Origin of the sequence: uncultured Tissierella sp. (assembly GCF_902479755.1) — a bacterium.
Taxonomy (GTDB): Bacteria; Bacillota; Clostridia; order Tissierellales; family Tissierellaceae; genus Tissierella; species Tissierella carlieri.
This window is the reverse complement of the sequence record NZ_CABSQO010000018.1, coordinates 1-57,671: the sequence shown is the minus strand read 5'-3', so window position 1 is coordinate 57,671 and position 57,671 is coordinate 1. Positions and strand designations below refer to the sequence as shown.

The 57,671-nt window shown below is 32.5% G+C and carries 58 protein-coding genes (1 of these 58 running past the window's edge); 53 read left to right on the top strand and 5 right to left on the bottom strand.

The features are described from left to right. From RDK80_RS10890 to udp, 5 genes are all read left to right on the top strand, one after another. A protein-coding gene (locus tag RDK80_RS10890) for an ABC transporter permease (RefSeq protein WP_216559566.1) crosses the window boundary here: on the top strand, positions 1-731 show its 3' portion. It extends 190 nt beyond the left edge of the window; the window shows 731 of its 921 coding nt (coding positions 191-921); the start codon falls outside the window, past its left edge; the stop codon is at positions 729-731. A 19-nt stretch (positions 732-750) separates the two neighbouring features. Further along, positions 751-1,806 carry an S-methyl-5-thioribose-1-phosphate isomerase gene (gene mtnA / locus RDK80_RS10885; RefSeq protein WP_216559564.1) on the top strand — a complete coding sequence of 352 codons (1,056 nt, stop codon included), beginning with the start codon at positions 751-753 and terminating at the stop codon, positions 1,804-1,806. 20 nt (positions 1,807-1,826) lie between these two features. Next, positions 1,827-2,546 carry a purine-nucleoside phosphorylase gene (deoD, locus tag RDK80_RS10880; RefSeq protein WP_216559562.1) on the top strand — a complete coding sequence of 240 codons (720 nt, stop codon included), beginning with the start codon at positions 1,827-1,829 and terminating at the stop codon, positions 2,544-2,546. Between the two features lie 79 nt (positions 2,547-2,625). After that, a complete protein-coding gene (locus RDK80_RS10875; RefSeq protein ID WP_216559560.1) occupies positions 2,626-3,201 on the top strand; it encodes a class II aldolase/adducin family protein in 576 nt (191 codons plus the stop codon). Positions 3,202-3,246: 45 nt separating this feature from the next. Further along, on the top strand, positions 3,247-4,089 hold the full coding sequence (udp, locus tag RDK80_RS10870) for a uridine phosphorylase (protein ID WP_308524313.1): 843 nt from the start codon (positions 3,247-3,249) through the stop codon (positions 4,087-4,089). A gap of 165 nt (positions 4,090-4,254) precedes the next feature. Here udp and RDK80_RS10865 read toward each other — a convergent pair whose 3' ends face one another. Continuing rightward, positions 4,255-5,448: a saccharopine dehydrogenase NADP-binding domain-containing protein gene (locus RDK80_RS10865; RefSeq protein ID WP_308524312.1), complete on the bottom strand. Its 1,194-nt coding sequence runs from the start codon at positions 5,446-5,448 to the stop codon at positions 4,255-4,257. A gap of 611 nt (positions 5,449-6,059) precedes the next feature. Here RDK80_RS10865 and RDK80_RS10860 point away from each other — a divergent pair. The 30 genes from RDK80_RS10860 to RDK80_RS10715 all read left to right on the top strand — a co-directional run bounded on the left by RDK80_RS10860 (position 6,060) and on the right by RDK80_RS10715 (position 37,665). Beyond that, positions 6,060-7,361, top strand: coding sequence for a HAMP domain-containing methyl-accepting chemotaxis protein (locus RDK80_RS10860; protein ID WP_308524311.1), 1,302 nt, complete (start codon positions 6,060-6,062; stop codon positions 7,359-7,361). Positions 7,362-7,450: 89 nt separating this feature from the next. Further along, positions 7,451-8,491 carry a stalk domain-containing protein gene (locus RDK80_RS10855; protein ID WP_308524310.1) on the top strand — a complete coding sequence of 347 codons (1,041 nt, stop codon included), beginning with the start codon at positions 7,451-7,453 and terminating at the stop codon, positions 8,489-8,491. A gap of 179 nt (positions 8,492-8,670) precedes the next feature. After that, on the top strand, positions 8,671-10,533 hold the full coding sequence (locus tag RDK80_RS10850) for a sensor histidine kinase (RefSeq protein WP_308524309.1): 1,863 nt from the start codon (positions 8,671-8,673) through the stop codon (positions 10,531-10,533). Between the two features lie 93 nt (positions 10,534-10,626). After that, complete coding sequence (locus RDK80_RS10845; protein WP_308524308.1) at positions 10,627-10,986, top strand: iron-sulfur cluster assembly scaffold protein; 360 nt, start codon at positions 10,627-10,629, stop codon at positions 10,984-10,986. Between the two features lie 135 nt (positions 10,987-11,121). Beyond that, on the top strand, positions 11,122-12,285 hold the full coding sequence (locus tag RDK80_RS10840; RefSeq protein WP_308524307.1) for a double-cubane-cluster-containing anaerobic reductase: 1,164 nt from the start codon (positions 11,122-11,124) through the stop codon (positions 12,283-12,285). A gap of 15 nt (positions 12,286-12,300) precedes the next feature. Continuing rightward, positions 12,301-13,056, top strand: coding sequence for an acyl-CoA dehydratase activase (locus tag RDK80_RS10835; RefSeq protein ID WP_308524306.1), 756 nt, complete (start codon positions 12,301-12,303; stop codon positions 13,054-13,056). Positions 13,057-13,243: 187 nt separating this feature from the next. Further along, positions 13,244-13,948, top strand: a complete 705-nt coding sequence (locus RDK80_RS10830) for an AzlC family ABC transporter permease (RefSeq protein ID WP_308524305.1) — start codon at positions 13,244-13,246, stop codon at positions 13,946-13,948. 1 nt (position 13,949) lies between these two features. Then, the gene (locus tag RDK80_RS10825) at positions 13,950-14,258 is read left to right on the top strand and encodes an AzlD domain-containing protein (RefSeq protein WP_094898896.1); all 309 of its coding nucleotides are present in this window, start codon (positions 13,950-13,952) and stop codon (positions 14,256-14,258) included. A gap of 95 nt (positions 14,259-14,353) precedes the next feature. Further along, a complete protein-coding gene (wrbA, locus tag RDK80_RS10820) occupies positions 14,354-14,965 on the top strand; it encodes an NAD(P)H:quinone oxidoreductase (RefSeq protein ID WP_308524304.1) in 612 nt (203 codons plus the stop codon). 286 nt (positions 14,966-15,251) lie between these two features. After that, positions 15,252-15,611: a CidA/LrgA family protein gene (locus RDK80_RS10815; RefSeq protein WP_094898898.1), complete on the top strand. Its 360-nt coding sequence runs from the start codon at positions 15,252-15,254 to the stop codon at positions 15,609-15,611. Beyond that, positions 15,611-16,300 carry an LrgB family protein gene (locus tag RDK80_RS10810; RefSeq protein WP_094898899.1) on the top strand — a complete coding sequence of 230 codons (690 nt, stop codon included), beginning with the start codon at positions 15,611-15,613 and terminating at the stop codon, positions 16,298-16,300. The genes RDK80_RS10815 and RDK80_RS10810 overlap by 1 nt, the downstream gene beginning before the upstream one ends. A gap of 20 nt (positions 16,301-16,320) precedes the next feature. Further along, the gene (locus RDK80_RS10805; RefSeq protein WP_308524303.1) at positions 16,321-16,668 is read left to right on the top strand and encodes a cupin domain-containing protein; all 348 of its coding nucleotides are present in this window, start codon (positions 16,321-16,323) and stop codon (positions 16,666-16,668) included. A 31-nt stretch (positions 16,669-16,699) separates the two neighbouring features. Then, a complete protein-coding gene (locus RDK80_RS10800) occupies positions 16,700-17,845 on the top strand; it encodes an alanine--glyoxylate aminotransferase family protein (protein WP_308524302.1) in 1,146 nt (381 codons plus the stop codon). A gap of 111 nt (positions 17,846-17,956) precedes the next feature. Further along, on the top strand, positions 17,957-19,666 hold the full coding sequence (locus tag RDK80_RS10795) for a LytS/YhcK type 5TM receptor domain-containing protein (RefSeq protein WP_308524301.1): 1,710 nt from the start codon (positions 17,957-17,959) through the stop codon (positions 19,664-19,666). Beyond that, positions 19,644-20,408, top strand: a complete 765-nt coding sequence (locus RDK80_RS10790; RefSeq protein ID WP_308524300.1) for a LytTR family DNA-binding domain-containing protein — start codon at positions 19,644-19,646, stop codon at positions 20,406-20,408. Before RDK80_RS10795 ends, RDK80_RS10790 begins: the two co-directional genes overlap by 23 nt. Before the next feature lie 84 nt (positions 20,409-20,492). Continuing rightward, entirely contained in the window at positions 20,493-21,401 is a 909-nt protein-coding gene (locus RDK80_RS10785) for an AEC family transporter (RefSeq protein ID WP_308524299.1), read from the top strand. A 44-nt stretch (positions 21,402-21,445) separates the two neighbouring features. Next, positions 21,446-23,062 carry a PucR family transcriptional regulator ligand-binding domain-containing protein gene (locus tag RDK80_RS10780; RefSeq protein ID WP_308524298.1) on the top strand — a complete coding sequence of 539 codons (1,617 nt, stop codon included), beginning with the start codon at positions 21,446-21,448 and terminating at the stop codon, positions 23,060-23,062. A gap of 221 nt (positions 23,063-23,283) precedes the next feature. Then, positions 23,284-24,387 (top strand): ring-opening amidohydrolase, encoded by a 1,104-nt coding sequence (locus RDK80_RS10775; protein ID WP_308524297.1) that lies wholly within the window; start codon positions 23,284-23,286, stop codon positions 24,385-24,387. A 21-nt stretch (positions 24,388-24,408) separates the two neighbouring features. Next, positions 24,409-25,623 (top strand): amidohydrolase family protein, encoded by a 1,215-nt coding sequence (locus RDK80_RS10770; protein WP_308524296.1) that lies wholly within the window; start codon positions 24,409-24,411, stop codon positions 25,621-25,623. A gap of 14 nt (positions 25,624-25,637) precedes the next feature. Then, a complete protein-coding gene (locus RDK80_RS10765) occupies positions 25,638-26,891 on the top strand; it encodes a hypothetical protein (protein WP_308524295.1) in 1,254 nt (417 codons plus the stop codon). A gap of 60 nt (positions 26,892-26,951) precedes the next feature. Continuing rightward, positions 26,952-28,250, top strand: a complete 1,299-nt coding sequence (locus RDK80_RS10760; protein WP_308524294.1) for a nucleobase:cation symporter-2 family protein — start codon at positions 26,952-26,954, stop codon at positions 28,248-28,250. 27 nt (positions 28,251-28,277) lie between these two features. Beyond that, positions 28,278-29,222, top strand: a complete 945-nt coding sequence (locus RDK80_RS10755; RefSeq protein ID WP_308524293.1) for a DUF2877 domain-containing protein — start codon at positions 28,278-28,280, stop codon at positions 29,220-29,222. Between the two features lie 5 nt (positions 29,223-29,227). Next, the gene (gene fdrA, locus RDK80_RS10750; protein ID WP_308524292.1) at positions 29,228-30,763 is read left to right on the top strand and encodes an acyl-CoA synthetase FdrA; all 1,536 of its coding nucleotides are present in this window, start codon (positions 29,228-29,230) and stop codon (positions 30,761-30,763) included. A gap of 14 nt (positions 30,764-30,777) precedes the next feature. Next, a complete protein-coding gene (locus tag RDK80_RS10745; RefSeq protein WP_308524291.1) occupies positions 30,778-32,193 on the top strand; it encodes a DUF1116 domain-containing protein in 1,416 nt (471 codons plus the stop codon). Between the two features lie 9 nt (positions 32,194-32,202). Further along, the gene (gene arcC, locus RDK80_RS10740) at positions 32,203-33,114 is read left to right on the top strand and encodes a carbamate kinase (RefSeq protein WP_308524290.1); all 912 of its coding nucleotides are present in this window, start codon (positions 32,203-32,205) and stop codon (positions 33,112-33,114) included. Positions 33,115-33,237: 123 nt separating this feature from the next. Further along, a complete protein-coding gene (locus tag RDK80_RS10735; protein WP_308524289.1) occupies positions 33,238-34,425 on the top strand; it encodes a M20 family metallopeptidase in 1,188 nt (395 codons plus the stop codon). A 494-nt stretch (positions 34,426-34,919) separates the two neighbouring features. Then, positions 34,920-35,531 (top strand): DUF6273 domain-containing protein, encoded by a 612-nt coding sequence (locus RDK80_RS10730; protein ID WP_216559510.1) that lies wholly within the window; start codon positions 34,920-34,922, stop codon positions 35,529-35,531. Positions 35,532-35,536: 5 nt separating this feature from the next. Next, positions 35,537-35,830 carry a transposase gene (locus tag RDK80_RS10725; protein WP_374041669.1) on the top strand — a complete coding sequence of 98 codons (294 nt, stop codon included), beginning with the start codon at positions 35,537-35,539 and terminating at the stop codon, positions 35,828-35,830. 313 nt (positions 35,831-36,143) lie between these two features. Then, entirely contained in the window at positions 36,144-37,244 is a 1,101-nt protein-coding gene (locus tag RDK80_RS10720) for a rhodanese-like domain-containing protein (protein WP_308524288.1), read from the top strand. Continuing rightward, entirely contained in the window at positions 37,225-37,665 is a 441-nt protein-coding gene (locus tag RDK80_RS10715) for a hypothetical protein (protein WP_308524287.1), read from the top strand. The genes RDK80_RS10720 and RDK80_RS10715 overlap by 20 nt, the downstream gene beginning before the upstream one ends. 96 nt (positions 37,666-37,761) lie before the next feature. Here RDK80_RS10715 and RDK80_RS10710 read toward each other — a convergent pair whose 3' ends face one another. Then, positions 37,762-38,271 carry a flavin reductase family protein gene (locus RDK80_RS10710; protein WP_216559504.1) on the bottom strand — a complete coding sequence of 170 codons (510 nt, stop codon included), beginning with the start codon at positions 38,269-38,271 and terminating at the stop codon, positions 37,762-37,764. Between the two features lie 227 nt (positions 38,272-38,498). Between RDK80_RS10710 and RDK80_RS10705 the strand changes: the two genes are divergently transcribed. Together RDK80_RS10705 and RDK80_RS10700 are read left to right on the top strand one after the other, a co-directional pair. Then, a complete protein-coding gene (locus tag RDK80_RS10705; protein ID WP_308524286.1) occupies positions 38,499-39,575 on the top strand; it encodes a helix-turn-helix domain-containing protein in 1,077 nt (358 codons plus the stop codon). After that, the gene (locus RDK80_RS10700) at positions 39,556-40,809 is read left to right on the top strand and encodes an FAD-dependent oxidoreductase (RefSeq protein WP_308524285.1); all 1,254 of its coding nucleotides are present in this window, start codon (positions 39,556-39,558) and stop codon (positions 40,807-40,809) included. Before RDK80_RS10705 ends, RDK80_RS10700 begins: the two co-directional genes overlap by 20 nt. Before the next feature lie 64 nt (positions 40,810-40,873). On the opposite strand, the gene RDK80_RS10695 is transcribed toward RDK80_RS10700, so the two are convergent. Continuing rightward, the gene (locus tag RDK80_RS10695; RefSeq protein WP_308524284.1) at positions 40,874-41,785 is read right to left on the bottom strand and encodes a DUF5692 family protein; all 912 of its coding nucleotides are present in this window, start codon (positions 41,783-41,785) and stop codon (positions 40,874-40,876) included. 376 nt (positions 41,786-42,161) lie between these two features. On the opposite strand from RDK80_RS10695, the gene hypB reads away from it, so the two are divergent. From hypB to RDK80_RS10650, 9 genes are all read left to right on the top strand, one after another. Then, positions 42,162-42,830, top strand: a complete 669-nt coding sequence (gene hypB / locus RDK80_RS10690; RefSeq protein WP_308524283.1) for a hydrogenase nickel incorporation protein HypB — start codon at positions 42,162-42,164, stop codon at positions 42,828-42,830. A 21-nt stretch (positions 42,831-42,851) separates the two neighbouring features. Then, positions 42,852-45,539 carry an FAD-dependent oxidoreductase gene (locus RDK80_RS10685; protein ID WP_308524282.1) on the top strand — a complete coding sequence of 896 codons (2,688 nt, stop codon included), beginning with the start codon at positions 42,852-42,854 and terminating at the stop codon, positions 45,537-45,539. Positions 45,540-45,559: 20 nt separating this feature from the next. Then, on the top strand, positions 45,560-45,901 hold the full coding sequence (locus tag RDK80_RS10680) for a hydrogenase maturation nickel metallochaperone HypA (protein WP_308524281.1): 342 nt from the start codon (positions 45,560-45,562) through the stop codon (positions 45,899-45,901). A 13-nt stretch (positions 45,902-45,914) separates the two neighbouring features. Continuing rightward, entirely contained in the window at positions 45,915-46,454 is a 540-nt protein-coding gene (locus tag RDK80_RS10675; RefSeq protein WP_308524280.1) for an ECF transporter S component, read from the top strand. Between the two features lie 10 nt (positions 46,455-46,464). Beyond that, positions 46,465-47,058, top strand: a complete 594-nt coding sequence (locus tag RDK80_RS10670; RefSeq protein ID WP_308524279.1) for a class I SAM-dependent methyltransferase — start codon at positions 46,465-46,467, stop codon at positions 47,056-47,058. A gap of 235 nt (positions 47,059-47,293) precedes the next feature. Next, the gene (locus tag RDK80_RS10665; RefSeq protein WP_308524278.1) at positions 47,294-47,614 is read left to right on the top strand and encodes a nucleoside triphosphate pyrophosphohydrolase; all 321 of its coding nucleotides are present in this window, start codon (positions 47,294-47,296) and stop codon (positions 47,612-47,614) included. Positions 47,615-47,648: 34 nt separating this feature from the next. Next, complete coding sequence (locus RDK80_RS10660; protein WP_308524277.1) at positions 47,649-47,777, top strand: hypothetical protein; 129 nt, start codon at positions 47,649-47,651, stop codon at positions 47,775-47,777. Positions 47,778-47,812: 35 nt separating this feature from the next. Continuing rightward, a complete protein-coding gene (locus RDK80_RS10655; RefSeq protein WP_094902364.1) occupies positions 47,813-48,283 on the top strand; it encodes a hypothetical protein in 471 nt (156 codons plus the stop codon). Positions 48,284-48,330: 47 nt separating this feature from the next. Then, complete coding sequence (locus tag RDK80_RS10650; protein WP_256310666.1) at positions 48,331-48,564, top strand: DUF1653 domain-containing protein; 234 nt, start codon at positions 48,331-48,333, stop codon at positions 48,562-48,564. A gap of 3 nt (positions 48,565-48,567) precedes the next feature. Here the strand turns inward: RDK80_RS10650 and RDK80_RS10645 are convergent, their stop codons facing one another. After that, positions 48,568-49,017, bottom strand: a complete 450-nt coding sequence (locus RDK80_RS10645) for a DUF188 domain-containing protein (protein ID WP_308524276.1) — start codon at positions 49,015-49,017, stop codon at positions 48,568-48,570. A gap of 217 nt (positions 49,018-49,234) precedes the next feature. Between RDK80_RS10645 and RDK80_RS10640 the strand changes: the two genes are divergently transcribed. The 3 genes from RDK80_RS10640 (at position 49,235) to RDK80_RS10630 (ending at position 53,500) form a co-directional block, all read left to right on the top strand. Then, entirely contained in the window at positions 49,235-52,453 is a 3,219-nt protein-coding gene (locus RDK80_RS10640) for an SNF2 helicase associated domain-containing protein (RefSeq protein ID WP_308524275.1), read from the top strand. Positions 52,454-52,580: 127 nt separating this feature from the next. Continuing rightward, positions 52,581-53,138 carry a CD3073 family putative ECF transporter S component gene (locus tag RDK80_RS10635; RefSeq protein ID WP_256310663.1) on the top strand — a complete coding sequence of 186 codons (558 nt, stop codon included), beginning with the start codon at positions 52,581-52,583 and terminating at the stop codon, positions 53,136-53,138. A gap of 59 nt (positions 53,139-53,197) precedes the next feature. Beyond that, positions 53,198-53,500, top strand: coding sequence for a hypothetical protein (locus tag RDK80_RS10630; RefSeq protein WP_256310662.1), 303 nt, complete (start codon positions 53,198-53,200; stop codon positions 53,498-53,500). Positions 53,501-53,526: 26 nt separating this feature from the next. Here RDK80_RS10630 and RDK80_RS10625 read toward each other — a convergent pair whose 3' ends face one another. Then, complete coding sequence (locus RDK80_RS10625; RefSeq protein WP_308524274.1) at positions 53,527-54,282, bottom strand: SDR family NAD(P)-dependent oxidoreductase; 756 nt, start codon at positions 54,280-54,282, stop codon at positions 53,527-53,529. 177 nt (positions 54,283-54,459) lie between these two features. Here RDK80_RS10625 and RDK80_RS10620 point away from each other — a divergent pair, with 177 nt between their 5' ends. Genes RDK80_RS10620 through RDK80_RS10605 form a run of 4 tightly spaced genes read left to right on the top strand, consistent with a single transcriptional unit; the run spans position 54,460 to position 57,631 of the window. Then, positions 54,460-55,014 carry an RNA polymerase sigma factor gene (locus tag RDK80_RS10620; protein ID WP_308524273.1) on the top strand — a complete coding sequence of 185 codons (555 nt, stop codon included), beginning with the start codon at positions 54,460-54,462 and terminating at the stop codon, positions 55,012-55,014. Further along, a complete protein-coding gene (locus tag RDK80_RS10615) occupies positions 55,004-55,618 on the top strand; it encodes a hypothetical protein (protein ID WP_308524272.1) in 615 nt (204 codons plus the stop codon). The genes RDK80_RS10620 and RDK80_RS10615 overlap by 11 nt, the downstream gene beginning before the upstream one ends. Before the next feature lie 5 nt (positions 55,619-55,623). After that, on the top strand, positions 55,624-56,154 hold the full coding sequence (locus RDK80_RS10610; RefSeq protein WP_308524271.1) for a DUF4358 domain-containing protein: 531 nt from the start codon (positions 55,624-55,626) through the stop codon (positions 56,152-56,154). Positions 56,155-56,209: 55 nt separating this feature from the next. Further along, entirely contained in the window at positions 56,210-57,631 is a 1,422-nt protein-coding gene (locus RDK80_RS10605) for an MBOAT family O-acyltransferase (RefSeq protein ID WP_308524270.1), read from the top strand. Positions 57,632-57,671: the final 40 nt, after the last annotated feature.

Sequence of the window (57,671 nt, the reverse complement as noted above, 5' to 3'; positions counted from 1 at the left end):
GGATAGGAATATTATTTGGTATAGTATCTGGAGTATTATTTTCATTACTCCATGGATTTTTAAATGTCAAATATAAGGTTAATCAAACTCTAAGTGGAATGAGCGTAAATTTATTAGCAGCTGCTGTAGCTCCCCTTATTCTGCAGATAATGTGGAAATCCAAAGGAATATCACCAAAGGTAGCAAGTTTTGATAAATTAGAAATAGGACTTTTATCAAAGATTCCTTTTATCGGAACAATATTAGCAGAACAAAATATTCTTTTTTATATAACTATTTTAATAGTAATAGTAGGCTGGATTTACATGTTTAAAACTCCCCAAGGTCTTAGAATGAGAATGGTAGGCGAAAATCCAGTTGCAGCCAATACAGTTGGTATAAATGTAGCTTTATATAAATATATAGGAGTTATGATTAGTGGAGCACTGTGTGGTCTAGCTGGTGCATATCTATCATTGGCACAGCTTAATATGTATGTAGATGGCATGACGGCGGGAAGAGGATATATAGCTATGGTAATTGCAACTTTTGGCAAAAACAATCCATTAGGTGCCCTAGGTGCAAGTTTGTTCTTTGGATTCTTTGATTCATTACAGACCATATTCCAAGGTAGCTTTATACCTAGTCATATAGTTAGGACATTACCATATGTGCTAACAATGCTTGTAGTTGTATTTGGATTAAAGAGTTCAAGAAATCCAGCGGGTTTAGGGAAGTATCATGATGAGTAAGACTTTAGGAGGCAGTTAAATGAATAAAATTTATAAATTAACAAATGAATGGAAGGAGCAACAGCTATTACTACCCATATGGTTTGAAGATGGTAAAGTTAGACTTATTGACCAAATTAAACTTCCATTTGTTGAGGAAATATATACTATAAATACGGTTGAAGGATTAGCAAAATCAATTAAGGATATGACGATCCGTGGGTCGGGAGCAATTGGGATTGCAGGAGCTTATGGGATTCTTTTGGCAGCAGTAAATTCAAATGGAAACAGAAACTATATTAAAGAGAGTGGGTTGTTATTAAAATCTACTAGACCTACTGCAGTAAATTTAATGAAAACAGTTGATGAGATGATAGAAGCCATAGATAACTACTCTGGTAAAGAGGTTGTTGACTTTATAGAAGAAAAAGCTTCTGAGATCATAGAAAGACAACTTGGATACGAGAAGAAATTAGGTGAATATGGTGCTGAATTAATTGATGATGGGGACACAATTCTAACTCATTGCCATTCAGGAGCCCTTGCAGGAGCTGGGTATGGTGGCAGAGCTCTATCTGTAATTAGAAAAGCATTTGAGCAAGGAAAAAATATTCATGTATTTACAAGTGAGACAAGACCTTATTTACAAGGAGCTAGAATTACTGCTTATGAATTAGAAAGATGGGGAATACCTCATACATTAATTACTGATGGTATGTCCGGGTATTTAATGAAGTTAGGAAGAATTCAAAAAGTAGTAGTTGGATCAGATAGAATTGCAGCTAACGGAGATCTTTTAAACAAAGTAGGCACTTATATGCATGCTTTAGCCGCGAAAAAGAATAATATTCCCTTTTATACAGCAACATCAAGCCATACAATAGATTATGATCTTGCACATGGAATGGATGCACATGTTGAATATAGAAATGAAAAAGAGGTTACACATTTAAATGGGCAATTAATAACAGAAGCAGCAACAAAAGCCCTGTACCCATCATTTGATGTAACACCGAATGAATTAATTAGTGGGATAATAACAGAAAAAGGAGTTATGATATCTCCTTATCTAGAAAGCCTATTAAAAGTAAAATAATAAATTTGGGAGGAATTAAAATGACATTAAAAGCACCAACACATCACATATCAGCACAACCAGGTGAGATAGCAAAAACAGTTTTAATGCCAGGAGATCCTTTAAGAGCTAAGTTTATTGCAGAGAATTTCTTAAAAGACGCAGTTCAAGTAAATAGTATTAGGTGTATGTATGCCTATACAGGAACATATAAAGGGAAAAAGGTGTCTGTAATGGCAAGTGGAATCGGAGCGCCTACAATGGGTGTTCATGCATGGGAGTTATATAATCTTTATGATGTAGAAAATATTATACGAGTAGGTACAACTGGAGCAATTCATGATGAATTAAAAATAGGAGATTTAGTATTTGCTTTGGGAGCTTGTTATAATACACCATACGCTGATCAATATAAGCTATCTGGAACTTTTTCAGCGGTGGCATCCTATCCATTGTTAAGAGATGCTGTAGATAAGGCAGACCAGATAAAAGCTAAATATATGGTAGGAAATGTATATTCAACAGATATATTCTATCCTGAATATGATAGAGAAGAAAATGAACGATGGTCAAAAATGGGAGTATTGTCAGTAGAAATGGAAACAGCGGCTCTCTATATAGTAGCGGCTAGGGCAGGTAAAAAAGCATTATCCATATTGACTGTATCTGATCATGTTATGACTGGTGAAAAAGTATCAGCAGATATAAGAGAGAAAAACTTTACTGATATGATGAAAATTGCATTAGAAATTGCGGAGTAGATAACTAAATTAAACTAGGCTGCCATCCTTTTATGAGGTTGCAGCCTAGTTTAATAACTAAAAATGAGAGGTGATTTAAATGAGTATTGAACAATTAAAAAAGGATTTAGTAGAAATTAGTAGAAGATGTTATGATAGACATTTAATATGTGCTACAGGTGGAAATATTAGTTGTAGAGTTCCTGGTGAAGATGCTATATTGATAAAAAGTTCAGGTAGTGCATTTAGTGATATGACAGAGGAAGATGTTGTGAAAGTAGACTTAGATGGAAATTTACTAGAAGGAACCAAAACATTATCTAAAGAATGGAAGTTCCATGCAGGAATATATAAAGTTAGGTCAGATGTAAATGTAGTAATTCATGTGCATCCACCTTATGCGACAGCAATAGCAGCAAACCATGAGGAATTACCCTTAATAACAAATCATGCAAAAGGTTATTTAAAGCATGTACCAACCATAGATATAGCATCATCAGGATCTGATAAGTTAGCAAATTACGTTATAGAAGAATATAAAAATCCTGAAATAGTTGCTATTTTAATGAAAGAGCATGGTATTATATCTGTTGGAGAAAACTTCAGCAAAGCTTTCTATTTAGCTGAAATGGTGGAAGATACAGCTAAAATTGCCTTATTTAGTAAATTAGAATAATAATTTATAAATCTTCATTAATAATTAGTAAGGGAGATGTTTTTAATGGAAGACAAAAAAAATTGGGAATCCAAAGCCGATAGACCTGAGTTAGATGGAAACATCCAATACCATATAAGATGTAAACCTGGAGATATAGCAGATATTGTTCTATTACCTGGAGACCCTGATAGGGTTCCCAAGATATCTGAAAAATGGGATGAATTTAAGGAAGTAGGAAGAAATAGAGAACATGTGACTCATACTGGAAAGATAAGAGGAATAGATATTTCAGCTTGTTCCACAGGGGCTGGCGGTGGGTCAACAGCCAGTGCAATGGAAGGGCTTGCAACAATTGGTGCAAAAACATTTATTAGAGTAGGAACTACCTCTGCTATTCAGTCTCATATTCGACCTGGAGATTTAATAATCTCATCAGGTGCAGTTAGATATGATGGAACTAGTGAGAATTATGTAAATCTAAATTATCCTGCAGTGGCAGATTATGAAGTAGTTGCTGCTCTAGTGGAAGCATGTGAAAGACTGGGATACACATATCATGTGGGAATAACCGCCACAGCTGCATCCTTTTTCTGTGGACAAAATAGAGATGGATTTGGTGGATATAGACAAAGCTGGTTTGAAACTAGATATGAAGATTTAAAAGCTGCAAATGTGATAAATTATGAAATGGAAGCAGCTACAGTTCTTACTCTATCAAGTTTATTTAAAATAAAAGCAGGAGCAATATTTACTGTAATTGGAAATAGAGAAACAAATGAATTTGCTTATGATGGCATTGAAAAGAGTATAGCGGCATCAACAGAAGCAGCTATAATACTAGCAGAATGGAATAGATTAAAGATGGAAAAAAATAAGAAAAATTGGTATCCATCATTGGTTAAATAGAGACATTTATTTCGATATTGTATAAATAAAAAAATGTAAATTATATTTTTATAAAAGTAATGCTCTTGTCTGATTTTCACCAGACAAGAGCATTTATTTTGCTTAAATACAATTTGTTTTATACTATTATCTAAACATTCTTTTGGAACTAATGTGTCAGTTTTATTAATACTCTTCTCTAACGGTGAGGTCTTCTCTAACAGTAAATCCAAATCCATCTTCACGGATTCTCTTTACTGTTTCTTTTACAAACTTGTCCGCATCTTCAATAGCTTCTTCAGCTACCATAATACCTTTTTTAGATACTTCACCTTTAGCTAACATTTCAGCACCCATGATTAATGGTATTGCTGTAAGTGGGGCCATGTTTCCTGCCACTCTTCCGACATAAGATATATCTTTACCATCTTTTCTGCCATGTAGTTCTGTAGCTGCACATGCAGTAACTCCCTTTAAAAATTCCTTAAGTTCTTCTTCGCTCATTGCTGGTCGGCTTGCCTTTTGTGCTAATAATACAGCTAGTGCAAAGTCACGAGGTGATACAGGATTGCCATTGATGTTAAGCGGGTAATCAGATGTAAGACCTGATAAGCTCATATCTCTAAAGCCTTCATATGCTGAGAATGGCTCAAGACTGAATCTTATAGATACGTTTTGAATCCCTGGTGAGTATCTAGGGAATGTGAATACTTCAGGATGGCCAATTCTAGTAACCTTACGAATGCCATAGGGTTCTCCAAAGTCGAAATCCCATTCTTCACGGAATGAAGGCTCATTGAATTTCTTTCCGTCTTTAATATATGGTGCGTTGTGTATACATTCTAACATATGTCCAAGCACTGCAGGGCCACCTGGTTCTTTCTCATCACATGCAAAATAGAATATAGCTTCATTTAGTGAATCAAAATAACGTTGTTCTGCACTACATGCTAGCACTGATAAAAATCCTGGACTTGCACCAAGACCCATTATCATGCTAAGCCCCTTTTCTTCAGCTTTTTTAGGTAAGTCTGATTCAAATATCTTATTGAATGCTTCGATATCGTCGCAGAAGTCAACATAGTGCTTGCCAGCCTTTATAGTAGTTTCTATAATCTTATATGCAAGAATATGATAAGGGCCTGTACAATTAGCAACTACGTCACAATCCTTTATAAGTTCATACAATGCTTCTTCATCAGAAACATCAACTTCTGCAGCTTTAACTATTGGTGAATTAAGCTTTTCTACAATTTTCTTATTTTTTTCAAGATTACGAGATGAAATAATTACCTCATCGAAAATGCTGCCATGATTGATTAAATCTCTAATGCCATAAAGTGCTTGAGAACCTGCTCCACCTAATACGACTAGTTTCATAATAATCCTCCTTAAATAGCTTTGACATATTTTACTAACACCTTATTGTTAATATTGTATCACCAGTAATTGGAAAAGTCTAATAAATTCTATCTATGCCACTTTCAGCACACTAGGCCCTCACTGACATACTACTGTTTCGACATCTAAGGGTGGTCTCATCCTATTCCCTAACTAGAACCTGATGTTTCACAGACCTTATTCCTACTGTATTCCTTCTGATACTTTATTGCTCCGTCTTGGAAAAGCGTCTTTTATTTTACAGGTACATCCAATTTAATGCCTTGGTCAAAAAATATACAAACAATTATGAATATAGTAAATAAGTCCCGAACTGTAAGCCTTAAAAGAAATTAGAAGATAGTTTACTCTATACTGCTGATGATATGTGGATTTTAGAAGAAGACAATAAAGGTATAGATGGTATCTAGGATTATATTATATGTTTATACATAAATATCGTAAATTGTCAAGTATTGCCAGTAATTGTAATAAAATATATAATAAACCTTATGAGAAATACAATCTTTGTCATACATATAACATGCCTAGAGAGGAAAGCAACAGATAAATAGATTAAATTATTAGCTAAATTAAACGGAGGTGTCTAAATGAAAAGTATTAAAGTGAAGCTTATTGTTTATTTTTCCATTCTACTTTTAGTAGCAGCTACTTCCACAGGACTTATAACTATAAGGACGGCGGATAAAATACTTACAGCAGAACTTGGAGAAGCATCACATATAGTTTCAATCTTGCAAGGAAAAATTATAAAGGATACAATGATTAACGTCATATGTGGTATATTTATTGTATATTTCATAGGGAATGCAATTACAAAACCAATTGTTGCAGGAATAAACCATTTACAGAAAATAGCAAGCTATGATATAAGAGAGAATATACCAGAAAAATATATAAAAAGAAAAGATGAGATTGGTAGACTTGCTAAAGGATTAGAAGATATTACAAATAATCTTAGAGAAATTATAAATGATATAAATAGATCTGCCGAACAAGTCGCAGCTGCATCGGAGGAAATGATGGCTATTACTCAGCAATCGGCTATTGCTATAGAGGAAGTAGCTAGGACTACAGAAGAAATATCAAATGGTGCTTCTGAACAGGCACAGCATACAGAAGAAGGTTCGACAAAAGCAATTTCGTTAGGAGAAATTATCGAGAAGGATATTGCATATATGAAAGATTTAGTTAATGGCTCAAGTAAGATAATAGAAGTCATTGATGATGGTCTAGTAGAGATTGAAAGATTATCTAATATAACAGAGGAAAGTAATAGTGCAACAAAAGAAATTTATACTGCAATATTAAAAACAAATGATAGTTCTAATAAGATAGGAGAAGCAAGTAATATAATTTCATCTATAGCAGAACAAACGAACCTACTAGCTCTAAATGCGGCAATAGAAGCAGCTAGGGCAGGGGAAGCAGGGAAAGGATTTGCAGTTGTAGCAGAAGAAATTAGAAAATTGGCAGAGCAATCTTCAAATTCTACGGATTCCATTAATCAAATAGTTAGTGAGTTACAAGGCAATGCCAAAAATGCAGTAACAACAATGGAAAGAATAGAAGATATAATTAAAGAGCAGACGGTAAGTGTTGTTAGTAGCAAAGACAAATATATGTTAATATCAGAAGCAGTGAAAGATACAGAAAGGACTGTAGATGAACTAAATTCTTCAAGTGTAGAGATGGAGAAGATGAAGGATGAAATACTTAGCGGATTACAAAATCTTTCAGCAATTGCCGAAGAAAATTCAGCTGCCACAGAGGAAGTAACAGCTTCAATGGAAGAACAAACAGCTTCAATGGGAGAAATATCTAAGGGAAGTGAAGATCTAGCAAGCTTAGCACAAGACCTACAATTAGTTATTGGAAGATTTAAGATTTAATTAATGTAACCATATTGTAAACCTAATGTAACCATTTCAAACTAAATCCTTGATATACTAAGAATGTAGGAGAAAGGAAGTGGATTGAAATGAAGAAAACTAAAAAATATATAATATTATCATTGGCAACTTGTATTACATTGAGTCCAATTGCAGTTAAAGCTGATAATGGATCTGATGGAAAAGAAATAATCCCCATATCTGCGCCAATTAATAAAGTAGATCAAATTGAAGATGTAGTAATGGCAGATTATATTAAATATGAAGGAAAAATTACCGAAGTAAATAATAATGGAAAATATCTATCTATATTAGTAAAAAATGATGAGAGTGATCCATATAATGGAATGGTATTTCATATAAATGAAGAAGTGATTCTTTTAAATGATAAAACTAAGGATTTCATAACCTCAGATACTCTTAAAAAAGGAATGACTGTTTCTGGATATTATGACAAAAATACTATAATGACAATGAGTTTGCCACCACAATTAACACCAGATGTTATTGTAGTAAAAGAAGCTGAAGAATCAGGAACTATACATGTATCAAAATTTAACGAGGATTTGATAAGTTCTGATGGAACATTAAAGCTAAATGTAGATGCTGAAACAGTTAAAATAGATAGAAATGGTAACCAATTAGAAAAGGGAGCTATAGGGGGTAAAGATTTAATCGTTTTCTATACCATATCAACAAAAAGTATTCCTGCTCAAACAACACCAGAGAAAATAATTGTAATGGGCAAGGATGAAGAAGTAAAAGTAGAACCAGAGATTACGGTTTTAGATAAATTAATTGTCAATGAGAAGGAAATTACTTTAAATAAGTCACTATATAAAAATGAAAAAGGTGTTATGATGCTACCTCTTAGAGATATAGCTGAGGCCCTAGAATATGAGATAAAATGGAACAATGAATCAAAAACAGCAGAATTAACAAAAGGGGCACAATGGACAGCTATAACTATTGGAGAAGACAATTATAATTTTGCAAAGATGCTAATAAAACTTGGTACAGCGCCAGAAGTTAAAGATTCATCTACCTATGTACCTTTTAGTTTTTTAGAAGAAGTATTGAGAGTAAGAGTAGAAATAACAGAAAAGGGAATGATAGAAATAGGTCTGTAAAATAGACCTCCTTTGAGATCAAGAGCGTTCATGAGAAATCATGAGGCTCTTGATTTTATTTTACCCCTAGAACAACACCCGTTGCTAATTATTTCAAGAATTGCTATAATGTTATTAAATTAAAGCACCATAGTAGAGATATATTTATTTTAAAAATATGTTATCTAGGGGGATAGATATTGAAAATAAATCGTATCAAACTAAAAATAATATTATTGATTTTTACCACATTAATACCTTTATCTATACTAAAGATTACAGAAATAAAAAGGGGGGTAGAAGCAAGTATTGAAACGGAATTAGAAGTATGTCAGGATTATGCAGAAGCAATCAATTTAGCATTCATGAACTTTATAGAGAGAACATGGTCAAGCCAGTATATACTGGGAAGGTCTCTGATTGCACATCCTGAGAGAGGAAGCGAATATATAGAAGATCATCTTAAAAGTATTGTTTCAGATAATCAGCTATTTAAGATACACTATTATTGGTCGACTCCTGAAGGAATTGTGAATATAAGTTCACATGAAAAGGATATGATGATAGATATAAGTGGAAGAAACTCTTATAAGGAGATCATTAGTGGAAAAGAGAAGGTTATAGGAGGTTTGGAATATAGTGCTGTCAATGGTGAATTGATAATTTCTATTTCTAGAGCTATTAGGGATGATGGAGAATTAAAGGGTATAGTTATCAATACAATAGAAGCTAAGGATATGAAATATATTTTTCCAATAAATAGAATAGGAGCTGGAAGTACATTTGGATTAGTCGATAGAGATGGAAATATTGTATATCAACTTGTAGGTGATAATGTTCAGGTTGAAAAAAGAAAGGCAGGAGAAGATTCACCCGCAAGACGAGCATTAAAAGGGGAAATCGTTAAAACACGTTCCAGATATTCTGAACAAGATGGAGTAGAAAGAATGGGAGTAGATTATCCTATCAAGGAGATTGGATGGAGTAGCTTTGTAACTACTCCTGTAGAACAAGTATTAGCAAGTGGAAGACAGTTATCCATAAAAAACATACTAATATTTGTTTTAATTTATATAATATCTTTCAGTATAGCTATGATGCTATCCAGTGGTTTTGCTGAATCAATAGATAAATTAAAATTAGCAGCACAGAAAGTTAAAGCAGGAGATTTAAATGTAAAGACGGGTATTAGTGAAGAGGATGATTTAGGTGATGTTGGACAAGCCTTTGATAGTATGGTGGAAGCTCTTGACATAAAGGCTAAAGAAGAAGAGGAGTATAATAATTTAAAATCTGAATTTTTAACTACAATATCACATGAATTTAAAACACCGCTAAATATTATATTGGGAAGTATACAGTTGTTGGAAAGCTCCGATATAACTAATCACGAGGAATTTTATGGTATTTTTAATAAGTATATTAAGCTGCAAAAGCAAAATAGCTATAGACTATTGAGATTAATTAATAACTTCATTGATATAAATAAGATTGAGGATAACCATATTAAAATTAAATTGTGTAATAATGATATTGTAAAGGTTGTTGAAGATATAACTATGTCTATTGTAGAATATACAAAGTTAAAAGATATAAGTATTATATTTGACACAGATGTAGAGGAAAAGATAATTGCTTTTGATGCGGATATGGTAGAGAGAATCATGTTAAATTTATTATCAAACTCAATTAAGTTTACGGAAAGGGGAGGAGAGATAGAAGTCAATATTTATAATGAAGAGGCAAAAGTTAAAATCTCTGTGAAGGATAATGGCATAGGCATTCCAGAAGACAAACTAGAAATGATTTTTGATAGATTTGGTCAAGTTGAGAATTCTCTTAGAAGAAGGACAGAGGGGTCTGGAATTGGTCTATCTCTAGTTAAATCCTTAGTTGAGTTACATGAAGGAACTATATCAGTGCAGAGCGAATTTGGCAGAGGAACTGAGTTTATAATAGAATTGCCAGATAAGATTATTGATAATGATTTTATAGCCAAAAATGAAGAAAATACATTTAATGCGGAAAGAATACATGTAGAGTTTTCAGATATTTATGTTTAAATTATTATATTAAAATATTATTCTGTGGTAAAATAAAGATGATAACCACTATTATATAAACAGGAAGTGATAAAGTTGTATTCAGAGTACTCAATGAAAGTAATAGAGCACTTTATGAGCCCAAGAAATGTAGGTAGTATGAAAGATCCTGACGGAGAAGGTACTTATGGAGATTTAAAATGTGGTGATTCTTTAACCATTTATATTAAAGTTAAGGATAATATAATAACAGATATTAGCTTTTTAGTATTTGGATGTACGGCGTCTATAGCTACAAGTAGTATGATAACAGAAATGGCAAAAGGCAAAACTATAGAAGAGGCTCTAGCCATAACGGAAAAAGAACTTATCGATGCCTTAGATGGACTACCACAAAGCAAGATTCACTGCTCAGTTCTAGGAGTTAAAGGACTTGGAGCGGCGATAAATGATTATTTGAAGACAAATAATTAACGGGTATCCATATTGCTTCTTATTAATATTACCTATACAAGACCATCAACCTATTGATAAAAATAATTGGTAGATGGTTTTTTTACATGATAAACTTTAATATGTATGTAATCTTATAAAAGGAGCGTGTGAAATATGAGACCATCGATAATGGAAGAAGTTGAAGGCTTAAGAGGTGTAAATTCAGTAAAAATCAAAGAAGCCCATGAAGCAGGTAAAAAAGTTGTAGGGATGTATTGCGTGTTTTCACCTTCAGAAATAGCATTAGCAGCAGATGCAATACCTGTAACTCTATGTGGTACAACCCAAGCACCTATTGAAGATGCAGAAAAGGAATTACCAAGAAATCTATGTCCATTAATTAAATCTAGCTATGGGTTTGCAATTACAGATAAATGTCCATATTTTTATTTTTCAGATTTACTTTTAGCAGAAACTACATGTGATGGAAAGAAAAAAATGTATGAATTAATGGGAAAAATAAAACCAATGCATATTATGAATCTGCCACAAACTGCAAACGATGAAGATTCACTAGATTTATGGAAAAAAGAAATGGTTAAATTTAAAAATTTCATAGAAGAAAAGCTTGGAGTAGAAATAACAGATGAAAAACTAAAAGATGCTATAAAACTTATGAATAGAGAAAGAGATGCAATGAAGAGACTACATAAACTAAATGCTCATAAACCAGCACCATTATCAGGAATGGATATGATGTTAGCTCAATGGTTAAAAGGTTTTAATGTAGATAAAGAATCAGGAATTAATTTAATTGAAAGATTAATAGCTGAAATAGAAGATAGAATGGAAAAAGGAATATATGCTTTCGATGAAACAGCACCTAGGATATTACTTACAGGCTGCCCAATAGGAGCTGGCTCAGAAAAGGTACTGAAAGCTTTAGAAGAAGCTGGTGCATCTGTAGTAGCCTTAGAAAATTGTACTGGATATAAGGGATTAGATGTTCTGGTAGATGAAAATAAAGATCCTATAACTGCTTTAGCAGAAAAATACCTTTCTACTCCTTGTTCATGTATGACAAATAATAATGGAAGATTAGATTTAATAGAGAGATTAGCTAAGGAATATGATGTAGATGGAGTAGTAGATTTGACTTGGCAAGCATGCCACACATATAATATAGAATCTTTTACAGTTAAGAAATTTGTTCAAGAAAAATTGAATCTTCCGTTTATCCAAATAGAAACTGATTACTCAGATTCAGATACAGGACAAGTAAAAGTAAGGGTTGAGGCTTTTCTAGAAACAATAGAAAGACCAGCTACTGCAAAATAGTAAAGGATGATAAAAATGCATTACATTGGTATAGATATAGGCTCTACTGCTGCTAAGGTTTCAGTGTTTAATGATGATAAGCTAATAGAAAATTTCACTATGCCTACAGGGTGGAGCAGTATAGAAACTTCAAAAACAATTAGAGAAAGGTTAGAGAAAGAAAATATAAAAATAGACGAATCAAAGGTTGTAGCTACTGGTTATGGTAGAATATCCGTACCTTATGCAAATAAAACTATTACAGAAATTACTTGCCATGGTAAAGGAACTCATTATCTATTAGGTAGAGACTCTACAGTAATAGATATAGGTGGACAAGATACGAAGATAATTACTTTAGACAAAGGTAAGGTATCTAATTTTACAATGAATGATAAATGTGCTGCAGGTACTGGTAGGTTTTTAGAACTAATGGCAAATACCTTGGGAGTTAGTATAGATGAACTAGGCCAAATGGCATTATCAGGAGAAGATATAAATATAACTAGTATGTGTACAGTATTTGCAGAATCTGAGGTTATAAGTCTTATAGGATCTGGAACTAAAAGAGAAGGTATAGCCAGAGGTATAATAAACTCAATTACAGGAAGAGTATATGCTCTTTTACACAAACATGGTGCTACAGATACTATATTTTTAACAGGAGGACTATGTGAAGTAGAACCCTTTGTTGAACTTCTCTCAGAAAAACTGGGAACAAAAGTACAAACAAGTCCATTAGCTAGATATGCAGGCTCCATTGGGGCAGCGTTGCTGGCTAGAGATATATAGGTAAAAACAAACCGTTTTTATCTGACATAAAAAGTTAGACAAATTTACTATTCAATAGAATAAGTATCAAAAATGGTGCCAGGCACCATTTTTGATACTTATTTCATTTTCCTTGAATTTTTGTGAGAATACTAATATAATATTATTAATTTTCTGTTACAGTAAAGTACAAAAGGGGGAAGGACATATGACTAAAGAAAAGACTGAAATAGATAAAATAAAAGAAGGATTTGTAGCTGTATTACCTATAGTAATAGGATACTTTCCCATAGCCATGGCCTTTGGTCTACTATCAAAGAATACTGATGTGACCTTTAGAGATACAAGCCTTTTATCTATGATGGTATATGCAGGTGCTAGTCAATTTATGGCATTAGATTTTATAAGAGCTGGAGTCTCTACAGGCAGTATAATACTTGCAACATTTTTACTAAATTTAAGACATATGATGATGTCAGCATCATTAGCAGTAGAGTTTCAAGATATGAATAAGAAGTTTCTGCCAATAGTAGCCTTTGGAATTACCGATGAGACATTCTCGGTAATATCTTTCAATAAAGATAAGATTAACCTAGCATTTGTATTAGTCATTAATATATTAGCCTATAGTTCTTGGGTATTAGGTACAATGGCTGGATATTTAGTAGGAGAAATACTTCCTGCTTCTTTACAGTCTAGTTTGAGTATAGGATTATATGCAATGTTTGCAGCATTGCTTTTTCCAGAAATAAAGAAATCAAAGAATATTTTATTTTTATCTATAATATCAGCAGTAGTTTATGTAATATTATTTTATTCTAAGATATTTACTTCAGGTTGGGACATAATTTTTGGAATTATTATATCTTCTTCTATAGGAGTGGTTATCTTTAGGAAAAATGAGGAGGAATAAGATGAAAAGCTATTTGCCACTAATAATAGGTATGACTCTAGTCACATATCTACCGAGGTTAATACCCTTAGCATTATTAAACAATAGAAATATAAATAAAAATCTGAAGGAATTCCTCTTATATATACCCTATACCTCCCTAAGCATTTTAATTATAAGAGGAGTATTGACTGCTGCTGATGGGATGAAAATAGCAACTGTCATAGGTATTGGAATTGCAGCTATTATATCATATATAAAAGGAAATTTAGTCTTATCAGTTTTAGCTGGAATATTATTATCATTTCTAACAATAAATACCCTGGTATAGTATGAAAAGTGTTTAGTGTCTTTTCTTTAAGGGTATATTATCAATACTCAAGGATAATATCAAATTGACATATATTTTTGAAAGGAGAAATGGTAATGGAAAAAGTTAAACTAGCAGTAATATACTATAGTTCAACAGGAACAAATTATAAATTAGCGAAAATGGTGGAAGAAGGAGCCTTAGAAGCAGGTGCAGAGGTGAGAGTACGAAAGGTTCAAGAGTTAGCACCAGACGCTACTATAGACTCCAATCCAGCATGGAGAGCCAATGTAGAGGCAACGAAAGATATACCAGTAGCTACATCAGAGGATTTAGATTGGGCTGATGCTATAATCTTCTCAATGCCAACTAGATTTGGGAATTTACCATCACAAATGAAGCAATTTTTAGATATGCAAGGTGGGATATGGTCACAAGGAAAATTAACGAATAAAGTGGTATCAGCTATGTCATCAGCAGGAAATGCTCATGGAGGCCAAGAGGCCACAGTAAAATCATTATATACATCAATGATGCACTGGGGAGCAATAATAGTACCACCGGGATATACTGACGACTCAATATATAAAGCAGGGGGCAATCCTTACGGTACCTCCGTTACCCTAGGTCAAGATGGAAATATGATTGAAGATGTGAAAGATGCGGTAAAACATCAAGCAAAGAGAACAGTAGAAGTAGCTGGTTGGATTAGAAAAGGGAAGCAATGATTAAACAGAGAACTAGGTAGATATTACCTAGTTTTTGTTTTATATTGGAAATGAAGGATTTAGTATTGTTGATTTGTTAATTGTCAATCAATAAATTAATCTTGTATTTTATCTATGATAGTTAGCATTTCATAGCAAAATTATTGTATAAAAATAGGAAACTTCATATAATCAATATGAAGATAATACTCTACTATATTAATGTGAAATATTTATCTCTTAGAAATACAGAAAGGGGGAAAGATGAAGTTAAATAGAATCTATTAAACATAAGGTGGTGGTATTAATGAAAATTCTTAAGGAGCTAGCTATCATAGTTGGAATATTATTTATAGCGCATATTACTCAGCAGATAACAAAGATACCTATTCCAGCTACAGTATTAGGAATGATAATATTATTAATTTGTTTACTTACTGGAATAGTAAAATTGGAGAAAATTGAGACTGTATCTAAATTTTTTCTAGATCATTTAACTTTTCTGTTTATTCCGGGAGGCGTGGGATTAATAGCATCTTTAGATTTAATAAAGGAGCAATGGATACCAATTTTAGCAGTCATAATTCTAACAACAGCATTAGTAATAGCAGTTACAGGGCTAACTGTACAGTCGTTAAAAGGTAGAAGAAAGGAGGAGATGAAATAATGGCCTATTTAGATACGCCTATATTCGGATTCGTTATTTCAATTATTGCTTTTCAAATAGGACTTTTTATAAATAAGAAAACTAAGAAAGCAATATTTAATCCTTTGATTATAGCGATAGGTATGATAATAATATTATTATTATCTTTTGATATAGATTATGAGGTTTATAATAAAGGTGGAAGTATAATTACTTTCTTCTTAGGACCTGCAACAGTAGTTTTGGCAGTTCCATTATATAAGCAAATAGAAAGGTTAAAGACCAGTGGTATTCCAGTAGTAGTTGGAATAGTAGTTGGATGTAGTATATCAATAATTAGTATATTCTATTTAAGTAAAATCCTTGGATTAACTGAACCTGTATCATTATCACTTGTACCAAAGTCTGTAACAGCGGCCATATCCAGAGAAATAGCTGCACAGCTGGGAGGACTGCCAGCTTTAACTGTGGCAGTTACAGTCCTTACAGGAATCACTGGAAATGTAATAGGACCGGCTGTATGTAAATTGTTTAGAATTCAAGATGAAGTTTCAGTGGGAATAGCCATGGGAACAGCATCTCATGCTATAGGAACAGCAAAGGCTATGGAATTAGGAGAAGTACAGGGTGCAATGGGTTCATTAGCCATAAGCGTTGCAGGTTTAATCACTGTATTTTTAGCACCATGGTTAGTACAAATATTATCTTAATAAATAGGGGGTATATTAAAATGTTGAGAAGAGCAGATGAATTAAGAAAAGATGTAGTTGTAAATTTAATGCAGGGAGAAGGAGAAATCAATAGAACACATTTATTGGAGACAGAAGATTTTTGTGGACATGGTAGATTATATGCAAAGCATATTATAGAACCAGGCAATTCTATAGGATTCCATAAACATGAAGGAGAGCAAGAAGCTTATTATATACTTAAAGGTGAAGCTCTTTATAGCGATAACGGTAACGAGATAATTATTAAAGCAGGAGATTTCACCTTGTGTAAAAGTGGCGAAGGACATTCAATAAAAAATACTGGAAATGAAGATTTGGAGTTTATAGGCTTAATTATGAAGGCTTAAGTAATATAATGGTAAGGGGGAGGAAGTAATAATGAGAAATCGTAAATTAGTAATGATCCCAGGACCTACACCTGTAGTAAGGTCAATTCAAGATCAAATGGGAAGAGAAACAGTTGCATTCGGTGATTCTAACTTTATTAAAGATTTTAAAGAACTTGTTGAAGATTTGAAAACACTATGGAAAACAGAAGGAGAAGTTTTCGTTGTTGCAGGAACTGGTACAATGGCAATGGAAATGGGTATAGCAAATACTTTAAAATCAGGTGATAATTTACTTATTGTATCAAATGGATTCTTTGGAGATAGATTTATTGATCTTGCAGAGAGAAAAGGTATAAATGTGGATGTGATAAGCAGTGAGTGGGGAAAAATTGTACCTGTAAAAGATATTGAAGCAAAATTAAGTGAAAAGAAATATGCTGCTATGACAGTAACTCATGTTGATACATCAACAGGAGTTTGTGCTCCAATAAAAGAAATTGGTGAAATAATGAAAAAGTTCCCTGAGACAATGTATATAGTTGACGGAGTTTGTGCTACTGCAGCTGAACCAGAATATGTAGATGATATGAATATAGATATTCTAATCACTGGGTCACAGAAAGCATTTGGAGTAGCGCCAGGACTTGCAATAGTATGGGCAGGACCTAAAGCAATGGAGAGAAGAAAAGAACTTGGAAGAATTCCAGAGTATTATATTGATTTTGATAAATGGCTTCCAATTATGAATGATCCTTCAAAATACTTTGCTACACCAGCAGTAAATATGATTTGGGCACTTAAAGAATCAGTAAGAATAATCAAAGAAGAAGGAATAGAAAATAGATATGAAAGGCATAGAAAAAATGCAAGAGCAATGCAGGCAGCATTAGAAGCTATTGGATTTACATTGTTAGCAGAAAAAGAGCATAGAGCAGTTACATTATCAAATGTTTTATATATGGATGGAATAAATGATCTGGAATTCAGGAAAGTTTTAGGAGAGGAAGGAGTAGTTGTAGCAGGAGGATTAGCAGCCTATGCAGGGAAAATGTTTAGGCTAGGTCATATGGGTAATATAGATATTCACGATATGGTTTCCACCATAGCAGCCATAGAAAGAGCTTTATATAAATCAGGAATTGAAGTAGAGCTTGGTAAAGGTGTAGGAGCGTTAATGGCAGAATTGCTTAAATAATAGATAGAAGAGGATGGTGGGGACCATCCTTTTTTCTGTGAACATAAACCCTGTTAATTCTTTTTAAAAAGATATATAATTGACTTATGGCACATAAGAGGTGAGGACAAAATGTCAACTATATTTATTGATTTAGTTAATAGAGTTGGAATAATAATGATACTTGCTTTTATAATTTCTAGGGTAAAGCCAGTTAAAAAATTATTAGCCAAGAAGAATATCGAAATTAGAGATAAGTTAATTTTATCTGTAATTTTTGGAGTATTTGGGATAATTGGAACTTATATAGGAATATACATACATGGAGGACTTGCTAATTCCAGAGCTATTGGAGTTTTTGTAGGAGGACTTTTAGGTGGTCCTATGGTGGGCATATTAGCTGGGATTATAGCAGGTTTTCATAGAATGATAATAGATATGAATGGACTAACCACTATGGCTTGCACCACCGCTACCATACTAACAGGAATAATATCTGGATTATTAAGCAAGAGATATTATAAAAGTAAAAATAAATGTGTAATGGCAACAGTAGGAGGAATAATAGTAGAGAGCATACAGATGGGTTTAATATTACTGATTTCTAGACCTTTTTCGGACGCTCTAGGAATAGTAAAAATAATTGCACTTCCTATTATTATATTAAATTCCACAGGTATAGCTGTGTTCATTGCAATAATAGATGGTATATCTAGTGAACAAGAAAGGGTGGCTGCTAAACAAGCACAGGTTACTCTACAAATAGCTAATAGATCTTTTCCATACTTTATAAAAGGATTTAATGAAGAAACAGCTCTGGCAACTTCAAAGATAATACAAGAAATGATAGATGTTGAGGCTATAGTTTTTACGGATAAAGAAAATATATTATCATATGTAGGATCTAAAGAGGGAAATTATGAGGTTAAAGAAAATGATATAAAAGCTTTAACAAGAGAAGTTATAGAAACAGGATATACAAAAGTATTAAATATAAAAATAGATTCTAATAGCGATAAGCAAAATTTAGGTTCAGCGATTATTGTTCCACTTAAAGAGAACACTGAAACCATAGGCACTTTAACATTGTATAAAGAGAAAGAAGACTCCATCACTAAAGTGGATTTAGAGTTAACTCTAGGATTGGGTGATCTATTCTCGACTCAAATAGCTTTAAGCAAGTTAGAACATCAAAAGCGACTCTTAGCAAAAGCTGAATTAAAAGCACTTCAATCTCAGATAAATCCTCATTTTTTGTTTAACTCAATAAATACTATAGCTTTTTGCACTGAAACGGAGCCGGAAAAAGCTAAAGAACTATTATTACATTTAGGAGCTTGCTTTAGGAAAAATCTGCAACAGAATCCTGAGGAAGTAAATATATATGTAGAGATAGAATACATAAAGTCGTATGTTGAAATTGAGAAAGCCAGATTCGGGTCAAAATTAGAAGTCATATTTAATATACCTGATAATTTAGATTGTTACTTACCGCCTTTGATACTCCAACCTATAGTTGAGAATGCAATAAATCATGGAATATTTGAAAAAATAGAAGGAGGTACAGTAAAGATAACAGCTATAGATGAAAAAGAAAGAACCATTTTAATTGTAGAAGATAACGGTATAGGAATTAAAGAAGAATTTTTATCTAAGATATTTAATAATGGAAAAAAAAATGACTCCATAGGATTGACTAATGTAAACAGTAGGTTAAAAAACAAATATGGAGAAAATTATGGACTGGAAATAAATAGTCGATATAATGAAGGGACAGCTGTAACAATGAAGATTCCTAAAATAAGGGAGGTTGAACTCAATGTTGAGGTGTCTGGTTGTTGACGATGAGGACTATGCGAGAAAGGGATTAATTTCATTGCTTAGACATTTTGAAGAAGTGGAAGTAGTTGGAGAGGCTTCTAATGGATATGAAGCTATAAGTAAGAACAAAGAATTAGCACCGGATTTAATTTTTTTAGATATTCGAATGCCCCAAATGAGTGGATTAGAAGTTGCAGATATTATTATGAAAGAGAAGGGACGAACTGTAATTGTATTTACAACAGCTTATGATGAATTCGCAATAAAAGCCTTTGAAGTCAATGCAGTAGACTATTTATTAAAGCCTATATCGAGATCCAGATTAGGACAAACCATTGAAAAAATCTTAAGATTAAACAAAGAGGAGAATCAATGGCATATAAAAGAAATAGAGGAAATAGTCAGAGAATTACGCAAAGACGAAGGGTATAAGAGTACAAAGATATATATTAATGAAAAAGACAAGATAATAGTTTTGAATCATTCTGATATAGTATATATTAGTAGTTTGGATGGATATGCATATATAATAACTACTAAAGGAAACTTTAAATCTCGTATAACACTAAACAGCTTAGAAGAACAACTAAACTATCCCAACTTTTTTAGGGTCCATAGAAGTTATTTAGTAAATTTAGATTTTATAGAAAGCATAATTCCTTGGTATAATGCCACATATGCCTTGGAATTAACTGGAGTAAAGGAAAAGATACCTGTTAGCCGAAGTAAATTAAATGAATTTAAAGATATAATGAAGATATAGATTCCAAAACTAGGCGTTCTCCACCTAGTTTTTTAATAAAATAAATATATATAATAAAAGTAATTTAGATTGAGGGGGAACAATATGCAAACATCTTTTGTAATACAGCAAGTCACAGTATTAGCAATACTAATGGCAGTAGGATATATAGCAACAAAGAAAAATATAATAAATGAAGATATATCCAAGGGTATGACCCAAGTACTTACAGCAATAGCTTTACCAGCACTTATAATTTCGTCCTTTAATATGAGTTATTCAAAGGATACATTAAGAGGAGTATTATTAATAGTTGTATATTCTGTAGGAATACATGTTATCACCGTGTTAATATCTAAGATTCTTTTTATAAAATATCCTAGAGAGAAAAAAGCTGTTTTAATATTTGGTACATCATTTCCTAACTCAGGATTTATGGGGCTTCCTTTGATATTTGAATTGTTTGGACAAGAAGCGGTGCTTTATGCCTCTGTATTTATGATACCTTACCATACTATATTGTGGACTTATGGAGAAAGAATACTTTCAAAGGAAAAAACACAATCACCATTTAAAATATTAGCGAAAACTCCAGCATTAATTGCAGTATTTCTAGGTACAATAATGTTTATACTAAAAATAGAGATGCCTTATGTAGTTAGTAAGCCTCTTTCAATGTTGTCAGCACTTACCTCACCATTATCAATGCTAATATTGGGTGAAAAAATGACTAAGCTGAAATTAAAGGAAATAATAGGAGATAAGGATATATATTATGCTTGTTTTATTAAATTAATTGTAGCTCCAATTGTGGCATTATTATTACTTAAGGCTATAAATGCACCACAGCTCCTTACAAGTATAGTAGTTACAATGCAATCATTACCAACAGCAATACTACTTGTAGTCTTAACTCAAAAACATGATTGTGAAATAGAGTTTGCCTTAAAATTCAATATAATAAGTCATATATTATCTATATTGACTATACCAATAATTTCAGTACTGCTATAGAAAGATTAATAGATGATTATCTAAATTAGAAATGGGTGATTAATATGCTTATAACAGTAAAAGATGTATTAGAATTAGATGGATTTAAACATGCTAGAATAGTTGCTGGTAAAAAGGGATTATCTAATATAGTAAATAACGCAACATTAATGGAAGTTCCAGATATATTTCCCTATGTAGATACTCATAGTCTGCTGATTACCACTTTATATCCAATATATAACAATGAAACTGCCACCAATGAACTTATTCCAAAATCAGTAGAACTAAATTTAGCTGGCATATGTATAAAACCTATAAGGTATATAAAGGAAATACCACCAACCATGATAAAGCAAGCCGATGATTTGGATTTTCCAATTATAGAGCTGCCACAGGATGCCAATTTATCTAAGCTGGTAACTGAAATCCTTGAATTATCCCTAAATAAACATATAAATATATTAAATTTTAGAAATCACGTCCATGAAAGCCTGATGAAGCTTTTTCTAAAAGGAGAAGATATAGATTCGTTAGTAAATAATTTATCTGAAATAGTAAAGTTTCCAGTTCTTTTATTAGATAATGATTTAAATATTACACATATGTCTAAAGATTTAGAGGAACAGGAAGTATCTATAATATCATTTTCTAATAACCATGGAAATAATAGATTTAAAGTTAAAGTAAAAGATATAGAATATGAGGAAGAATCCTATATAAAACATTATATAAATGCAGGAAAGACTAGATTTGGATACATCGTACTGTTAAAAGGAGAAGTTAATAATCAGAGTTTAATAGTGGCTGTCGAGCAAGCTTCTCTATTAATAGCATCTGTGTTCTATAAGAATTATGCCGTATTAGAGAAGGAGAAAAGTTTTCAAGACGCATTTATTAGAGATATATTACAGGGAAAGATAGATTCTCCTATAGATACTATCAATAAAGCTAAAACCTTTGGATGGAATATGGAATTTCCAGAGGTAATAATGATTGCAAAATTATTAATGGAAGATGATAAAAAGAAAAAGATATTATATGAATATATTTTAGACTCGAGGTATATAGAAAAAATTCTTGAGGAGAAATTATTAATAAATAGCAATAAAATTAAAACTGTGTATATAGATGATTCCATTGTAATTTTTATTAATGTTATATTTATGAACAACATTAAAGAAAATTGCATAGAAGTGGGAAAATTAATCGTAGAAAGGCTAAGAGATAAAGTTAAGATAGGGATAGGGATATCTAATACGGCAAAGGATATGGACAGTTTTTCCTTAGCCTATAAAGAAGCTCAAAGCAGTGTAATCACAGGTTCTATTTTAAATCAAAATTCCTTTGTAAGTCATTATAGTGATTATGAGATGTTTAATATTATAAAAGAAGTAAAGGATATAGAGATTCTAAATAGATATGTAAATAATAAGCTAGGGAAAATAATAGAATACGATAAGGTAAATGATATGAGGTTAATGGAAACTTTAAAGGTTTTAATAGAGGAAAATTTTAATGTTAAGAAATCAGCAGAGAGTTTGTTTATACACTACAATACTTTGAGATATAGAATAGATAGGATAAAAGAATTGGGAATAAAGATAGATAACGGATTTGAAGTTGGAGAATTAGTATTAGCATATAATATCTATCTATGGCTTGCATCAAATCAAAGATAATTATATATATATAATAATGGAAAGAGTAATAAAATGGGTACAATTGTCAATAGTTGACAATGGGACCCATTTTTTTTGGCTAGATATAATGATGACTATAAAAAAGGTGTATGATATGCTTTTGTCAAGGGAAAAATTAAAATATTTTTTAATTTCAAATAAATTATTAAATTTCAACAAATGGAGGAAAACTAATCAATATGAATAAGGAGGAGAAAGCAATGATGGACGTAAAAGTGTATAAGATTCCTATGGCAGGACCAGATGATGTAGTTGGTTTGAAAAAATTAATAGAAACGGGTGAGATTATACCTGAAGAAATTGTGGCTGTTTTAGGTAAAACGGAAGGTAATGGTTGTGTAAATGACTTTACCAGAGGATTTTGTACAGCTTCCTTTAGAAGTTTTTTAGCTAGAGAGTTAGGGAAAACTGAAAAAGAAGTAGAAGAAAAGGTTGCTTTTGTAATGTCTGGTGGAACTGAAGGGGTAATGACTCCCCATGCTACTATTTTCACTAAAAAAGAAGTAGAAGAGGTAAAAACAGAAGAAAAATCCTTAGCTGTAAGTGTAGGTTTTACTAGAGACTTTTTACCTGAAGAAATGGGTACTTTAACTATGGTTAAAGAAGTAAAAAGAGTAGTTTTAGAGCTTATGGAATCAGCGGGAATTGAAGAAAAGGAAGATGTTCATTTTGTACAGATAAAATGTCCTTTATTGACTTCAGATAGGATTATAGAAGCAAAATCAAGAGGAAAATCTGTTGTTGTAGAAGACACTTACAAATCAATGGGATATACAAGAGGAGCTTCTGCTTTAGGAGTGGCTGTTGCTTTAGATGAAGTAGAAGAAGCAAAAGTTACAGAAGAGACTATATTAAAAGATTGGTCTTTATATTCAAAAGTGGCTTCAACTTCTGCAGGAGTAGAATTAATGAACTGCGAAATCATATTGATGGGTAATTCTAAAAACTCCATTAGTAAATATAGGATAGGTCATAGTGTCATGAAGGATGCCATAGATCTAGAAGGAGTTATTGAAGCTATGATTAATAGTGGATTAGACATAGATAAACTGCCAAATGAAGAAGATAAGAAAAGAATAGTGAATATACTTGCTAAGGCAGAAGCTTCTCCAGATGGATATGTAAGAAATAGAAGAAACACCATGTTAACAGACTCAGATATAAATCATACTCGTCATGCTAGGGCAGTAGTAAATGGTGTTATAGCTTCAATTGTAGGAGATCCCATGGTTTATGTATCAGGTGGTGCAGAACATCAAGGTCCAGCTGGTGGAGGTCCTGTGGCTGTTATTATTGAAAAATAATATAAGAATTGAGGTGGCTAAATGGATTATATCTTGAAAAATGGATATTTCCCTTTCGTTAATGAAATACAAGATGTCTATATTAAAGATGGATTAGTTGAAAAGGTCGAAAAAGATATTGAACCTATAGACCTAGATACCCAAATTATAGACTTAGAGAATAGGATAGTTATAAGCGGATTTGTAGATGGTCATATGCATCTTGATAAGGCTTTAATAGGAGAAAAAGTAATAAATAAAAGTGGTACCTTATATGAAGCAATTGAAATCATGAGTAAATATAAACATAGTATGACAAAAGAAGATGTAAAAGAAAGATCTAAGAAGATCTTAGATCTTTCTTTTAGAAATGGAACTAGATTCCTTAGAACTCATATAGATGTAGATGATAAGATTCAACTAAAATCAATTGAAGCTTTATTAGAATTAAAAGAAGAATATAAGGAATCAATGGATATTCAAATAGTAGCTTTTCCTCAAGATGGGATAATAAAAAATAGTAGGTCCTATTTTTATCTGGAGGAAGCCTTAAAGATGGGAGCTGATATAGTTGGTGGAATACCTGGAATAGAAGAAGACCCAATAAAGCATATGAATATGATATTTGATTTAGCAATGAAATATGATGTAGATATTGATATGCATATAGACGAAACCGATGATGCTGATTCTTTAATAATCAATGATTTGGCAAGGTTGACTATAGCTAATGGATATATTGGTAGAGTGACAGCAGGTCATTGCTGTAGTCTATCGGCAAATGAAAAGGAAATTATATTACCTATTGTTGAGTTGGTTAAAAAAGCAAAGATAAATATAATTTCATTACCTTCTACTAACCTATATCTACAGGGAAGAGCAGATAAAATAAATATTAGAAGAGGCATAGCTCCAGTTAAATATTTACTAGACCATGATATACCTGTAGCAATTGGATCTGATAACATTAGAGATCCCTTTAATCCTTTTGGAAATGGAAACTTATTGGAAGAAATATTAATAGCTGCTCATGGATGTCATATGGGTGGAGAAAAAGACCTAAATAAATTATTTGATATGGTGTCTATTATTCCTGGAGAAGCTTTAAAATTTGATTATAATATCAAAGAAGGAAATAAAGCAAACTTCATAGTTATAGATGCCGGAACTAAAGTGGATTCAATAATCAGACAAGCTAATATATATGGATACTTCAAAAATGATATTTTTGGAACTAATGTAATAAATAATCAATAAGGAGGCGACTAGGCATGAGTTTGTTAATAAATATAATACCATTAGTTGTAGTATTAGCACTTTTATTTAAAAAGCAGCATATGCTTTTTGCGGGATTAATAGGAGGAATTCTAGCCATTTTAATAGGTGGATTAGAGATGTCAAAAGCAAGCCAAATGTTTGTAGGTGGTATAACTAATATGTTAGGCATTACAGTTCCAATAATCTATGCTGCATCAGCTGCAATGGTTTCAAAAGCTGGAAGTATAGAATCTTTAGTAGAATTAGCTAGAAGGAGTTTAAAGGGAAAGATAGGTATACTAGCAGGAATTATAGTTTTAATACAAGGTTTTGCAACATATATGGCAGGAATGGGTGCAGGAAATACCATGGTTACTGCACCATTAGCGGCAGCTGCAGTAGGGGCAATTCCTGAGGTTATTGTAGCAATGGCAATAGTTTCAGCAGTAGGATTTACCACATCTCCAGCATCAACAGAAACAGTATTAGCGGCAGAAAGTGTTGGAAGAGATGTAATATCTCACGCAGCGGCTATGAGACCATATACTATAGCTTTTTATTTGCTAGCTGCTGGACTAGCTATCTATGGTGTTTATAAAAGAGGGGCTCTTACAAAAGACAATGCTAAAAAAGAAAACAATGATGAAAATAAAAGCAATGGTACTCTGCTAAAACAATCTATACCAGCAATTGCCCTATTAGTAATGGTAGTAGGTGGAAATGCCTTAAATTCATTAATTGGAATAAATCTATTTACACCTGCAACAGCGGTTATCTTCACAAGTATTTTAACAGTGCTCTTAACTCCTCTTAATATAGATGAAACCTGTGAGGCATTGATTGAGGGCTCTAGATTTATATTAACTACTTTATTTGCAGTAGGAATGTTCCTAGCATTCATAAATATGATTGGAGAACTGGGAACCTTTGAGCAAATAGCAGCCTTAGCAAGTAATGTTCCAGAAGCAATAATACTACCTGTAGCAATGATTATAGCATTTTTAATAGCTATTCCTTCTGGAGCATTTGCGGCCGGAGTTCTAACATTGATACTTCCTACTTTATCAGCATTAGGACTACCTTCAGAAGCCATGGGTTTTGTAGCCATAGCAACAGGACTTGGAACTCAAATAAGTCCTGTTCAGATAAATGTTGCAGCCCTATCAAAAGGTTTTGAAATAGACATAATAGACGTTATAAAGGGAAATCTAAGATATATATTAGGAGCATTAGCCTTACTGATTATAATTGCAGTCGTAGTAATATAAAAAACTATATGAAAGGGATATAGCGATGATATATCCCTTTCATAAAACAGAGGTGATATTATGGAAAATAAAAAAACGGAAATGGATATTGTTTATGGTATTGAAGATAAGCCAGAGTTATCCAAAGCCATACCCTTAGCATTTCAACATATATTAGCTATGTTTGCTGCCAATATTACTGTACCCCTTTTATTATCAGCTTTATTAGATTTACCACCAAGTGAAACAACATTTTTAATACAATGTGCTTTATTTATGGCTGGAGTAGCAACCTTTATACAGATAATGAAACATAAAGGGATAGGTTCAGGGCTTCCTATAGTAATGGGGACTAGCAATGCTTTTATATCTACAGTTTTAGCCATAGCCAAAGATTTTGGAATAGGTGGAGTTTTAGGTGCTAGCTTTATCGGAGGATTATTTGAGGTGTTTTTAGGGAAAAATCTCCTAAGATTAAAGAAAATATTTACACCTTTAGTAGCAGGCATAGTAGTACTAACAATAGGAATAACACTTATACCTGTTGGTATAAAGCAAGCAGCAGGTGGAAGCACCAATATGGGAGATTTAAGAAGCTTACTAATTTCAACAACAGTTTTAGTCATAATAATTTTATTTAATCAGAGCAAGAACAAATTCTTAAAATCCTCATCAATACTAATAGGATTAGTATCTGGATATTTAATATCTTATTTTTTAGGAATAATAGATATAACTCCAGTGATGGAATCAGGCTGGATTTCACTACCTAAGCCCTTTGCATATAAATGGTCATTTAAACCAACTGCTATAATAGCCATGCTTTTCATGTACGTTGCCACAGCAATAGAAACCATAGGAGATATATCTGCCCTTACTATCGGAGCAGAAGGCAGAGAAGCCACTGACGAAGAAATGAGTGGAGGAGTAATTGCCGATGGATTAGGAAGTAGTATAGCAGCTTTATTTAACGGATTTCCCAATACTTCCTATACTCAGAATATAGGAGTAGTTAACTTAACAGGTGTATTTAGCAGACATGTGGTAAAGATAGGAGGAATTATTTTAATAGTTCTATCTATATTTCCTAAATTTGGTTCTTTGATAGCTATAATGCCAGAACCAGTATTAGGAGGGGCAGCTATCGCCATGTTTTCTATGGTAGCTGTATCTGGCTTATCTTTATTGAGAAATATAAAAATGAATAGTAGAAACATGCTTATAATCGCAATATCCTTAGGACTTGGTATAGGATTAAATATAGTACCGGAAGCAACTCAAAATTTGCCTAGAGATATACAACTTTTCTTGACATCTGGAGTAGTTCCAGCAGGATTAGTATCAATAATCTTAGATTTATGTCTACCAGATAATGAGTAAGGATTAACTAAGAGGAAGGGACGGTCTATGGAGAAAGATGGATATGAAATCATAAGTTTTAGTGCTTATGCTTATGACAAACACTTCATTGAATTTTTTAATGAGAATAGGAATTTAGAGAGGGTAGGCAAAATCCACAGCATCTACTCTAGAACTATAAACTTTTTAGATAATAAAGACAATATGTATACCATAGGATCTAAAAGTATAGATAATAGTCCCTTCACCTTGAGAATAGACAATAGAAATATAAGTTTTGAAGATTTGGATTTAGAAGAAGGAAATAGATTATTTAAAATGGACAACAGCCTAATTATAGAGGATAAAGTAAAAATAGATTTGGGATCTAATGGTATATTGTGGAATCCTAATGTAGAAAAGAGAAGAGATTTAAATAAAAACTTAATAATGAAAAATATAGGATATTTTAATGATTTTATTTTAGAGAAGGGTTCAAATGGTGGATGTAGATATTTTTATTTAGAGAATTATTTAAAAGTAAAAGCTTGTAATCTCGGGTTAATTGAAAAAGAATTATCGAGGAGAATAGAAGTATTCTTAGATGCTTTAAATTATGGAAATATAGATGAAGTTAAGATTAATTCCTTAATCGGATTTGGAATTGGGTTAACACCTTCTGGTGATGATTTTCTAACGGGTTTCTTATCCGTACTAAATATAATCTCAACAGATTATTCCAATAAAATAAAAAGAAAATTAATAAATTTAATTGATATAGATAAAATCTCAACTACTGATGTAAGTAAACAAATGCTTTCAATTACTTTAAGAGGTGAATCCAGAGAATATATTTTAAGTTTTATAAATGCATTCTTAGATGGAGATAAAGAACAGTTCCTTTTATTTTTGGAAAGATTACTGAATATTGGGTCTTCTTCCGGGACTGACTTAGCTGTTGGAGTAGTTACTGCATTTATTTTATTAATAAACAATTTCAATATGGAGGAATAAGAACTATGAAAAATACAATAATTAGAAAAAATGCCTATTATGACTCTGTTACTTTGATGTCTTTGTCCAGCAAAATACTAGATGTAAAGGGAGTAGAAGAGGCAGTAGTATCTATGGCAACAGAAATGAATAAACAATTGTTACAAAATGTTGGACTAGCTACAAAGGAGTCAGATGATGCTGGAAATAATGATTTAATAATTGCCATAAAGGCGGAAAATGAGAATAGTTATGAGGAGGCTTTAAAGTTAGTAGAAGAGCTTTTAAGTCCAAAAAATAAAAAGAAGAATAAAGGCGAATTAGAAAGCCCCAAGACAATCGATGCAGCATTGCAACAAATGGAAGATGCTAATTTAGCAGTGATTTCAGTACCGGGGCGATATGCAGCTAGGGAAGCAAAAAAGGCTTTAGAAAAAGGTCTTCATGTAATGATGTTTAGTGATAATGTAACTCTAGAAGAGGAAAAAGAGTTAAAGGAAATAGGTAGAGAAAAAGGACTTTTAGTAATGGGACCTGATTGCGGCACTGCTAGTATAAACAATGTTGGATTGTGTTTTGCCAATGAAGTAAGAAATGGAAATATAGGAATAGTTGGAGCTTCAGGTACAGGACTTCAAGAGGTCATGGTTCAAATCCATAGACTTGGAGGAGGAATCTCTCAAGGAATAGGAACAGGAGGAAGAGACCTTAAAGAAGAAATTGGTGGAATTATGATGATAGAAGGGCTAAAGGCTTTAAGTGGAGATAAGGATACTGAAGTAATAGTTTTAATCTCTAAGCCACCAGCAAAATCTGTAGAAAAGAAAATACTGGAGGAAATAAAGAAGGTAGATAAACCAGTAGTTATATGTTTTATAGATGGAAATAAAGAAGATGAAAAGGATTCAAAAGCTATATTTGTTTATGGACTTTATGAAGCAGCAAAGAAAGCTGTAGAGCTATCAAATGGATGTAAAGAGGAAATTGAAAAAGAGAATAATTCATTTATAGATGCTAAAGAGTTGAAGAAGTCATTAAAGCCAGAACAAAGATATTTTAGAGGATTATTCTGTGGAGGTACACTATGTGCTGAAGCACTATCTATTTTAAGGGGAAGCTTTGACTCTGTTAGAAGCAATGTAGCTAAAAACGAAAACGAAAAGCTTGAGAACATAAATGATTATCATGGGAATGTACTATTAGATTTAGGAGAAGACGAATTTACTGTAGGAAAACCTCATCCCATGATAGAGCCTACTTTAAGGCTTGATAGGATAATAAAAGAAGCAAAGGATGAAGAAGTAGGAGTTATACTCATGGATTTTGAACTAGGATATGGGTCTCATGAAGATCCTGTAGGAGTTACTATAAAATCTATTAAAGAGGCAAAAAATATTGCTAATTCTCATGGAAGAAATTTAATATTTGTAGCTTATATTTGTGGTACAGATATTGATAAACAAAATTATGAAAAACAAAGAAAAATGTTAGAGCAGGAAAGAGTATTAATTGCAGAAAGTAATATTGAAGCAGCCAATATAGTAATAGAAATATTATCATAATAGGAGGGTTTGACATGAGTGGTATTAATAATTTGTTTTCACAAGAATTAAAGATATTAAATATAGGGACAAGCAAATTTAAAGATGATTTAGAACTTCAGGGGCAAGATGTATTGCAACTAGATTGGGTACCTGCTGCTGGTGGAGATATAGAATTATTAAATATAATTGATAGATTATCTGGTAGAGAAGATATAAAAGAGGCTAATAAAAAGGCAGTAGAAAGAATGATGAATTCTCATCCTATGCTCATAGATATAGATAAGGCAATAAATGTAATCCCAGGGATGAAGGAAAATATAATACTCCATTCGGGACCACCTATAGAATGGGAAAGAATGGCTGGACCAATGAAGGGAGCCGTAATAGGAGCTTTAATTTATGAAGGCAGAGCTAAAAATGAAGAAGAAGCAATAAAGATAGCATCATCGGGAGAAATTGAGTTTTCACCTTGTAATGAATACTGTACTGTGGGACCTATGGCAGGTATAGTATCTCCTTCTATGCCAGTACATGTAGTATATAACAAGACATATGGAAATTATGGTTATTGTACAATTAATGAGGGATTAGGAAAGGTTCTAAGATATGGTGCATTTAATGATGAAGTTATAGAAAGACTTAAATGGATAGAAGAAGAGTTTGCACCTACTATGAAAAAGGCTTTAAAGAGTATTGATGGAGGAATAGATATAAAGTCTATAATTTCTCAAGCAGTTCATATGGGAGATGAATGTCATAATAGGAACAAGGCGGCTACTAGTTTATTCTTTAGGGAAATAACTTCTTATATCATAGATACTGATGTAGATATAGATATAAAAAAGAGAGTATTAAATTTCATAAAGATGAATGAACATTATTTCCTAAATCTATCTATGCCATCCTGTAAGGTTGCAACAGATGCAGCTCATGGAGTAGAAAATTCTACTGTGGTAACTACAATGGCAAGAAACGGTGTAGATTTTGGAATAAGAGTAAGTGGTCTTGGTGAAGACCAATGGTTTACTGCTCCTGCAAATATGATAAAAGGACTGATGTTCCCAGGGTTTAAAGAGGAAGATGCTAACCCAGACATAGGAGATAGTGCTATTACAGAAACCATGGGCATAGGAGGATTTGCCATGGGTGGGTCTCCAGCTATAGTTCAGTTTGTAGGAGGAACTGTAGAAGATGCCATTGGATATAGTGAAAAAATGTATGAAATAACTGTAGGTGAAAATACAAATTATTCTATTCCAACTTTAGACTTTCGTGGTTCTGCCATAGGAATAGATATAGTTAAAGTAATTGAAAAAGGTATTTTACCTATAATCAATACTGGAATGGCTCATAAGGTTGCAGGTATAGGACAAGTTGGTGCAGGTTTAGTAAGTCCACCAATGGAATGTTTTAAAAAGGCAATTCTTGAGTTTAATAAAAATAACTAGGAGGGAAATATGAGCAGGATATTAATTGCTTTAGGAGGAAATGCTTTAGGAGATACTCCAAAAGAACAATTTGAGCTGGTAAAGGAAACGGCAAAACCAATAGTAGACCTTATAGAGAAAGGGCACGAAGTAATAATTGCTCATGGAAATGGGCCTCAAGTAGGTATGATTAACCTAGCTATGGAAGAAGTATCTATGCCTTTTCCAGAATGTATTGCAATGAGTCAGGGATATATTGGATACCATCTCCAAAATAGAATATATGAAGAGTTAAATAGAAGAAATATAAATAAAGATGTGGTAACTATAGTAACTCAAGTTGTAGTAGATGAAAATGATGAAGCTTTACAGAATCCTACAAAGCCTATAGGAAGATTTTATTCTAAAGAAGAAGCAGAAAAACTAGTAATAGCAAAGGGCTATAAAATGATAGAGGATTCTGGGAGAGGATATAGAAGAGTAGTAGCTTCACCAAAACCTATAGACATAGTTGAAAAAGAATGTATAAAAACTCTAGTGAAGGATGGACATATAGTAATAACAGTTGGTGGTGGCGGAATTCCAGTAGTTAAAAAAGACTTTGGCTATGAAGGAGTTAACGGTGTAATAGATAAAGATTTCGCTAGCGGCAAAATTGCAGAATTAGTTGATGCAGATTATTTATTTGTCCTAACAGCTGTGGATAGAATAGCTATCAACTTTGGAAAGGAAGACCAAACCAATTTAGATAAGATGTCTATAGAAGAGGCTTATAGATATATAGAAGAAGGACAATTTGCACCGGGAAGTATGCTTCCAAAGGTAATAGCGGCAGTAAATTTTGCCAAATCAAGAAAAGGAAGACAAGCGATAATAGCTTCATTAGAAAAAGCAAAGGAAGCATTGGTTGGAGAAAGCGGAACAATAATATATAATAGTTAGAGTAATACTAAGATGGATTATATGATATAATTAGAGACATTACAGATATAAGAGATATAATGAAATGAAGATAGCTTTATATACGGTATAGTTTGCTAAATTAATCATTGAGGTGATGTAGATATGTTCAATATAATCCAAGAAGTAAAGAAAATAGAAGAAGATATAATTAACTGGAGAAGAGAACTTCATCAAATACCAGAAATAGGACTGGATTTACCAAAGACCGCAAAGTTTATAATGGATGAATTAGATAATATGAATATAGAATACCATACCTTAGTAAATGGAAATGCTATCGTAGGATTAATAAAAGGTAAAGAAGAAGGAAAGACCATAGGATTAAGAGCGGACACCGATGCTCTTCCTGTTAAAGAGAAAACGGGATTAGAATTTGCGTCAAATAATGGATGTATGCATGCCTGTGGACATGATGGACATACTGCCATCTTGCTAGGAGTAGCTAAGGTATTGAATGAAAATAAAGATAAATTTAAAGGTAATGTAAAGTTACTATTTCAACCTGGAGAGGAATATCCAGGTGGTGCAAAACCTATGATAGAAGAAGGTGCTTTGGAAAATCCTAAGGTAGATGCTGTAATGGGACTGCACTTAGGAAATCTAGGAAAGGAAATTCCTAAAGGAAAAATAGGAGTATCTTATGGAGCAATGATGGCAGCAGTAGATGTAATGTATATTAAAATAAATGGGAAGGGTTCTCATGGTGCATACCCTCATCAATCTATAGACCCTATTGTTACAGCTTCAGAAATTGTTTTAGCATTACAGACAATAATCAGCCGCGAAGTAGATCCAGTGGAACCAGCAGTAGTATCTGTTACTAGAATAGACGGGGGATTTAACCATAATATAATTCCAGATTCAGTTGAAATTCAAGGAACAATAAGGACAGTAAATGAAGAGACTAGGCAGAGAATCTCCAGAAGAATAGAAGAAATAGTAAAGGGAATAACCCTAGCCCATGGAGCTAGTTATGAGATTGATTATGAATTCTGTTATCCGGCACTTATAAACTCAGAGGAGTTTACTAAGGGATTTGTAGAATCGGCTAAGAAGATAATCCCAGAAGAAGATATAATAGAGATGAAATCGCCTGTAATGGGTGCAGAGGATATGTCCTTTTTCTTACAAGAAGTTCCGGGAACCTTTTTCTATCTTAGTAACATGGCAGAAATAGACGGAGAATTTCATCCACATCATAATCCTAAGTTTGATATTGACGAAGGAGAAATGTGGAAGGGTGCAGCCCTTATTATACAGAATACAATAGATTGGTTAAATAAAAACTAGGCTTATGCCTAGTTTCAGGCCATCGACATTTTATATGTTGATGGCTTTTTAATATCTATGATTAGTAAAAGAATTATGCTATACTAATTATTAGTCGGATAATATACACATTACTTGCCCGAATTTTTTGGTTTTGACTGCTCTAAGGAGGCAATAGTACTTGGAGAACCTTCTCACATATATGAAGGTTGGGTATCTGTTCCAGATGACATAGAAATACCCATGCCTTTAGTAAAGCGAACCTTTAGTGGTGGGTTATATGCCGCACATGTATTGAGGACATGGGATTTTGAGGATTGGCGTTTATTAAGAGAATGGGTCAACGCCAGCGATAAATATGATAACGACTGCGATTCCCCACGCTGGACATCGCCTGAAACTGTTGCGGGGCAGGGATTTGAAGAAACGTTGAATTTTTTATAATTTTATACAAAAAGGCAGTAAAATGGAAGATTTACAACTTGATTTATTATTCCCTATTAAGGAGAAGGACAATGGAAGATTATAAAATTGGCTCGATAATATCATTCGGTGACTACAACTGGCGTGTGCTTGACATACAAAATAACTCGGCTTTGGTTATAACTGAAGAAATAATAGAACAACGTGCTTACCATGATGCTTATAAAGATATAACATGGGCTGACTGCGCGTTAAGAAAATATCTTAATGGTGAATTTTATGACAAATTCAACGCAACTGATAAATCAAGGATAATTCCGGTAATAAATAAAAATCCTGATAATCAGTGGTATGGTTCAAAGGGCGGAGCAGATACGCAAGACAGTATATTTTTATTAAGCCTTGAGGAAGTGTGCAAATATTTCGGTGATAGCCGTTCAAAACTGCAAAACCGAGGAAAAAATCAAAGATATTGGTTTGAAAGAAAAGATGAAAACAACAGTAAGCGAATAGCAAGACTTCAGGGTAAAGAATGGAGTTGGTGGTGGTGGCTTCGGTCGCCCGGCCGCGTTAATGTAAAAGCCGTGTACATCTTTGGGACTGACGGTAATATAGGTATCCAAGGCAACAATATATTGAAAGGCAACATCAGCGATGGCAAATGTACAGGCGGCGTTCGTCCCGCTTTATGGTTAAATATATAATTTGAATTATGGCTAATGAGCATAATACTGTAGGAAGCAAGGAACTCTATGCACTCCCAAGCCAAACCATTGAACGAGTCTTTGCAGATGCTAAGGAGCTTCATGGTATGCGTTATGTCAAGCATAGAGGTTTAGACCGAGTGAAAATGGAACTAAACCTCTTATTTGCCTGCATGAATCTCAAAAAATTGGCGAATAGGTTGTGGAAGAACGGCTTAACCCCTTTGCTTTTTGGCTTGTTTGTGTCAATATTTGAAGTTTTTGAAAAAAAATTTTGCGAACTTGAAATTGCTTCTTGATTTTTGCAAACCAAGAAGCAATAAGTCAACAATCTGAAACTAGGCTTATGCCTAGTTTTTTTAATAGTAGATATAGACTTAGAGATAATCGATATAATTATATCTACATTACTATTATTGAGACTTCCATATTAATAGCTAGAATTATTAACTATACTAGAAACTTTTTCTATAGATTTTATCTATATCCTTAATTTTATTTATAGATTTTATTAATTAGACTTTATAAAATAGAAATGCTACACTTTTAAAGATATTTAACTTTATATAGATATAAGGATATTATAATAAGATACTAGTAGGAGGCTTTTAAATGAACAAGAAATTTTTTACTTTGTTACTTGTAGCTGCATTAATGATAACAGTATTTACAGGATGTAAACAACAACCTAAGAAATCAGATAGTAATCTGGTAAATAAAGAATCAGTAGCTAAGGATGAAGATACACAGAAGTCAGAAGTTGAAAAGGTTGAAGCTGTGGATGTAAAGAAAGTATTTGTTTCTCCACAGTGGGTTAAAAGTGTTATTGATGGGAAGCAGGAAGAATCAAAGAAATATATAATTTTGGAAGCTTCTTGGGGATCAGCTGATGATAGTCCGGATTATAATACTGGTCACATACCAGGTGCTGTGCATGTAGATATTGCAAGCATCGAGGGAGAACCTTATTGGAATCTAAAATCTCCAGAAGAAGTTGAACAAGCAATGCTTGAACTTGGAGTTACAAAGGATACTGCTGTTATTCTATATGGATCTGATGTTTCTGGTACTGCCAGAGTTGCATATGCATATTTATGGGCAGGAGTTGAGAATGTTAAGGTGCTTAATGGAAGTCTTGATGCGTGGACAAAAGCAGGATATGAATTAGAAACTACTGCAAATGATGCAACACCTGCAACGGAATTTGGTGCAAAGGTTCCGGTGAATCCGCAGTTTTGGATATCAGTTGAAGATGTGGATAAGAAATTAAAAGATGATTCTAATTTCCGTTTAGTAAGTATTCGTTCATATAAGGAGTTCAATGGTGAAACAAGCGGTTATTCTTACATTGATAAAGCTGGAGAGCCTAAGGGGGCTGTATGGGGTAAAGCAGGTAGTGATCCATACCATATGGAAGACTATACCCATGAAGATGGAACCTATATTACAATGGATGAAATGAAAGAGCTTTGGAAAGGACTTAACTTTACCTTGGATAATGAGCTTTCTTTCTATTGTGGAACAGGTTGGCGTGCATCAATTCCGTTTTTAATTATGTACGAAAATGGATATACCAATATGAGTATGTATGACGGTGGATGGTATCAATGGCAAATGAATGATGATCATCATGTTCAGGTGGGAGATCCAAATACTGGTGAAGTCGTTTATACGACAGTAGGTGAACTTTCAAATGACAAGGCGGCAAAATAGAAGTAAATATATATGCGCAATTTTGTGTGGCATCTTAGAGTTTTTAGCAATAATCGGAGCCTATGCAGCTCATTATTTTACTAAAACTCGAATGGGAATGCTTCGTCATGTGATATATCTTAACGGTAAATGGCAGAAGGCATTTCCTATTCCAACGATGAAATGGATTGCTATAAGTATCATCATTGCTCTTGGAATCATTGCATATCTGCGTTACCGTAAGGGAAATACAGGCTATAATATTAATATTCCTATAATGCTATTGACTATTATCATGAGTATATGGACAGTATATTTTTTGCTTGTCTATAGTACAGAAAAGAATCGTGCTTATTATATTTTAAGTATTTGTTTCCTATTGGCAACAGTATTTCAAAATATTTTATATCATTGTATTTTTTCAATTAAATCAAAAAGATAAATTTAAAAGAGAGACTGAAATTATTTCAGTCTCTCTTAGTTATATAATCCATTATAATTAAACCTATATTTTCATGATGTGTATGCTAGATATTTATTATTCTCTCACCAATATCTTAGTTACTTCTCCAATATATAATGTATGATGGTCAGAATTAGGATAGATTTTTTCATTAAGTTCCTGATCAATGAATGACTCAGGTTTATATTCCTGAGCAAATAATTTCTTACAGAAGATTGCTATATTTGCTTCTTCAAAATAAGGAATATTATTATCATGTAAAACTGTAAAATTAGATTTTTTGATTTTATCTTCATCTCTACCAGATTTTGTTCCAAGATAAGATAATGTTTCTCTAAAACTATCATCAAAGTAGGTCAATGAGAATGAATCTGAATTATCTATAAACTCCTTAGTATAGCGTTGTGGACGAATAACTATATATGCCACATTCTTATTCCACATAACACCTAAACCACCCCAAGAAGCAGTCATTGTATTAGTTTTTCCATCCTTTTCTGCAGTAATTAGCATCCAATCCTTGCCAATTAATTTAAATGGGCTATAGTTAAATTCTTCAGGTCTAATTTCTTTAAATTTAGTCATATATAATCCCTCCATATTTATCATTATACTTATTATTATATAATAGATGAAAGTAAATTCATATTATGATAGGTACATTTAACAAGAAATAAATAGAGAAAATAAGGAAAAAATTGGGAAATTCTTGAGAATATAGTATAATGATGGTGATATGATAATGTGAAGTAAATTAGTAGACATGAAGGCTATATCATTGAAATGCTCATTAAAGGAAAGGAGGTACTGTTATGAAATCCAAAGGATTTAATGCACATAATAAATATATGATATTGAAACATGCATTGAAGGAGAATAACGTTTCCCGGACCTGTGAGCTGTTTGGTATTTCTAGGACAACCTTTTATAATTGGCAAAGGGCTTATCAGAAGTATGGCATGGTTGGACTGGAAATAAAGGAACCACAAAAGCCACAAATGCCTAATAAAGTCAATAAGACTATTGAGCAGGAAATATTAGCATATGTAAGCAGTTATCCTGCCGATGGACCTAAAAGAATTTATTATGAACTAAGAGCTGAAGGAATTGATATCGGAGAGACAGGTATTTATAATGTCTTAAGGCGAAATAATTTGACAAGAAAGGCTCAGAGAGTGCAATATTCTAAGAATAAAGCATTTCATATGAAAACTAATCGAAAGGATAGTAAGGAAATACTTGGATTTTTTAATAAACAGGAGATTTATCCAGGGTATTTAGTTATCCAGCGGATTAACTTTATGGGAACTTTTGATGGTATTGGAAAAATATATCAATATAGTTTCTACGATGCTGCTTCAAAATGGATAGCGGTAAAACTATACAATAAAAAACAGGATATTGATATATGGAATTATTTTGAGCGTAAATTAGTTTATTTATTGAAGCTATTCAATATAAATATTACAAATTTAGCTACTGACAGAAAAAAGGAGTTTTTACCTTACTTTGTAAAAGGTAATAAGTATAAAGAAGTTATAGAAGAGCTTCATATAAATCATATATTTATTTCTTCTGAGGATAATACGGCATTAGAAGATATGATGTCATTAAATAAGTTTTTGGTTACAGAGTTCTATGATAAAATTGGTTTGAATCATGAACTTGATTCATTTGCAAAGGTTGAAGGTGCACTTAATAAATTTATAAGGGAATATAACTTTTACAATATAATCCTAAATGGTCACAATACAGGTAGGACACCTGTTGAGGCAGTACTTGAAAGGGCATCACAAAATAATGTAGATTTAGATACATTGCCACTTTGGATTCTGGCATTGATAAATTATTCAAGGCGGGGTGAGAAAAGTGAACAGGGAAGACTGTAAAATTGCAGTAGTTGGTGGAGGACTTTCAGGACTTGTTATAGCCGAAGGTCTGCAAAAAAGGGGATATAAAAATATCACTGTTTTTGAAAAAGATGAACGGATAGGTGGTAAATTGTATACCATCTGGCATAAGGGAAAATCTCACGAACTGGGGGCCATATTTGGCCTACCTTCTCAACCATATCTTAAGGCTTTAATGAAACGGCTAAATATCAAAGCAGATGGACCAAAATTATCTCGTACTAATTATAATACTAATGGTCAAAAAACTATACCCATACCGAAGGAAAAATTGGAAGACTTTGTGGATGAACTGGATCGATTGCCAGATGTATTAGAGATGTATAAGTCACTTAAAAAATCAAATATTGAAAATGTTGAGCCTGTATTAATGCTTCCATTTTCAAAATGGTGCGATATACATGAATTTCGGATTTTAAAGACCATCTACACCCAATATTTTACTATCTTTGGATTAGGCAATATTGATGAAGTACCAGCCCTATATGTACTTAGAATCTTAAACTACGACCATTTAATGTCCTTTATGGAGTTACCAGAGTTTGCTACCTGGAAGAATGGGGTTTCTTCATTGACAGAACGACTAAGAAAGGAAATCAAAGATATCCGGCTAGGTCAAAAGGTAATAGATATTTCTTTGTCTCAGCGAGAAACTCTATTGGTACAAACTCAATTTGAAATTCTTGAATTTAATCGAGTTATCATTGCCGCTCCCTTGGATCAATTTTCAAATCTTCATTTTTGGGATCAAGATATGAAGCGACACCTAAGCAGTATAAGATATCAATCATTTAATGTTTATGCATTCATAGCTGATAAAATCCCCAAGGGCTGTGGATGCGTATTAGAAAACTTATCACCCAATCGGCAAGGACATATTACCATATGGAACTCTAGGTGGGATGAAGAGGATAATGAAGGGATGGTGATGCTTTATGCATATAATCCTAATGATAGCTCTAAAATTTCTGCTTTAGATATTATTAAGGAGGACTTGTTAAAATTAGGTATACAGAATCCAAGGCTTTATCAGGCTAAAAATTGGCAGCATTGCCCCTATGTAGATACTTATGCCTTAGAAAATGGATTTTATGATAAAATGGAATCCATGCAAGGTAAACACAATGTATTTTTAGCAGGTGAAATTATGAGCACACTTTCAATGGAAAACTGTATACGGTATTCTATAGATTTATTAAATCGTTTTTTCTAGCCAATTGATTAATTATATTAAAAATCTCCTTAAATCAATAGCGATTAAGGAGATTTTCTTTAATTTATATAGATTCTAGCTTTGAACTTATTTTTGAATCCTTCCAGATCTGGTCCTTTAAAGGATTGAGACCATATTTAGCGATTCGGTAGAACTGCCAAACTGCCAATATTATATTAAGACTTAAAGATAGTATTGCCAGAGTCCAGTTAGCTTGAGGATTGTAGCTTACCTTTACATTAAAAATACTGCCTGTAGCAAAGAAATATGGGAATGTCATGACCCATGACATCCAAAATAACAATGTATGTGCACGGTTTTGCATCCAAGTTCCTTTTGACCATAAAAGTGCAGGAATAGTGGGTGCAAGATTTAATGCTAATCCTGAATACAAGGCGTTGCCAGGTGCACAGGAATATACATAGGATATATTCCAAACTCCATAAGCTATAATATAAAGGAGATTTTGGTCAGGCCATATCATATCTCTACGTTTACCTGAAGTAGAGTAGATACCAAACCAACCGCAAATCACCAAAATATTTAGAATTCCAGCTATTGCATTTAAATAGTTCCACCCTCCGGATATATAATACATACCGTCAACCATTCCATTAAAGCCAGCTATACCAACTTGAAATTCTCGTGCTACAGCTTCCAAGATATTGATAGCTAAGATAGATGGAATAAGTATTAGATACCATCTGTGTTTCTTATGGTAGTCTGTAAATCGAACGACCATATAAATAAGGCAACCTGCTAGTGCCGAATAAACCTTGACCCAAGTAAACCAAGATGTAATTTCATTAGGGCCTCTGGTGACCCAAACTATAGTAAGGATTATCGGTAAAACCATAAACATAAAAATACTTACTCTTTTACTTGTGCGCGAAAGCTCATTCAATCCGATAAGAATGCCAAGAACAACAAACCACATAATTATGTTATACCAGGGAAGCGTTTCAAAAAAGAACATAACCAAAACCCCTTTCATATAAATATAATGATTTGATACTTTCAAAATATTACGTTAAAAAAATAACGTAAATTCAACTATAGTTTATCATTAATTTAATTCCTAATCTATAGTATTTCAGCACATTCCAATGACTTTTTTACATTCAAGTAATGTTTACATATTTTTTTATAAGAAGTGCTTAGAATTAGGATTATATAATTTACAAGTGTAAACAATACTTGAAATAGAAAGTCGATAAACATTGAAATCTTACTGTCTCCCCTTTTTTGACAGTAAATTTTATTTTAAATACAATGAAAGTGACAAAATAGTAACGATTTTTATAGAGCTGTATTGTAAATGTAATGAAAATTTGTAGGGAGGCGGGTAATAAATGGAGAAATTTAAAGTTTTAGAAATCAAGGAAAATATTTTCGAAGATAACAATCGACAAGCAGATATTCTTAGGGATGAATTGAAAAACAAGGGAATATTTCTGTTAAATCTCATGTCATCACCAGGATCAGGTAAAACAACTACAGTTTTAAGGACTATTGAAGCTTTGAAATTGGATATGAAAATTGGAGTTATGGAAGCAGATATAGACTCTGATGTGGATGCTCATGCAGTAGCTCAAACAGGTACAAAGGTAATCCAATTGCATACGGGGGGAATGTGTCATCTAGATGCTGATATGACAAGACAGGGGCTAGAAGGATTAGGAACAGAAAATCTTGACTTTATAATACTGGAAAATGTAGGTAATCTTGTATGTCCGGCAGAATTTGATACAGGTTCATCTAGAAATGCTATGATACTAAGTGTACCAGAGGGTGATGATAAGCCACTTAAATATCCCTTGATGTTTTCAATTGCAGATGTTTTACTTATTAATAAAATAGATGTAATAGATTATTTTAACTTTGATTTAGAGGCAGTAAAGGCTCGTGCAAAGAAATTAAATCCAAATATAAAGATTATTCCTATTTCTGCAAGGACTGGAGAAGGAATTGAAGAATGGACTAATTGGATTCGTAATGAGGTAAAAAGCTGGCAGGAATAAAAACATTAAGGAGTGAGATTTATGGGAAAGCCAAAAGTATTGGATTTAGCAAATCATATTGGTAGAAAGAAGCCTAATTCAAAGTCAGCATATAACTATAAAGATCCTGAATATATGATATTAGAACCAGTAGTCACAGATGAAATGGCAGAAGTAGGATTATGCTTAGAATTTCGCAAGCCAAAGAGTGCAAAGGAAGTAGCACCTTTATGCAGCCAATCCCTAGAGGATACAGAAAAACATTTATGGGAATTAGCAGTTGCTGGTGCTTGTTTTGTAAATAAAATAGATGGAGAAGATAAATACTGGCTTGATACTTGGGTGCCAGGAGTTATGGAAATGATGGTTAACAATAAGGAAAATGTAAAGAAATATCCTCAAATAGCAGAAGCTTTCGAGGCTTATGGTAGAGTAAGAGGGCCAAAAACAGCAGGAGCATTTCCGGTGGGGAAAGGTCTGATGCGTGTCATTCCTATTGAAACAGCCATTGATGGTGAAACAAGAAGAGCATCTTATGAGGAAGTATCAAAATATCTAAATGAAAATGAAATATTTTCAGTATCTGATTGCTCCTGTCGTACGGCTAGAGAGGTTATGGGAGAAGGCTGTGGACATTTAAAGGAGGACATGTGTATCCAATTGGGACATGCAGCGGAATATTATATCCGTACAGGAAGAGGTAAGCAAATAACTAAGGAAGAAGCCTTTGAAATCATAAAAAGAGCAGAAGAAAATGGTTTGATGCATCAAATACCAAATTTAGATGGTTTTGGAAAGACTCATGCAATATGTAACTGTTGTGGATGTAGCTGCCTATCTTTAAGAACTGCAGGGATGTTCTTAAATAATGATATGGTCAGATCAAACTATGTATCTCATATTGATAAGGAGAAATGTGTTGCCTGTGGAGAATGTGTCCAAGTCTGTCCTATAAATGCATTAAAGCTAGGTCAAAAAATATGTGCTAAAACACCAATTAAAGAAAATAAAAGGATAGATTTTCCATCTAATACAGAATGGGGACCAGATAAATGGAATCCTGATTATCGTACAAACAGAGAGAATGTAGTGGATACAGGAACAAGCCCTTGTAAGACTCAGTGCCCGGCTCATATTTCTATCCAAGGTTATATTAAGTTGGCTTCTCAAGGAAAATACAAGGAGGCCCTTGAACTGATAAAAAATGAAAACCCATTCCCTGCAGTATGTGGACGTATATGTCCAAGAAAATGCGAATCTGTATGTACTAGAGGGGATATAGATGACCCAGTAGCTATAGATGATATTAAAAAATTCATAGCGGAACAGGACTTAAACAAGGAAAATCGTTATATACCAAAAGTTAAACATAATTATGGAAAGAAAATAGCCGTTATAGGAGCAGGTCCTTCTGGTTTATCCTGTGCATATTACTTAGCCATCGATGGATACAAGGTGACAGTATTTGAAAAACAACAGGCCTTAGGCGGCATGCTTACTCTCGGAATTCCATCCTATAGATTGGAAAAAAATGTAGTAAATGCTGAAATAGATATTCTAAAAGAATTAGGGGTAGAGTTTAAGACGGGTATTGAAGTAGGAGAAGATATAAGCCTCAAGGAATTAAGACAACAAGGATACAAGGCATTTTATCTTGCAATAGGAGCACAATCAGGAAGAAAATTAGGAATTGAAGGAGAAGAGGGAGAAGGGGTTATTACAGGAGTTGATTTCCTTAGAGATGTAAATTTGGGAAGAGAAGTAAAGCTTGAAGGAAATGTAGTAGTCATAGGTGGAGGGAATGTGGCTATAGACGTAGCCAGAACAGCTACAAGAGTAGGAGCATCAAAGGTAGATATGTTCTGTTTAGAAAGTCGAGAGGAGATGCCCGCTCTAGATGAAGAGGTTGATGAGGCAATGTCAGAAGATATCGTAATAAATAACTCTTGGGGTCCTAAGAGAATTGTCACGGAAAATGGCCGTGTAGTAGCCATAGAATTTAAGAAGTGTACTTCTGTATTTGATGAGAACAAGAGGTTCAATCCTAAGTATGATGAAAACAATACTATTACAGTAAAAGCAGACCATATATTATTATCCATAGGTCAAGGTATTGAATGGGGAAATCTATTAGAGGGCTCAAAGATAGAGCTTAATCCAAATAAGACTATCAAAGCTGATTCCTTTACTCTTCAAACTGCTGAATCAGATGTATTTGCAGGTGGTGATGCTATGACAGGTCCTAAATTTGCCATAGATGCCATTGCTCTAGGAAAAGAAGCTGCAATTTCCATTCATCGTTTTGTTCAACCGGGGCAAAGCTTAGTACTTGGACGTGATAGAAGAGCATATCATGCCTTGGACAAGGAAAATTTGATACTTGAAGGATATGATAATGCTCCAAGACAGAGGACAACTCATGTAGATGGAGCAAAGGCTAAGACTTCCTTTAATGACCTAAGAGAGACTCTTACAGAAGAACAAGTAAAGAAGGAAACAGAGAGATGCCTAAGCTGTGGAGCTACAACAGTAGACGAATATACGTGCATAGGATGTGGGGCATGTACCACAAGATGCAAATTTGATGCTATATCTCTCATAAGAAAGTATGATGAAGAAAATGTATCCTTTGAAGATCTTAAACCAATAATAGTCAAAAATATGATTAAGCGTAAGGGCAGAATGGTTGTCCATAAGGTTAAGAAATCTATAGGTATTTATACTAAGTAGAATGTGTAGGAGTGAGCTATTTGCACGAATTAGGCGTAGTTATTAAAGTAGTTAAAACAGTAGAAAATTTTGCTAAAAGCAATGGAATAACAAATATAGATACTTTGGTGCTTCAAATAGGACAATTATCCTCCATGATACCGAGATATATTGAAGCCTGCTATCCAGCTGCAGTAGATGGAACTATGCTAGAGGATACTAGGCTTGAGATAGAGATTCTACCGGGAAATGGCATGTGTAAATCTTGCCATAAAGTATTTAGTCTGATTGAAAATAAATACTGCTGTCCTTATTGCGGAGGAGAAAACATAGAGGTATTAAGTGGTAAAGAGTTTATGATTAAAGAGATTATCGCTTATTGAAGGAAGGGATATTATGAAAAATAAAATGATAAAGAGCTTGGTATTATCGGGAGTATTTATAGCCACGGGGCTTGTATTGCCCATGGCATTTCATGCTATAGGAGGAGCAGGTCCAGTGTTTTTGCCTATGCATATTCCTGTACTAATTGCTGGATTTTTTCTAGAATTACCATTTGCAGTTGCAGTAGGTATATTGACTCCCCTTTTGAGCTCATTATTGACGGGGATGCCACCATTTTTTCCAGTATTGCCCTATATGATTCTTGAGCTTGCAACTTATGGAGCAATAGTAAGTCTTCTTTATAGAAAATCAAGGGTGAATGTCTACATGTCCCTTATCATTAGTATGATATGTGGTAGAATTATGGCTGGTGCTGCAGTATGGGTATTGGCAACAATTTTTATGGTACAGCTTCCTAGTCCGGTTGTGTTTGTGCAAGGTGCAATCATTAAAGGGATTCCAGGGATTATCATACAATTAATCCTAATACCTTCAATTGTATTAGGGGTGAAAAGATTCAATCCAACTAGCGAGTTTCATAAGTTCACATAGGTGAATTTAAATGGAATCGCAAAAAGATTTTTTTAATAGATTAGCAAACACTTGGGACGAAATATGTAACCACGATATGATAAAAGTAGAGTCTATACTGGATTTAGTTGAAATAAAAGCAGGAACCCATATTTTAGATGTTGGAACAGGGACTGGTGTACTGATTCCTAGCTTATTTCAAAGAGTAACCCAGTCAGGTTACATCAAGGCAATTGATGTAGCTGAAAAAATGATTGAGGTTGCTCAGAGAAAAAACAAATATGAGAATGTAATCTTTGAATGTGTAGATGTATTGGAGAGCAAAGATGATGAAGGCATCTATGATCATATCATCTGCTATTCCATGTTTCCTCATTTTAAACACAGAGAATCAGAAGCGATTACAAGTCTGGCACAAAAATTGAAAGCTGGCGGAAAACTTACAATTTGCCATTCTCAAAGCAGGGAGTCCATTAACAATCTTCATAAAGGAGCAGATGAAACTGTAAAAGAGGACAATTTACCTCCAATGGCAATACTGAGGCAATACTTTTTAGATGCTGGGTTGGAAGTTTTAAAGGAAGTAGATAATATGGATATGTTCGTAATAATCGGATGTAAATAGTTAATTGAGGATAACCATTCTGATGTGATTCACAGCAGGGTGGTTATTTTTCCTATGAAATATGGTGGTTGCATATCATTTTTTTATTACCTTAATAAGGTATATATCTAAAATAATAAATAAAATACTATAATATAGTAAGGAATAAATACAAAATAACAGATAAAAAATTGGGGATTTTTTGATAATATAGTATAATAGGGGTAATATGATAAGGTGAGGTAGATTAGTAAATATGAAATCTATAGAATATAATAAGTTAGTAAGGGATAGAATACCAGAAATAATTGAAAAGGCAGGGAAGCAGGCAATAGTTGAAAAAGTAGGTGAAAGTCAACTTATTAAGCTATTAAATAAAAAGCTTGAGGAAGAATTAATCGAATATCTTAAAAGTGGAAATGTAGAAGAACTTGCAGATTTAATAGAAGTAGTATATGGAATTCTTGACCATAAAGGAGTATCAATTGAAGAATTTGAAAGAATTAGACAAGAGAAAAATGAGAAAAGAGGAGCTTTTAGAGAAGGACTTGTACTTATAAAGGTAATAGAACAATAATATATTATAAATGAAGGTTTTAGGGAAATAATTCTTGAGATCCAAAGCTATAGATTTTTATATAAGAAATGGATTTAAAGTAAATGGAATTGATCTAAGCTGTTATACTAATGATGATATTGGGAAAAATGAAGTAAGGATAGAAATGGTTTATAGAATGTAATGAGAGGTTGTTAGTAATTTCTAGGAGGGAAAATCATGAAACTTATAAAATTTATATTGATTGGGATTATATTTATCTTGATATTTAATGCTCTAGGTATGTTTAATCCTGAAACAAGTAAAAAAGTAGATAATGCTGTTGAAATAACTAAAATTAAGATAAACGAATTTAAATATAAGGATAAGCCCCTTATTGATATGTCGTTAAAAGAGTTAGCCTCTAATATTTCTTCTGACATTAATTATTTAAAGGAAGAGGTAATTACAGATGAAGGGGTTAAATTATCAGGAAAGGGATTATCTGTGATTATAAACCCAACGAAAGATACAATTCTCACTGGTAAGGTTGATGCTACAGAATCTAAGGCTGTAGAATCTCTAGAGAAGCTTCTTTATAACTTGACTAAGAAGGATATCAAGATTCCAGATGAATTTTTAGACAAAAGTAGCTTTAATGTTGCTGTAGAAAAAATAGATGGAGAATATAATCTAAAATTAGATGAATAAGACTTAAGTAATTAAGATGTGATTACACAAAGAAAAGGAGTCATTATATGAATAATGAAAATACTAGAACAATCAAGCCTAATACAAAATATAAACATTTCAAAGGAAAAGAATATTTAGTCCTTCATATAGCAAAACATTCAGAGACTTTAGAAGATATGGTTGTATACCAAGCTTTATATGGAGAATGTGGAATTTGGGTTAGACCATTAGATATGTTTTTAGAAAAAATAGAGCGAGACGGAAAGTCAATTAATAGGTTTGAAGAAATTGTTGAATAAAGGTTAGGGTACTTGAAAATTATGTTTTTCAATTAGTTTTCTTAAGACAATTTCAAATTCCCTATCCGCTTCAGGAATCCTTTTCTTAGCTTTGCTATAATATTTATTCTGTTTTCTAAGCTGTTGATGTAAATGTCTTCGATTTAACATTCCATCTATATTATTTTGTGAAAATATAAAGCCATTTTGATTTATACAGATAGCTTCTTTAGATAAACACATAGCAGCTAATCCATAATCCTGGGTGATAACTATATCACCTTTTTCTATTCTATTTATTATATAAAAATCAGCACTATCACGTGAAATATCTACAGAAACAACAATTGCGTAAAGGTCGGTAATTTCATGGGCATAGTTTTTTACAACTATTATTTCTAATTTATACTCTTTAGCAATTCCTACCGCTATATCAACTACGGGACATCCATCTGCATCCACATATATTTTCATATTCTCACCTCAATTCATTATATCATGAAAGAAATAAATATATACTAAGAATCTATATCAGGATTATAGAACTATAATAATATATTATCTGACAGAGTAATGTTTGGATATGTTAAAATAATTCTTAGGTATATGGAATATTTATTAGAATTAAATTGTTATATTAGCAATGGAAATATAGAAAAAATATATTGCTTATAGATATGGTGGTGAAAAAATGTCAAGATTAACAGACGAAATATTAATAGATAGAGTAGAACTCTATGACACATATGAAAAAGGAAAACAATATTATGAATCTGGAAAAGTAAGAGAAGTAAAGACAACTCCAAACCATAATTATTATGTTGCCAGTGTAGTTGGAGGTTCTGTGTATAAATCGATTGTTGAGTTTAATAGCTATGATAATATTGTTGCTACATCTTGTACATGTGGAGCCTATAAAAAATATCATGGAGATTGTAAACATATAGTTGCTTTGTTGATATTAATTATGGACTACGAGGAAACAAGTCTTACAAGATATAAGAAATATGAAGGAGATATAAAAAACATACTTCATTATTATAGCCAAGAATCAAGTGATATAAAAACTCCTGTAAATCTAGAAATAAATTTTAAACTTACAGCTGAAGGAGCTTTTCTTGATTTTAGAATTGGAGTAGATAAACTATATGTGGTTAGAGGGGCAGAGAAATTTATATCAGATTTACAAGAAAATAAGGAAATAGAATTTGGCAAGAAATTTAAATTTAGTCCAGAGATCCATTGTTTTAACTCTAATGATAAGAAATTGATAGATTTTATTACCTTATTATATGAAAATTATGAAATAAATTTTTATAATTCTTATGGTAATAAATATAACAGTACATTTAAAGGAAATGCTATATACTTAGGTCCAGAATCTCTTAAGAGATTTTTTGAATTAATGAAAGATAGAAAATTTAATGCAAATATATATCATAGTTATGTTGAAGACATAATAGTAACTGATGAAGATATGGAATTAAACCTGAAAATAGAGGAGAGTAAAGAAGACCTTCTGTTAAGAGTTGTTGATGGATCACAGTTAATATCCTTGACACCAAATGGAGAATACTTTTTTTATAAGGATAAGATTTATCAATTATCTCAGGAGAAAATAAATAATATAATGCCAATATATAATGAAATAATAAAAAAAGAAACAACGGCAATAAGGATAGAAAAAGATTTAAAAGAGACCTTTATTTCAGAAGTACTTCCTGTTATTAGAAGGCATTCAAAATTAATTATAGATAAAAATGTAGAAGAGTCGATCTATAGTGAGCCATTACATTCTATAATGTATTTTGATAAACAAGATGAGTTAATTCTTGGAAAGGTAATATTTAATTATGGAAATATAAGTATAAATCCTTTTTCTTCACAAAAGACAAATGATTTAAATACAGAAAAAATATTATTAAGGGATATAGAAACTGAAAGGACTATAATGATGCTCCTAGAACAAGGAGATTTTAAGGTGGAAGATGGAGGATTCTATCTAGAGGAAGAAGAGCAAATTTATGATTTTATAACTGATATTATACCTGAATTACAGAAACATTGTGAAGTATATTATTCTGAGAGCTTTAAGAAAGTGGGCCTTATAAGCCCTAAGAGCTTTAAAGGTGGACTCAAGCTTGATGACAAATCAGATATTTTGGAATTTAATTTTGATATAGAAGGTGTAGATGATTTTGAATTTGAAAATATCTTAGGAAGCTTAAGAGAAAAGAAGAAATATTACAAATTGAAAAATGGTTCTTTTTTGTCTCTTGATAATAAGGCCTTTGACCATATAGTAGATATGTTGAATTATTTAGATATTGAAGGAAAAGATTTTCATGATGGAAATGTTAAAATTCCTAAATTTAGGACATTGTATCTTGACAAGTTTATAAGAGATAGAGGAATTGAGTATATCAAGAAAAATGTAAATTTCAAGAGATTAGTACAAGATATAAATGATCCAGATGATATAGAATATGAATTACCTAAAGGATTGATAGCTGATTTGAGGGATTATCAAAAATTTGGTTTCAGATGGCTTAAAACATTATCGAATTATGGATTTGGTGGAGTTCTAGCTGATGAAATGGGTTTAGGAAAGACGATTCAAATGATAAGCTTCTTACTATCTGAGAAAGAGGAAAAAGGTTCTGAGGCAAGTATAGTCATAGTACCTACATCTCTTGTATATAATTGGGAAGAAGAAGTAAAGAGATTTTCTCCAAGTCTAAAAACCTTAGTAGTAGTTGGAAGTAAGGATGAGAGAAATAAACTCATTAGCACTATAAAAGACTATGATTTAATAATCACTTCATATCCGTTAATTAGAAGAGATATAGGAGAGTATAAAGATATATTTTTTAGATACTGTATATTAGATGAAGCACAGTATATTAAAAATCAAGAATCCCTTAGTGCAAAATCTGTAAAAAATATTAAGGCAAAGAATTATTTTGCTTTGACTGGAACACCTATGGAAAATTCATTATCTGAACTTTGGTCAATATTTGATTTCTTAATGCCAGGGTATCTTTTGACAAGTAAGAAATTTATTAGGAAGTATGAATGGCCAATAGTTAAGAAAGAAGATAACGAAAAGTTAAAAGAATTAAGTAATCAGATTAGACCCTTTATATTGAGGCGATCTAAAAAAGAAGTATTAAAGGAATTACCAGATAAGATAGAACAAAAGATAGTAGTAGATATGTTAAAAGATCAGAAAAAATTGTATAAGGCATATTTACAGGCTATAAAAGGTGAAATAGATGATGAGATAAATACAAAGGGATATAGTAGGTCACATATAAAAATTCTTGCTGGGCTAACAAGATTGAGACAAATATGCTGCCATCCTGGAATATTTGTAGAAGGCTATAATGGTGGAAGCGGGAAACTAGATTCCTTAGAGGAAATAGTAGTTGAAGCTGTTGCTTCTGGACATAGAATATTGATATTCTCACAGTTTACAACTATGCTAGAAAAAATAAAAAAACTTTTAGAATCTAATAAGATAAAGACTTTATACCTTGATGGAGGAACTCCTATTATGGAAAGGAGTAATCTGGTAATGGACTTCAACAAAGGAATAGGAGATGTATTTTTAATATCTCTTAAAGCAGGAGGTACTGGATTAAATTTACCTTCTGCAGATATGGTAATCCATTTCGATCCATGGTGGAATCCAGCAGTGGAAGATCAAGCTACAGATAGGGCCCACAGGATAGGACAGGAGAAGACTGTTCAAGTTATAAAACTAGTTGCAAAGGGAACTATAGAGGAAAAAATATTTAAGCTACAGGAAAAGAAAAAAGAAATGATTGATAAAGTAATTACCGATGGAGAAACATTAATATCAAAATTATCAGAAGAAGAAATAATGTCATTATTTGATATGGAGTGAGGAAAATAAATAATATAGTAATAAAATCCGTCTATATCTAAAAAATAACTATAATATTTATCAATTATACAATAAATAACCTATATACTATAATTTATTTAATTAAATTATAGTAGGAGGTTATTTCATGAATCAAAGAAACAGGACTTATGCATTGATTTTTTCATCCTTAGCTATTGCAGTAAATATTGTACTTGGCACAGTAGTTGACATGTTAAGCATACCGCTATTATTTCTAGATACTGTAGGGACTATATTTACAGCAGCTGTATTTGGACCTTGGTATGGAGCTTTAGCAGGAGGATTAACAAACTTGGTTCAAGGAGTTATTACAAATCCGAAGGTCATACCCTTCGCATTAGTTAATATTGCAATAGGAATTACTGTTGGCTTTATAGCTAAAAAGTGGAAGTTCAATTTTGTAACAGCAGCTATAACTGGAATAATACTTGCAGTGGTGGCACCTTTAATTGGTACGCCTATAGCTACTTATGTATATGGAGGTATTACAGGAGACTTTAATGACGTATTATTTACTTGGCTAGCTCAGTCAGGGCAAAAGATTTTTACTGCAGCCTTTATTCCTAGGATCACAAGTAATTTTGTCGATAAAATAGCCAGTTGTTTAATAGTCTCTCTATTAATCCAAAGGCTTCCAAAGAGATATATTGAAGGAGCGAAATAGATGGAATTCATCAGCTCCCCTGTCCAGAGTATAGACATTTAGGATTGAAGCGAAAGCCTATGGATAAGCTTGAGTATGATACTGCGGAGTTTAGAACTCTCTGCAAAAGCATATCTCAAGATGTTATAAATATTATGAAAGAATACTTAGATAATGAATATGAGATTGTTGGACTTTTGGGCATCAATGAAAGTCCAAGCTGTAGCATAAGAGGTGTAAAGGGAATATTTATGGAAAAGTTAATAACTTTAGCTACAAAAGAACAAATAATATTGAACACTATAGATGTGCCAGGAGAATATTTTGATGGGGGAGATAATGAAGAGTTCATTAAAGAGCTAAGAGAATTTATAAAAAACTAGGTGATATCACCTAGTTTTTTAATTGACTAATATGCAGTCCAACCAGCATCGGCTACAATGGTTGCGCCATTGACTAGGCTGGATTCATCGGAAGCTAAGAATAATGCTATATTTGCAATCTCTTCTGGAGAACCAGATCTTATATTATTTCCAGTACCAGACATTATTCGTTCAACTCCAAAAGCATTAGGTTTCTGATTTGAAGTTATTTCTGTATCTACTCCACCGGGACATATAACATTACATCTAATTCCTTTATTGGCATACATGAATCCAATGTTTTTAGTTAGACCTACTAAACCAAATTTAGATGCAGTGTATGCAGCACCACCTCTAGCACCATTTAACCCACCAATCGATGCAACATTTATTATATTGCCCTTTCCAGATTCAACCATAAAAGGTAAAACCTTTCTAGTTAATTTCATAGGTGCTGTAAGGTTTATATTCAATATATTTTCCCACAGTTCGTCAGACAAATCATGGGCAGGTGTGAAATTATCAAGGTTTCCTGCATTATTGATTAAAATATCAATTTTACCTAGGTTTTTTACGGTATAGTCCACTAATTTGTCTATATCTTCTTGTTTAGATACATCTCCTTCAAAGGGAATAATAAATCCCTTATATCCTGTAGAAGAATTTACAGGTTCTTCTAACTTATTCATTCTTCTAGCCACAGCAACCACCCTCGCACCTTCCTTGGCAAATAGTAAAGCCATCTCCTTACCTATACCAGAACTAGCTCCTGTAACTAGAACAATTTTTTCATCTAATCTCATTTTTCACCTCCAAAAATATTCTTAATATATTTTCTCTTATTTATTGTAATAAAGTCAAGAAAAATTTTAACCATATATATTATGGGGTATTTTCTAGCAAATTAAAAAAATATAAAATTTACTGTAACTTTTTGTCCACTCAGACGAATAATATATGAAAGACAATGGAGGCCTCCAATGATAGATGATAAAATTCTTTATAAAAAATTTCTTGAAGGTAATATAACTGCTTTTGAAACCCTTGTACTTACTCACAAGGACAACTTAATATACTTTATTTCTCGATATACTGGAGATATCTTTATTGCTGAAGATATTGCTCAGGATGTATTTGCCTATGTCTATGTTTACAAGGAAAAATATAAATTTGACTATTCCTTTAAAACTTATATATATACATTAGGACGAAATAAGGCCATAGATTATGTAAGAAAGCAATCAAAGTTAAAAGTAATTCCCTTTGAAAGAGATAATGAAATATTATTAGATGAAGATAGTCTAGAAGAAAAAGTAATAAAAGATGAAGAAAAAAAACTCCTTCTTGAAAGTTTGAAAAAGTTAAAACCTGATTATGAAAAAGCCATTTATTTAGCTAACTTTGAAGAACTATCTTATGAAGAGATATCAAAAATTCTAGGAAAAACCTTAGGGCAAACAAGAGTATTGATCCATAGAGCTAGAAAAGCTCTTAAAGAAATATTGGAGAAGGGAGCTGGACATGATGAAAGATAATAGGGAATTCCTAGAAGGGGTATATAAGAAAGCAGAAAAATTAGAAAGAGAAAGAGTTGAAAAAAGTAGAATATATAAAAAATATGCAAAGATTTCATCTATGGCGGCAGCTGTAGTTATAATAGTTCCTTTACTATTATTTAAGGGACAAATTTCAGTTCCAAAAGACTATACTGAAATTCCTCAAATAGCGAGGAGGTTTACCATAGATGATCCTATGACTAACTTTTATGATGCAGATTATATAATTATAGGAGAAACTAAGAAAATTGATAAAAGTCAATATATAAAAGAAAACAATTATATATATACAGATATTACCATAAGTGTTGATCAAGTCTTTTTAGGGGATATTCATAAGGATGAAATCGTTCTTAGGGTAAGGGGAGGAAAGGTAGAAAAGGAAAAGGTTTTCTCTCAAATGGAAGGTGAATTTAAGAAAGGAAAGAAATCTTTATTATTTCTTCAGGAAGAGGAAGGATTATATTATTTAGTAAATGATGGTGAAGGTCAATTTTTAGAGGTAGAAAAGGATGTCTTCATAGATAAGCAGGGAAATAAATATAGTACAGATGAGATAAAAGACAATATAGATAGGAGATAAGTGAAATGAAAAAGATATTTGGATTATTTTTAGGGATGATAATGATGGTTTCATTTGTAGGAGGCTGTGCTCCAAAGAAAAACGAAGTAAAGACGGTGGATTTAAAGGAAGTACATGCTGCTGTTAAGGAAGTACTTGGTGAAGATTATTATCCAAATAGAGAATTAACTATGGAGGAAATAGAAAACTTAATAGGTATAAAAGAAACAGATATTGAAATCGTTATAGCAGAGGCACCAATGATGAGTGTCAATGTAGATACTTTTATTGCAATTAAAGCAAAAGAAGGTAAAGGAGCTACCATAGAAGAGAGTTTAGAAAAACACAGAAAATTTCTTGTAGAGGAATCTTTACAGTATCCTATGAATATGCCTAAGGTAAACTCTGCTAAGGTAGTTAGACACGGAGATTATGTTTTCTTTTTAATGCTTGGCAAATATGATGATAGACAAGAGGCTACTGATGAAGAAAGGCTTGAATTCGCAAAGACAGAAGTAAAAAGAGCAGAGGATGCTATCAATAAGTTCTTTGAATAAATTACAATCTAGTCTGATTTTTATCAGACTAGATATCTTTTAATGGGGGATCATTATGGTTTTTAGTAGCGTATTATTTTTATTTTATTTTTTACCCTTTGTTTTAACGATATATTTTATATCACCTAAAAAATATAGAAATTTCACACTATTAATAGCAAGCCTTTTATTCTATAGCTGGGGAGAGCCTAAATATATATGGATTATGATATTTTCAACAGTCCTTGATTATACCTGTGGTAGATTAGTTCATTATTATAAATGCAATGAAAATATAAACAAAGCAAAGCTCTGGTTAGGAGTATCTATATTTGTTAATTTAGGATTATTAGGTTTTTTCAAATACTCTGATTTTCTTATATCTAATATAAATAATATATTAGGTTCTAGCATTCCTCTATTAAATCTTACCTTACCTATAGGGATATCATTTTATACTTTTCAAACCATGTCCTATACAATAGATGTTTATAGAGGAGATACAAAAGTACAAAATAATATTATTTCCTTTGGTACCTATGTAACTCTTTTTCCTCAACTTATAGCAGGGCCTATAGTAAGATATCAAACTGTAGCAGAAGAGATAGATAATAGAGTAGAATCCTATGATTTATTTAGTGAAGGTATAAAGAGATTTGTTTTAGGTCTAGGAAAGAAAGTTTTATTGGCCAATAATATAGGGCTTCTTTGGGACAATATATCCCATCTAAATATGTCAAATATTCCAGTGTTAACTGCTTGGCTAGGCATATTGGCTTTTAGCTTTCAAATATACTTTGACTTCTCCGGATATTCAGATATGGCTATTGGTCTTGGGAAGATTTTTGGATTTAATTTCTTAGAGAATTTTAATTATCCTTATATGTCTAAAAGTATTACAGAGTTCTGGAGAAGATGGCATATATCCTTGGGTACATGGTTCAAGGAATATCTATATATTCCTTTAGGAGGAAATAGAAAAGGGAGAATTAACCATATTAGAAATATATTAATAGTTTGGATTTTAACTGGAATATGGCATGGTGCCAGTTGGAATTTTGCCCTGTGGGGATTATTCTTTGGAATTATATTGATTGTAGAAAAGCTATTTCTTTTTGATTTGTTGAAGAAGTTGCCTCAATGTTTTTCAAGGATTTATACCCTATTTCTAGTCCTTATATCATGGGTTATATTTGCCTTTGATTCCATAAAGGATGGGCTAAGTTATATTAAAATCTTATTTGGATTTGGAAGGAATGATATTTTTAATCATACATCCTTATACCTACTATATACCAATATATTATTATTTTTAATTCTTATAATAGGGTCAACAGATATACCTAAGAGGTTGTGGAAGTATGTGAATAATAGATTTAATAAGATATCATGGATTGTAGAAAATATATTTTTATTAGCAGTCATAGTATTATCAATAGCATATCTAGTAGATCAATCCTACAATCCATTTTTATATTTTCGTGGCTCTGTAAACTAAATATGAAAAAATAGTACAATATCTTCATAGAATTGCTCTA

Bases quoted from the DNA above. Each gene is read 5' to 3' on its own strand.
- RDK80_RS10650 (WP_256310666.1), top strand. From the start codon at position 48,331: ATGAATAATGAAAATACTAGAACAATCAAGCCTAATACAAAATATAAA.
- RDK80_RS10875 (WP_216559560.1), top strand. From the start codon at position 2,626: ATGAGTATTGAACAATTAAAAAAGGATTTAGTAGAAATTAGTAGAAGA.
- RDK80_RS10840 (WP_308524307.1), top strand. From the start codon at position 11,122: ATGAGACCATCGATAATGGAAGAAGTTGAAGGCTTAAGAGGTGTAAAT.
- fdrA (WP_308524292.1), top strand. From the start codon at position 29,228: ATGAAAAATACAATAATTAGAAAAAATGCCTATTATGACTCTGTTACT.
- RDK80_RS10745 (WP_308524291.1), top strand. From the start codon at position 30,778: ATGAGTGGTATTAATAATTTGTTTTCACAAGAATTAAAGATATTAAAT.
- RDK80_RS10620 (WP_308524273.1), top strand. From the start codon at position 54,460: ATGATAGATGATAAAATTCTTTATAAAAAATTTCTTGAAGGTAATATA.
- RDK80_RS10720 (WP_308524288.1), top strand. From the start codon at position 36,144: ATGAACAAGAAATTTTTTACTTTGTTACTTGTAGCTGCATTAATGATA.
- RDK80_RS10810 (WP_094898899.1), top strand. From the start codon at position 15,611: ATGGCCTATTTAGATACGCCTATATTCGGATTCGTTATTTCAATTATT.
- RDK80_RS10790 (WP_308524300.1), top strand. From the start codon at position 19,644: ATGTTGAGGTGTCTGGTTGTTGACGATGAGGACTATGCGAGAAAGGGA.
- RDK80_RS10830 (WP_308524305.1), top strand. From the start codon at position 13,244: ATGACTAAAGAAAAGACTGAAATAGATAAAATAAAAGAAGGATTTGTA.
- RDK80_RS10825 (WP_094898896.1), top strand. From the start codon at position 13,950: ATGAAAAGCTATTTGCCACTAATAATAGGTATGACTCTAGTCACATAT.
- RDK80_RS10765 (WP_308524295.1), top strand. From the start codon at position 25,638: ATGAGTTTGTTAATAAATATAATACCATTAGTTGTAGTATTAGCACTT.
- RDK80_RS10845 (WP_308524308.1), top strand. From the start codon at position 10,627: ATGAAAGTAATAGAGCACTTTATGAGCCCAAGAAATGTAGGTAGTATG.
- wrbA (WP_308524304.1), top strand. From the start codon at position 14,354: ATGGAAAAAGTTAAACTAGCAGTAATATACTATAGTTCAACAGGAACA.
- RDK80_RS10715 (WP_308524287.1), top strand. From the start codon at position 37,225: ATGACAAGGCGGCAAAATAGAAGTAAATATATATGCGCAATTTTGTGT.
- RDK80_RS10685 (WP_308524282.1), top strand. From the start codon at position 42,852: ATGGGAAAGCCAAAAGTATTGGATTTAGCAAATCATATTGGTAGAAAG.
- RDK80_RS10615 (WP_308524272.1), top strand. From the start codon at position 55,004: ATGAAAGATAATAGGGAATTCCTAGAAGGGGTATATAAGAAAGCAGAA.
- arcC (WP_308524290.1), top strand. From the start codon at position 32,203: ATGAGCAGGATATTAATTGCTTTAGGAGGAAATGCTTTAGGAGATACT.
- RDK80_RS10670 (WP_308524279.1), top strand. From the start codon at position 46,465: ATGGAATCGCAAAAAGATTTTTTTAATAGATTAGCAAACACTTGGGAC.
- hypB (WP_308524283.1), top strand. From the start codon at position 42,162: ATGGAGAAATTTAAAGTTTTAGAAATCAAGGAAAATATTTTCGAAGAT.
- RDK80_RS10635 (WP_256310663.1), top strand. From the start codon at position 52,581: ATGAATCAAAGAAACAGGACTTATGCATTGATTTTTTCATCCTTAGCT.
- RDK80_RS10675 (WP_308524280.1), top strand. From the start codon at position 45,915: ATGAAAAATAAAATGATAAAGAGCTTGGTATTATCGGGAGTATTTATA.
- RDK80_RS10710 (WP_216559504.1), bottom strand. From the start codon at position 38,271: ATGACTAAATTTAAAGAAATTAGACCTGAAGAATTTAACTATAGCCCA.
- RDK80_RS10770 (WP_308524296.1), top strand. From the start codon at position 24,409: ATGGATTATATCTTGAAAAATGGATATTTCCCTTTCGTTAATGAAATA.
- RDK80_RS10610 (WP_308524271.1), top strand. From the start codon at position 55,624: ATGAAAAAGATATTTGGATTATTTTTAGGGATGATAATGATGGTTTCA.
- RDK80_RS10630 (WP_256310662.1), top strand. From the start codon at position 53,198: ATGGATAAGCTTGAGTATGATACTGCGGAGTTTAGAACTCTCTGCAAA.
- RDK80_RS10815 (WP_094898898.1), top strand. From the start codon at position 15,252: ATGAAAATTCTTAAGGAGCTAGCTATCATAGTTGGAATATTATTTATA.
- RDK80_RS10640 (WP_308524275.1), top strand. From the start codon at position 49,235: ATGTCAAGATTAACAGACGAAATATTAATAGATAGAGTAGAACTCTAT.
- mtnA (WP_216559564.1), top strand. From the start codon at position 751: ATGAATAAAATTTATAAATTAACAAATGAATGGAAGGAGCAACAGCTA.
- RDK80_RS10785 (WP_308524299.1), top strand. From the start codon at position 20,493: ATGCAAACATCTTTTGTAATACAGCAAGTCACAGTATTAGCAATACTA.
- RDK80_RS10855 (WP_308524310.1), top strand. From the start codon at position 7,451: ATGAAGAAAACTAAAAAATATATAATATTATCATTGGCAACTTGTATT.
- RDK80_RS10865 (WP_308524312.1), bottom strand. From the start codon at position 5,448: ATGAAACTAGTCGTATTAGGTGGAGCAGGTTCTCAAGCACTTTATGGC.
- RDK80_RS10760 (WP_308524294.1), top strand. From the start codon at position 26,952: ATGGAAAATAAAAAAACGGAAATGGATATTGTTTATGGTATTGAAGAT.
- RDK80_RS10805 (WP_308524303.1), top strand. From the start codon at position 16,321: ATGTTGAGAAGAGCAGATGAATTAAGAAAAGATGTAGTTGTAAATTTA.
- RDK80_RS10665 (WP_308524278.1), top strand. From the start codon at position 47,294: ATGAAATCTATAGAATATAATAAGTTAGTAAGGGATAGAATACCAGAA.
- RDK80_RS10730 (WP_216559510.1), top strand. From the start codon at position 34,920: ATGGAAGATTATAAAATTGGCTCGATAATATCATTCGGTGACTACAAC.
- RDK80_RS10735 (WP_308524289.1), top strand. From the start codon at position 33,238: ATGTTCAATATAATCCAAGAAGTAAAGAAAATAGAAGAAGATATAATT.
- RDK80_RS10625 (WP_308524274.1), bottom strand. From the start codon at position 54,282: ATGAGATTAGATGAAAAAATTGTTCTAGTTACAGGAGCTAGTTCTGGT.
- deoD (WP_216559562.1), top strand. From the start codon at position 1,827: ATGACATTAAAAGCACCAACACATCACATATCAGCACAACCAGGTGAG.
- RDK80_RS10780 (WP_308524298.1), top strand. From the start codon at position 21,446: ATGCTTATAACAGTAAAAGATGTATTAGAATTAGATGGATTTAAACAT.
- RDK80_RS10655 (WP_094902364.1), top strand. From the start codon at position 47,813: ATGAAACTTATAAAATTTATATTGATTGGGATTATATTTATCTTGATA.
- udp (WP_308524313.1), top strand. From the start codon at position 3,247: ATGGAAGACAAAAAAAATTGGGAATCCAAAGCCGATAGACCTGAGTTA.
- RDK80_RS10755 (WP_308524293.1), top strand. From the start codon at position 28,278: ATGGAGAAAGATGGATATGAAATCATAAGTTTTAGTGCTTATGCTTAT.
- RDK80_RS10860 (WP_308524311.1), top strand. From the start codon at position 6,060: ATGAAAAGTATTAAAGTGAAGCTTATTGTTTATTTTTCCATTCTACTT.
- RDK80_RS10800 (WP_308524302.1), top strand. From the start codon at position 16,700: ATGAGAAATCGTAAATTAGTAATGATCCCAGGACCTACACCTGTAGTA.
- RDK80_RS10705 (WP_308524286.1), top strand. From the start codon at position 38,499: ATGAAATCCAAAGGATTTAATGCACATAATAAATATATGATATTGAAA.
- RDK80_RS10605 (WP_308524270.1), top strand. From the start codon at position 56,210: ATGGTTTTTAGTAGCGTATTATTTTTATTTTATTTTTTACCCTTTGTT.
- RDK80_RS10775 (WP_308524297.1), top strand. From the start codon at position 23,284: ATGATGGACGTAAAAGTGTATAAGATTCCTATGGCAGGACCAGATGAT.
- RDK80_RS10695 (WP_308524284.1), bottom strand. From the start codon at position 41,785: ATGTTCTTTTTTGAAACGCTTCCCTGGTATAACATAATTATGTGGTTT.
- RDK80_RS10645 (WP_308524276.1), bottom strand. From the start codon at position 49,017: ATGAAAATATATGTGGATGCAGATGGATGTCCCGTAGTTGATATAGCG.
- RDK80_RS10795 (WP_308524301.1), top strand. From the start codon at position 17,957: ATGTCAACTATATTTATTGATTTAGTTAATAGAGTTGGAATAATAATG.
- RDK80_RS10835 (WP_308524306.1), top strand. From the start codon at position 12,301: ATGCATTACATTGGTATAGATATAGGCTCTACTGCTGCTAAGGTTTCA.